This window comes from Kribbella capetownensis (assembly GCF_004331485.1).
GTDB lineage: Bacteria > Actinomycetota > Actinomycetes > Propionibacteriales > Kribbellaceae > Kribbella > Kribbella capetownensis.
In genome coordinates, this window is the sequence record NZ_SJKD01000002.1 from 280,141 (window position 1) to 337,400 (window position 57,260).

The window sequence follows — 57,260 nt, forward strand, 5'->3', positions numbered from 1 at the left end:
AGCTGGCACCACCGCTTCCCGTGCAGTGGCGACCGCGTCCAGCCAGCGCTGCTGCCTGTCCGCGTCGTCCCAAGCCGGTAGCGCCGCCGCCTCGACCGCGAAGTCCTCAGCAGACAGCCACTGTGCGGCGATCCGCGCCAGCACTGGGTTGTCGAGCACGTAGCTGCCACGCAGCAATGACGTGGCCGGCCACTCGATGCCGCTGTCCTGCAGATGTGGGATCCAGCCGCCGGGGGAGACCAGCTCGCACAACCACTGGTGCATGGCGGCAACCTTCGGGTGCGCCGCCACCTCCGCGTCGAGCAGAGCCGCCGTCTGCAGAGCGGTCAGGCACATCTTGTGATAGCCGGGGGAGCGCTCGTAGTGGCCGCCGTCTCCGTAGACATCCAGCAGCAGATGTTCGTCGATGCGCTCACGCGCCCGCTCCGCCCAACTCCTGGCCTCAACCAGATCGGGCAGAACGACGCTGATGTGCAGCAGCTCAGTCGCACACACCAGTTGCCAGTTCCCATGGCGGAAGACGTCATGCTCGTCGTACGCCCAGCGGGCTCCACCGACCAGCGTGGCGACGAGACTGGCCCAAGCACGGTCGGACAGCGGGGAGTCGGTCAGAACCTCCAGCGTGGGCAGGAGATTCCGGCAGCGCGCCCACGTGCCGAGCGAGTACCAGATGACATCGAGACCCGGCCACTCGCCGGTCACCGAGTCACGCTGCTCGACCCAGTCCTCGAGGTGCTGCTCGAACGCGCGCAGATATCGGTCGTCGCCGGTCAACCTCCACGCCTGGACACCGGGTGACAGCCAGCCCAGGTAGTGGAAGCCATACCGCTGTGACCGCCCGCGCTCGCGCCCGGTCACCTCCACTCCGGTCAGCAGCGGAGCGGCCGCGGTGAGTACGTCGTCCGCCGCGGAGGTGGAGCGGATCGCGTTGGTCCACTCCCGCAGCGGCCAAGCCGGCCGCCGGAGCCTGCCCGCGACGAAGGCACGCAGCGCACCGACGTCCTGGACGCCAGGTGGGGAGCCGAACGCCTTGATCAGGTCGTCGGTCCCGATCCGGTTGATCCGGCCGTCGATGTGCCGTGGCTTCTCGGGGCCTGTGGTGGCGTTCATGCGTTCCCTGGGTCAGCGAGCATCGAGACGTCGACCGGCTGCCGGGTCTCGATCGAGGTGTGCGCGGCCTCCAGTACGGCGGTCACGTTCCGGCTGCTCTCGATGGTGATCAGCGGCTGCTGGCCGGTGCGGCAGCAGGTGACCCAGTGCGCGATCGCGTCGGCGTACGCGCCGGCCGGGATACCGTGCATCACCCGTTGCAGCATGTTCCTCGGGTAGCTGTAGCTGTCCGGACGGGCCACGACGACGCTCTCCTTCTGCCGGTCCAGTTGGACCACGCCGCCGTCGGCGACGACGGTGACGTAGGAGTCGACCACGGTCGGGAAGGTGTTCGGGTAGATCCACGCCGACTCGAACGTCGCCACCGCTCCGCGCGAGTACTCGGCCTGGATCTGGATCGCGTCCGGGGTGTTGATGCCGAGCGACCGGAGCTTGCCCCACCGGGCGGTCGCGTAGACGCGGCGGACCTGGTCGCGCAGCAGCCACGAGACGAGGTCGATGTCGTGGCTGGACAGGAACCAGGCGCAGGTCGTCCGGTCGGCCCAGGACAGCATCTCGGTCGGGACGAAGATCGTGTCGTCCTTGCGGGCGTAGGCGACCGCTCCGTCACCGAGATCCGCGAGCAGGTCGTAGGCCTGCGCGTAGGCGGGCACCCAGCGGTGGTTGAACAGGCACATCGCGACCACACCGCTCTCGCGGATCGCCTTCACCGCCGCGTCCGCCTCGGCGACGGACGTGGTCAGCGGCTTCTCGACCAGGATGTGCTTCCCGGCCTCGGCGGCCCGGACCATCATCTCGCCGTGCAGATGATCCGGCGTGGTCAGGACGACCGCATCCACCGACTTGTCGGCCAGCACGGCCTCCAGGTCGGAGTGGATCGCCGGCCGCGGTGCACCGCGCCCCTCGATCTCGTCGGCCAGCCGCTCGGCGGAGTCCGCCGAACGACTGGTCACCGCGGTGACCTCGACCTCCGGCAGCCCGGACAGGGACAAGGCATTGCCCCGCCCCATGATCCCGGCGCCGACGATCCCGATCCGCACCCCGTTGCTCACCAACCCACCGACCTTTCGATTCTGCGGCTCACTGGTTTGTCCGGCCCGAGCGTCAACTCACTTGCCCTTCGCGAGGGTCTCGTTCCACGCCTTCTCGGCAGCGTCCAGCGCGTCCTTGGCGGACTTGGTCCCGGACATGTACGCCCGGATCTGATCGTCGAACAGCTTCCGCAACTGCTCGTCGTTGCCCGAGCCCATCGACGCGTCCACGCTGTTCTTGAACGTGTCCAGTAGGGTCTTGCGGGCCTGGTCGGCCGGCGTCGTTCCCTTGATGTCGGTGAAGAACGGGTCCTCCAGCGCCTTCACCGCCGACGGGTAGATCGGCACCAGCTTGCACAGCGCGAGCTGCTGCTCGGGCGCGGTGACGTACTTGAGCCACGCGGCCGCCGCGGCCTGGTTGTCCGACTTGGCCGGGACACCCATCACCTGCTGGCCGGGCATGTAGAACTTGCCATCGGCACCGGCCGCCGGCGGGCCCACGACGATCGACTGGTAGACCGCCGGAGCATTCTTCTGGACGTTGAGCAGCGTGCTCGACGTAGCGGCCGGGTTGAACGCGATCAGCTTGTTCTCCAGCGACTGGGGCAGGTCACGCTGGTTCTCGCTGAGGCTGCCCGGGGCGATCGCGCCGGAGCTGAACGGGGTCTTGAACTTTTCCAGCAGCGCCAGTGCGTCCGGCGTGTTGAAGGCGGCCTTCTTGCCGTCCTCCGACAGCATCGAGATGCCGTCGGCCTGGACCACGTTCGAGTAGGCCATGAAGTTGGTCGCGGACTTGCCGCTGCCGTCGTGGTACGTCTTGGCCAGCGCGAGTGCGTCGTCGTACGTCTTCGGCGGCTTGGCCGGGTCGAAGCCGGCCTTGGCCAGCAGATCCTTGTTGTAGAACGCCAGCGTGGTGCCGCCGTTGTACCAGGGCAGGGCGATCCGCTTGCCGTCGGCAACCAGCGGATCGGCCAGGTTCGGCAGGTAGGCGGCGACGTCGTCCTTGCTGAGCAGGGAGTTCAGGTCGGCCATCGAGCCGGCGAAGAGGCCGGTGGTGTCGGAGGTGAAGTTGACGACGTCCGGCACCTTGCCGCTGGCGATCGCGGCCAGCAGCTTGGTGGTGATGTCCTGACCCGGTACGTCGACCCACTTGATCGACACCTTCGGGTGTTCCTTCTGGTAGGCGTCGATCCACTTCTGGATGTCCGGCCCGTAGTTCTTCTGCAGGTTGATGGTCCACCACTCGACGTCACCGGAGTAGGCGTCGCTGGACTGCTGCTCCGGCTCGTCCCCGCCGGCCGGACTGCCGGAGACGCAGTCGGCCAAGGCCAGCGGCAAGGCCAGAACCATCGCGACGGTAGGGACCAAGCGGCCCCTCAGCATGGATCGTGTGCGTCGCGCCATCGCGAGCTCCTCGGGGATGTGTGTCCTAAACGGTGCTTACAGACATCACAGTGTTTGCCATCGATTGGCCGACGTCAACCGATGACTTCCAAAATTCCTGCCAATTAATGCTTCCGGCGGCGGATGTGGTGAGCTACGGTTCCGCATAACCGCGAATCTGAAAGCCAGGTTTCAGACACGAGAGGCGGAAGGTATGCCGGGTCTCAGGGGCCGCGTGGTCGGTCAGCACTGGTACACGCCGTACGCGTTCATGCTGCCCGGGCTGCTGATGTACGCCGCGATGTTCGCCTGGCCGGCGGTGATCGCGATCCAGCTGGCCTTCTCCGACTACAACATCGTCAGCCCGGTCCGGTTCTCCGGGCTGGACAACTTCTCCCGGCTGCTGGACGACCCCCGGGTCTGGATCGCGCTGCGCAACTCGCTGCTGTTCGTGGTGATGTTCCTGCCGCTGACCGTGGTGGCCCCGCTGTTCCTGGCGATGCTGGTGAACCTGAAGCTGCGCGCGATCCAGGCGTTCCGGATGCTCTACTACCTGCCGGTCATCACGTCGATGGTCGCGGTGGCGGTCGCCTGGCGGTACGTCTTCAACCGCGAGGGCGTCATCAACTGGGTGCTCAGCCTGGTCGGGGCGGGTCCGATCGACTTCCTGCTCGACCGGCACTGGGCGCTGCCGACAGTTGTGCTGCTGGAGGCATGGAAGAACGCAGGCCTGTTCATGATGATCTATCTGGCCGGACTGCAGGCGGTCCCGCCCGATCAGGTCGAGGCGGCCAGGATCGACGGCGCCAACAGTTGGCAGCGGCTCAGACACGTCATCGTCCCGTCGCTGCGGCCGACGTTCGCGGTCACGCTGATCCTCAGCATGCTCGAGGCGATGCGCGCCTTCGAGTCCGTCTACGTGCTGACCCGCGGGGGTCCGCTCGACTCCACACTCACCCTCGGCTACTACATCTGGTCGAAGGCCTTCGAGGACTACGACATGGGCTATGCGAGCGCCGTCGGCCTGCTGCTGTGGGCGATCATGATCGTCCTGGCCGGCTTCAACCTGGTCGTGACCCGGCGGAGGGACGGCTGATGGCGACCCGGAGCCGGCTGGCCCGGCGCGCCGGACAGTTGCCACGCGTCGGTCCGCCCACGACACAGGCCACGCCCGCCGGGACGTCCCGGCGCAAGCTACGGCGGATCGGGCTGTACGTTCTGCTGATCGCGGTGGCGGCGCTGTTCATCGGCCCGTTCCTGATCCTGCTGAGCTCGGCCACCAAACCGGCCAGCCAGGACGTGTTCGGCTTCCCTCCGGACCTGATCCCGCGGCCGCCGGTCGCCGACTGGTTCCGGGAGGCGTGGACGACGATCCCGTACGCCCGGTTCCTGCTGAACTCACTGATCTACGTGGGGATCACGGTCCCGATCTACCTGGTGGTCTCTGCGCTCACCGCCTATCCGCTGGCCCGGATCGCGTTCCGCGGCCGCGGCGTGTTCTTCATGCTGTTCCTGTCGATCATGTTCCTGCCCGGTGAGCTGATGCTGATCCCGCGCTTCCTGGTGATGAGCCAGCTGGGACTGACCGACACGTTCGCGTCGGTGATCCTGCCGGCCATCCTCTCGTCGCTCGGGATCTTCCTGCTCCGCCAGGCGTTCTCGCAGATCCCGGACGAGATCGTCGAGGCGGCCCGGATGGACGGTGCGAACGAGTTCGCCATCTTCTGGCGGATCGCGGTGCCGATCGTCGCCCCCACTCTGGCCGTGCTGGCGATCCTGGGCTTCGTCTCGGTCTGGAACAGCTTCATCTGGCCGCTGGTCACGCTGACCAGTCAGTCCAAGTTCCCGATCGCGCTCGGTATCGCGTACCTGAGCGGAGTCAGCGGGACCGACGTCCGCGGATTGGCCGCGGGCACGGTGATCTCACTGGTCCCGGTCGTGATGGTCTTCCTGTTCCTGCAGAAACGCATCCTCAACAGCATGGGCGGTGCGGTCAAAGGCTGAGTCGCCACGTCCGCCCGCCCCCGTGTGGTTCCCGCCTTTCCCGTCCACCCCAGTGAGGCATCATGTTGAACCCGCCCGTCAGCCGTCGCACGCTCTTCCTCGGTACCGCCGCCACCGGAGTCGCCGCCTGGACCGGTCTCCCAGCCCTTCCGGCGTCTGCCGACCCACTGGACTACGACTCACCCGAAGCCTTCGACGCCGCGCAGACGGCGTACCTGGCAACCGACCCGCAGGACAACGAGGAGGGTGTCTACGCCTGGGGTGAGTCCTACTTCCTGCTCGGCCTGCTGCGGATGTACGAGACCTATCAGGACGAGCGCTACCTGCGCACGTTCGAGGACCGCGCCCGGCACCTGATGGCGACGACCGACCACGCCCGCGGAGTCACTGACTACCTCGGTCGGTCCGGGCCGGTCTGGCGGACCGCCGGCAACTACACCGTGGCCCGTGGAGTCGTCCCCGACGGCAACGGGACACCTGCTGTCGAGGTCCGCTGGGCCTGGGCCAGGGCGGCCGAGTCGACCGTCGAGGTGACGAACGTCGCCGGCACGCTGTTCGACCTGATCCTGCGCAACCCGTACCAGAAGACCACGGTCACCCTGCCTGGCGTCTCACTGGACCCGGCTGCTCCGACGTACGTGGTGACCGCGGTCAACAAGGCCTTCACGCCATCGTTGCGGTGGACGGCGGCTGACCTCCGGTCCGCACCTGGCGCGGCTCCGGCACCGGCTCCGGCCACGATCACGTTCACGTCCGACCACTACGTCTTCGCCGTCCACACCGGGATGATCGCGTATCCGCTGGCCAGGTTCGCGCGGATGGTGTTCGAGAATCCCAAGCTGCGTCGCGGCGGCCGGATGAAGACCGCCAAGCAGTTGCTCGCCGCGGCCACCGCTGCGCTGGAGTTCCACGACAGCGAGTACGTCGCTCCCGCGGACGGGACCGGCAACTACGTCTGGGCCAAGGGCGCGCCGATCCCATGGGACGGCACCATCCAGCCGTACAACCAGAGCCATGCCCTCGGGGCGGTTCTGGTCGAGCTGTACCGCGCGACCCATCGGCAGGCCTATCGCACCAAGGTCGAGCAACTGATCCAGGCCTTCCGCGCCGGCCTCCAACTGACCGCTGAGGGTGCGTACCTGTGGACCTACTGGCCGCCGTACAGCCAGCTGTATGCCGGGTTCTCCAGCACCTCGGGGATCTCGGAGTACACGCCGTCGTACCCCCGGCAACGGCAGTACGAGGACATCAGCCACGCGGCCATCAGCACTGAGTTCATGCACGCGGCGTACGACGCGGGGATCGACTCCGACCTGGCCACGGACGTGGAGCGGATCGCGGCGACCTTCACCCAGCGAATCATCCGGTCGGAGACCGAGGTGTGGTTCGTCATCGACGGCAAGGGCACTGCCGTCCCGGGCAACGCCGTGCAATGCGCCCGCTGGTGTCCGTACGCTGAGCAGGACCCGCTGATCTACGAGCAGTCGCTGCGGGTGTACGACGCCACACAGCTGGAAATGACGCAAGGCTCCCACGCGCTGGGAGTTGCGTACCTGAACTGGGCCAGACAAGCCGCATGGAGGAATCAGTGAGATTGCTACGCGTCCACACCGACGACGGTCTGCGTGACGCCGTACTGACCGAGGACGACCGGGTGGTGACGCTGGCCGGTGAGCCCGGAGCGTTCGACCCGGCCGGGCTCCGGGAGCGCGCCACCGCGGCCCTCGCCGACGTGGGGACGACTGCCGCGCTGGACGACGTACGGCTCGCCGCGCCGCTCAGCCCCGGCAAGATCGTCTGTGTCGGGCTGAACTACGCCGACCACGCGGCCGAGGGCGGCCAGGCGGCGCCGGCCGAGCCGATCCTGTTCATGAAGGCACCGGACACCGTGGTCGGCGCCCGCGACGACATCGTCATCCCGCGCGGCAGCGAGAAGACCGACTGGGAGGTCGAGCTCGGCGTCGTGATCGGACGGACGGCGGCCTACCTCGACAGCGAGGCGGATGCGCTGGAGCATGTCGCCGGCTACGTGCTGGCCAACGACGTGTCGGAGCGGCACTTCCAGCTGGAGCGCGGCGGCCAGTGGGACAAGGGTAAGAATGCGGCGACCTTCTGCCCGCTGGGTCCGTGGATCCTGACCGCCGACGAGGTCCCCGATCCGCAGGCGATCAAGCTCGGCCTGGACGTCAACAGCGACGTACTGCAGGACGGCTCGACGGCGAACATGATCTTCGGCGTCGCGCACCTGGTGCACTACATCTCGCAGTACATGACGCTCTACCCGGGCGACGTGATCAGCACCGGCACGCCGGCCGGCGTCGGGGCTGGCCAGAAGCCGCCGCGGTTCCTGCGCAAGGGCGATGTCGTGCGCGTATGGGCCGACGGCCTGGGTGAGCAGCACAGCCGGCTGGTTTCCGCGTCTTGATGATCGTCGACAAGCTGGAGGTGGAGACACTTCCGGATCCCGCAGCCGTCGGGGCGGCGGCAGCGGCGGCCGCGGCCGAGTCCCTGCGCCGGATCATCCAGGCGCAGGGCTCGGCCCGGCTGGTCCTCGCGGCGGCGCCGAGCCAGCAGCACACGCTGGCCGCGCTGTCCGTTGCCGAGGGCATCGACTGGTCACGGGTCGAGGCATTCCACATGGACGAGTACGTCGGGCTGCCGGCCGCTGCGGAGCAACGCTTCGGCCGGTGGCTGAGCCGGCACTTCACCGCCCCGGCGCCGCTCACCGTGATCGATCCGGAGGGCGGCGCGGATCCGGCCACCGAGGCCGCTCGCTACGCAGCGCTGGTCGCGGCCGCGCCGATCGACATCGTGCTGGCCGGGATCGGCGTCAACGGGCACCTCGCGTTCAACGAACCGCCCGCCGACTTCACCACCACCGACGTTGTGCAGGTGGTTGCACTCGACGAGACCAGCCGCCGGCAGCAGGTGGACGAAGGGCTGTTCGCGTCGCTGGACGACGTACCCACCCATGCCTGGACGCTGACGGTTCCGTGCCTGCTGTCGGCGCGCGAGATCTTCTGCATGGTGTCCGGTCCGGCGAAACAGGACGCCGTACGGCGGACGCTGCACGGTCCGGTGGATCCCGACGTTCCGGCGAGTGCGCTGCGGACGCATCCCCGGGCCCGGCTGTATCTCGATCAGGAGGCCAGTCCCGATGAGTGAGTACCTGACCGCGATCACGGCGTTGCTCGGGCGGATCGAGGCGGAGGAAGGCGAGTCCATCGCGGCCGCCGCCCAGTTGATGGCCGAGCAGGTCGCCGCCGATCGGCTGATCCAGGTGTACGGACCGGGCGGGCACTCGAACCTGGCCGCCCAGGAGATCTTCTTCCGGGCCGGCGGCCTGATGCACGTCTCCGCGATCCTCGACGAGGGCACCTTGCTGTCGAACGGCGCGCTGCGTTCGATGGCCGTCGAGCGCACGCCGGGTTACGGTCGGATCGTGATCGAGAACGCCGGGCTCGGCCCGGACGATCTGTTGCTGCTGGTGAACGCCTACGGGATCAACGCGGCGCTCATCGACGCGGCCCTGACCGCGCGCGAGCGCGGCGTGCGGACGATCGGCGTGAGTTCCCGTGACCACGCCGACCAGACGGCTAAGGCGCATCCAGCCCGGCATCCGTCCGGTGCGAATCTGCACGAGGTCGTCGACGTTGCCGTGGACACCAAGGTCCCCATCGGGGACGCGGTGATCGAGGTCGCGGGGATGCCCGAGCGGGTCGCCGCTGTCTCCACCTTCGCCAACGCGTTCACGCTCAACACGATGGTGCTGGCCACGATCGAGCGGCTGATCGAGCACGACGTCGTGCCGCCGGTGTGGCGCAGCGGCAACGCGCCGGGAGGCGACGAGGCGAACGCGGCCTTCATCGGCAGGTTCCGGGAGCGGGTGCGGTGGCTGTAGACAGGTTGTCCGGCCGGGACCCGTGGTCGGGGGAGACCCTCCACCTCGAGTACGCCGACGGCCTGGTTTCCCGCATCGAGCGAGCGCCAGGCGATGCGGACCTGCCGTGGATCACCCGGGGACTCGTCGACCTGCAGGTCAACGGGTACGCCGGGTACGACCTGAACGGCGACGATCTGTCCGTGGACACGGTCCGCGGTCTGCGGGAGGCCCTGCGGCGGGTCGGAGTCACGGTCTTCGTGCCCACGCTGATCACGGCGAGCCCGGAGCGCTACCGTCGTGCTCTCGGGATCGTGGCCGAGGCGAGGCGGCAGGACGCCGAGGTCGCGGCTGCCGTTCCGTTCGTGCATCTCGAGGGTCCGCACATCTCGGATCAGGACGGTCCGCGCGGCGCCCACGACGCGGCTTTCGTCCGCCCACCCGACCTGGCCGAGTTGGAGCTGTGCCAGGACGTGTCGGACGGACTCGTCGGCCTGATCACCGTGTCGCCGCATTGGCCTGACAGCACCGACTTCATCGCGGAAGTCGTTGCCACCGGCATCCGAGTGGCGGTCGGGCACACGCACGCGGACGGCGCGCAGATCCGTGCCGCGGCCGAGGCCGGCGCGACGCTGTCCACCCATCTGGGCAACGGCGCGCACGCCCAGTTGCCGCGCCATCCGAACTACCTGTGGGCACAGCTGGCCGAGGACCGGCTGAGCGCCGGGTTCATTGCCGATGGCCACCATCTCCCCGTGGACACGTTCGTGGCGATGGTCCGCGCGAAGGGCCTGGACCGGTCCTTCCTGGTGTCCGACTCGGTGGCGACCGGCGGCCGTCCACCGGGCACCTACTCGTCGACCGTCGGCGGCGAAGTGGAGCTCACCGACGACGGGCGTCTACTCGTCAGCGGTACGCCGTACCTGGCCGGAGCGGCCGCGCCACTCGTGGACGGCGTCGCCTGGGCGGCCGCCGCCTTCTCGTTGCCCGAGGCCCTCACCATGGCGATCACGACGCCTCGCCGGATCATCGACGGGTCGGACGGGCGACTACAGCCCGGCGATCCGGTCACCGACGTCATCACGTTCCACTGGCAGCCGGGCGACCGCACCCTCACCACTTGATCAGAGCGTCAGGTCATCAGGGCGCAGCGTCGCGACGAGCTCGCCACGGCTGCGGACACCAACTTTGGCGAACGCCGACTTCAGGTGGTCCTGGATCGTGTGCGGAGAGATCGACAGCCGGTCGGCGATCTCTGTGGTGCTGTGGCCCGAGATGACTTCGAGGCAGACTTCGCGCTCGCGAGTGGTCAGTCCGTACGCCGCGAGCAGCATACCGACCAGGTGATGACCACCGGCCGGTTCGATCGTGACGACGACCTCTGACTGGTCGTCGCCACTGATCAGCCGGCTGCCCTGCAGCACCACCCAGCCACCGCTCGCGGTCTGCACCCTCGCCTGGAACGTCCCGGCTGCCCGAGTCCCGGTCACCACGGCACGCAGGAGGGTGTTGAACCGCCCGGGTGCGATCTCGTTGAGCTCGTCCTGCCAGGTCTGCGCGGCGGCGGTGATAGCTCGTGGCTCACCGCTCGGTCCGGTCACCACGATCGACGGTCCGGCCCCGCCCTTGTAGCCGTGGGCATCGGTCCGCACCGCCACCCGGGTCGCCGCACCGATCGCCGGCGCCACCGAGCCGAGGAACTCGACCTCGCGGTCGCTGAACTCGGGACCACTCCGGACGAATCCGGCCGCTCCCCAGCAGTCGCCGTCCACAGTGAACGCGGCCCGCACCTCGTGCTCGATCCCGAGCGGCCGCCAGATCTCGTTCAGCCGCCGGTGCCCGACGACCTCGCGGTACGGCAGGTCGGACAACCGCGCCACCGGGTACGGGCGGCGGGCCAGGTCGGCGAACGAGTTCGGCACGGTGCCGGCGTACTCGGTCTCGGCCAGCGTGGGTTCGTACTCGGCTGGAATGTGGTCGCGGCCGCTCGTCATCGAGCTGATCACCAGCGTGCCCGGATCCATCGCCGCCCAGCAGGTCAGCTCACTGCCGACGACCTGCTCGACCACGTCGATCGCGGCGGCATGCAGTTCCGGGACGCCCAGTCCGGACGTCGCCAGTGCCGCGATGTCCCGGCGCGCGGCTCGCGCCCGGCCCTCCCACATGGGCTCAGTATGCGCCGCCGTACCGGACCCGCCTATCCCTGAAATGTGGGGAATCCGGCGCGTCGCAGACCCCCGGTGGACGGGATGGAGTGGCCGCTGTCCGCTGCCTACCGTCGCAGCCACCCCCAAGGAGGCAGCATGAACGAGTCGGTACACCTGAGCACAGCCGGGACAGGCGCGGAGTACGCCGCCCCGGACGCGATCGTGACGGTCAAGGTCGGCAGCGAGCACACCGGCGCGCAGTACGAGGTCTTCGAGGTCGACGCACCGCGCGCCCCGGCCGCGCCGCCGCACAGCGAGTCCTGGAGCAAGGCGTTCTACGTCCTGACTGGCCGGATCCTCGTCCAGGCAGGCGATCAGGGCTACGACCTCGGCCCGGGGTCGTCGATCAGCATCCCGGCCGGCACGCTGAACACATTCTCCGTGCTCACGCCGTCGGCCAAGTTCCTCGCCATCAGCCAGACCGGCCGGATGAGCGCGCTCTTCGCCGAACTCGCCGAGGTGGTGTCGTGAGTACGGCGACGCAGGTGCTGGCGATCGTCATCGCGCTGATGCTCGTGTCGGTGTTCGTGATGGAGTCATTCCTGTACCGGCACCCGCGGCTCTACCCGATGTTCCTGACCAAGCCCCGCGACTTCGACGCGGTCCGGTTGTGGACGGTGAACATGGGTTTCTACAACCTGACCACAGCGATCGCGCTGGTCGCCGGCGTACTGCTCGCGCGCAACGATCACGTCGCGCAAGGGCAGGCGCTGGTCGTCTTCACCGCCGCGCAGCACACGTTCATGGCCGTCGTCCTGGTGGTGTCGCAGCGGAAGCTGTGGCTCAACGCCCTTCTCGAGGGAGTTCCGGCGGTCGTGCTGCTCATCCTCGCCATCAACTGAGCAGTACGACGCGAGCTGTAGGAAACTTACGGATCCTGCGTAACTATGGGCATCAAGCACCATCACTCAAGGTTCTCCGGATGTCACCATCAGCTTCATCCAGCCGGGGACCCTGCCGCCCTGAGTACCGTGAAGGTGAGGCTCATCAGCCCAATCAGTCGCAGAACCCTTGTCCTCGGCGGACTCGCCGCGGCCGGCGCCGGCGCTCTGCCGGTCCGCTCGGCCGTGATCGCGGCGACCGCCGCCGTCCCGTACCCGTTCCAGCTCGGCATCGCGTCCGGTGAACCCGACGCGAACAGCGTCGTGCTGTGGACCCGGCTGGCCCCGTCGCCGCTGAACGCCGACGGCCACGGCGGGCTGACCGACACGAACATCGTCGTCGACTGGCAGGTGTCCACCACCGACACCTTCAGCACGCTGGTCGCCAACGGCCAGGTCACCGCGACGTACGCGACCGCCCACTCCGTCCACGTCGTCGCCGGCAATCTGAACCCTGACTCCGACTACTTCTACCGATTCCGCGCACAAGGCCACGTCTCGCCCGTCGGCCGCACCCGGACCACGCCCGCGATCGGCGCGGCCGGACGCGACCTGACGATGGCGTTCACCTCCTGCTCGCACTACGAGGAGGGCTACTACACCGTCTATCGCCGGATGGCCGAGGAGAACCCGGGCCTCATCCTGCACCTGGGCGACTACATCTACGAGTACGGCGCCACCTCCGGGCGGCCGCGGTTGCACGTGGGCGCCGAGATCGTGACGATCGCGGACTACCGGCGGCGGTACGCGCAGTACAAGACCGACCCGGATCTGCAGGCCGCGCACGCGGTCGCGCCGTGGATCGTCGTACCGGACGACCATGAGGTGGAGAACAACTACGCCGGCACGATCCGGGAGAACAACACTCCGGCGTTGACGGCTGCGCAGTGGACCGCTCGACGGTCGGCGGCGTACCAGGCGTACTACGAGAACATGCCGCTGCGGCCGGCTCAGGCCAACAGCGGTAACAGCATTCCGCTGTACCGCCGGCTGCGGTGGGGGAGTCTGGCAACGTTCCACATGCTCGACACCCGGCAGTACCGCAACGACCAGGCCTGTGGCGACGGCTGGAAGGTCTGCTCGGATGCGGACCTGGCGTCCCGCAGCCTGCCCGGCAACGCGCAGGAGACCTGGCTGCTCGACGGTCTGAACCAGCACCTGGGCACCTGGGACATCATCGGTCAGCAGGTGTTCTTCGCCCGGCGGTTCAACTCGACCGGCGCGAGCATGGACTCGTGGGACGGCTACCGCGCGTCCCGCGCACGGATCCAGCAGGGCTGGGTCGATCGCGGTACGCGCAACCCCGTCGTACTGACCGGCGACGTGCACCGCGCCTGGGCGAACGATCTGAAGGCCGATTACAACAACGCGAACTCGGCGACCGTCGGCACCGAACTCGTCACCAGTTCGGTCACGTCCAGCGGTGACGGCGACGGCTCGACAACTGTTCCCGACGTCGGGACCAACCCGTGGCTGAAGTTCTACAACAACAGGCGCGGGTACGTGCGAGCGACGCTCAGCCCGACGCAGCTGCAGGCAGACTTCCGTGCGGTGGCGAAGGTGTCGGAACACGGCGCTGCTGCCACGACCGTGAAGTCGTTCGTCGTCCAAGAGGGCCGGCCCGGCCTGCAGGCTGTGTGAGGGGATCATGAGGCTTTCCGCAGCTGCTGTCGCAGCCATCACCGTGCTGTCGTCCGTCGTACTCGCAGCTCCCAGTGCGGATGCGCACATTGCCACACCGACCTGGGTGACCGCCAACAGTGTGTCGACCGGTGACCAGGACGCACCGTCGATCGCGACCAACCGCAATGGCTACGTGGCGGTGGCGTGGGAGGACGACCGCGACACCGACAACGCCACCGACAATGTGCACAGCGAGATCTTCGTGCGGGTGTACCGCAACGGGACCTCGCTGTACGAGAAGAAGGTGTCCGCCGCTGGCAGCAGTGGCGTGACGAACTGGCGCCACCTGCACCCGGATGTCGGCCTGGACGACAAGGGCAACGCGGTCGTGGTGTGGCAGGACGACCCGGACGGCAACGGTTTCTACAACATCCCGTACCGCGTCCTGAACACCGCGGGCACGGTGACCGCATCGGGCAACGCCAACACCAGTGCCGACGGCCAGCAGATCAACCCGCGCGTGTCGGTTGATCCGGACGGTGCCCCGTCGACGGCTGCGGTCGCGTTCACCGTGGTGTGGGAGGACATCCAGACCGGCACCCAGCCGACGGTGAAGGCGGCCGGGTTCACCGGCCCGACGACGCGTGCCTGGGAAGTCACCGCCTCGACCACGACCGGCCAGCACCACAACCCGGCCGTCGGGACGTCGGCCTCCGGCGACGCGGTTGTGGTCTGGGAGGACGACGGCGACGCCAATGCGTCGTACGAGATCGGCCTGATCCGGCTGGCCCGGACCAATGGTGCGGCTACGCTGTCCCGCCGGGTCGCGAACTCCAACACCACTGGTCAGCAGACGCATCCAGCGGTGGCGGCGAACTTCAACGGTAACTTCGCGGTCGCGTGGGAGTCCGACCACACCGGCACCCCGGGTTCCTGGACGCGCAACTTCACCTCGACCGGCACGGCCCGGTACGCCGACGTCCAGGTCGCGACCGGCGCCAAGGCACCGTCGATCGGCATCGACGACCAGGCCCAGACGGTCGTCGGATGGACGGTTCAGGCCACCGACCTCGATGTGTGGGTTCGTGGCTTCGGTACGACCGGGACGGACACCGGCCGGCTGTCGGCACAGCAGCTGATGTCGCTCCCGGCCGGGCGGCAGGAACAGATGACGGTGGCGGTGTCGCCGTTCGCCGAGGTCGCTGTCGCCTACACCGACGACAACGACGCCAACACGTATGACCAGATCTATCTGGGCACCGGAATCTCCAACAACAGTTGGTGAATCACCGCGTCTCCGGGGACACCGTGCTCAGCACCGTGTTCCCGGAGGTCACCACCTCGAGCCGCTCGATGTCCTTCAGCGGGATCGACGTACTCGCCGGGACGCTGGCCTTGTAGGTGCTCGTGGTCGCCCACCAGCCCGCGGTCTCCACGCTGCCGTCCCGGCCGTGGACGAGGAGCTCGCAGTGCTCCCCGGGCTTCAGATCGGTCATCCGCAACTGGATGTCGGTGCCCCAGCCTTTGCTGGTCAGCTCGGCCGTCGTGTCGATTCCGCCGACGCCGTTGGTCGCGGTCCACGTCGCCGAGCCCGGAGTGTCGATCGCCTGCCGGCCGACGACCCCGCCGGCCGCGACGACCGCGACAGTGGCCGCCGCAGCCAGGATCCACCGGCGGGTACGTCGTACCGGACGTGGAGGCAGCGGGAGCGGTGCGGGATCCTCGGCGTCGACGTCCTCGGGTAGCACGGAGTGCAACAGGCCGGGGAGCGGTGCGAACTGGAGCAACGCCTCGCGGCAGGACGCACACGTGCGCAGGTGCTGATCAGTGGCGTGGCGCTCGGCGCTGTCCAGGGCGCCAAGGACGTACGCCCCGATAGCGATGGTCTCCGGACACTTCATGACCCGGTCACTCCCCGTTCCTCCAGCGCGGCCCGCAACGCGTGCAGCGCGTAATAGCTCCTCGACTTCACTGTCCCGGGCGGGATTCCCAGGACGACGGCGGCTTCTGCGACGGTCCGCCGCCGGTAGAACAGTTCGACGATCACCTGCAGGTGGTCGTGAGTCAGCTCATGCAGTACCTCGGCCACCTGCCAGGCCTGCAGGACCCGGTCGATGTCGTCGGTCTCGGCCGCGGGGTCGCGCCGCCCGTCCAACGGCACCTCTGCGACGCGAGCCCCCCGCTTGCGCCGCCCCGAGATGACGAGATTGCGCGCGACCGTGAACAGCCACGGACCGGCCCGTTCCGGATCCAGTTGGTCCGAATGTTTCCAGGCCCGGGCCATCGTCTCCTGCACGATGTCCTCGGCGTACTGGTGATCGCCGCCCACCGAACGCAGGACATAGCCGAACAACGGGCGCCGGTACCTGTCGTACAGCGCGCGGATCACCGTTTCGTCATCCACACAAGGAGATACGCGCCAGAGCCGTCAAAGGTTCAACTGAACCATCTCCGGAGCGCGTGCGTAGTTGTCCGGGAGAGGAGAACATCTCATGAGAGCTTTCAACCTGTTGCTCGGGGCAACCGCGGCGCTGGCCACGCTGACCGCGTGCGGCGCCGGTGGCAGCAACCAGCCGGCGGCCGGTGACCAACCTGCCGCTGCGGCGAACGGCGCCGTGTCGGTCAAGGACGTGAGCGGTATCGGCCAGACCCTGGTCGATCCGGCCGGCAAGACGGTCTACTTCGCGGATCAGGAGGCGGGCGGCATGATCAAGTGCACGGCCGGTTGCCTGGAATTCTGGATGCCGGTCGAGGGAACGGACAGCGCGGCCAAGGCCATGGACGGTCTCGGGGTCGTCCAGCGGTCAGACACCGGCAAGAGCCAACTGACCTTCCAGGGCAAGCCGTTGTACACCTTCCGCCTCGACACCGCGGCAGGGCAGCACAAGGGTCAGGACCTGACCGACGAGTTCGACGGCGCCAGCTTCACCTGGCACGCCGCCACCACCACGGCCGCGGCTCCTTCGCCGGCCCCGTCGACATCGTCCGGCAACGGCAACGGTGGCTACGGCTACTGACCGCGGATGAGCCGGAGGTCCTTCCCGTCGACCAGGCGGAAGCCGAGGCCGCGCGCGGCGTCGATGTGGACCAGGACCCCGGCCTGCCGCAGCTTGGCCCGAAGCCGCTTGATCACCGACTGCACGGCCGCGGGCCCGGTGAAGTAGGAGCCGTCCCAAGCCCGGTCGTGCAGTTGCTGGTACGTCCAGATCCGGCCGGGTCGCTCCGCCAGGCAAGCAAGGACCTTCAACTCGTGCGGTGTCAACGGCAACGGCAGGCCGTGCCAGGTCGCCTCGTGATCGTCCAGGCGTAGACCACCTACGCGTACGACGGAGGCGTCGCCGGCCGGCTGGGCCCCTCCGGATCCGCGGAACTGGCGGAGGAACTGACCGGCGACGGTGGGGTCGGACGCGACCACGAGCACACCGGCGCCGTCGAACTGGGCGGCGAGCCGACTGCGCTCCTCGGCGCTGGTGGCGATACAGACGACGACCGGGATGGCGGCGGTGGCGTCCATCACGCCTGCTTCAGTGGTTCGGAGGCACTCCACAACGTGTCGAAGAGGAACTCGAGCGCGGCCGCGAGTTCGTGATTGCGGACGATGATCGCGACCACGCCGGTGACGCCGGGCGCGACCAGCGGCATCACCACGGTGTGGGCGTCGAACAGGGCGAACTTCATCGGCAGCGCGCCCGGATACACCCGCGCCTGCTCGCCTCCCGACGTCCAGGACGACAGGTTCTTCGCGACCACTGGATCGGCGAGGATCGCGTTGTCGTAGATCGCCCGAGCCCGGACGCCGCGCCGCAGCGCGCCGAGCTCGGCCTCGTTCGAGCCGCCGACCTGGAGCGGTCCGCGGACGACCACGTCGATGCTCTCGCGTGCCTCCGACTGGAGCCGGTCGAACCGCTGACCGACCAGGCTCGGAGTGCGAAGGATCTCGACGAGTTCGCCGTCCGCGCCGGTGCTCTGCTCGAACAACTTGGACAGGTCCGGTAGCACCTGCTCGACCTGCTGCCTGCGGTTCTCGAGCTCCTGCTGCTCGCGTTCCAGCAGCGCGGCCAGGGCCCGGTCCGGGGGAGCGGCGTGGTAGCGGCTGCTGTAGCCGGCGCCCGCGTCGATGAGTCCACTGTCGACGAGAGAACGCAGGACCAGGTAGACGCTGCTGCGCGAGGTCCCGGTCCGGTCGGCGATGGTCGCGGCGGGCAGCGGCGCCTCGCCGAGTAGACAGAGGTAGACCTTGGCCTCGGTCTTCGACAGGCCCAGCTGTTCCAGCAACGACTCAGTGTCCATGTGACTCCCTCCCCGGATGTCCTGGATCCAGTCAACAAGTTCTCCAGTCGCTGGACGACATCTGCCTACGAAGTGCCGACAGTTTGCCCCGCTTTCTGCCGCCGAGGCGACATAAAGTCACCGGCCACCCTGCCATTTCCACGGAAGGTCGGCATATGAGAATCCGGGCGGCCGTCATCGCCTGCATCGCACTGTTGGCAACCTTGCTCAGCGCCCCGGCCCGGGCGACACCCCCGAACGCGACGCCACCGGCGGACAAGATCCAGCCGGCGTTGCGGACCCAACTGACCGCCAAGTCGGTCGCTCCGGTCGCGTTCTGGGTCCGGTTCGGCGCGCAGCCGGACCTGTCCAAGGCCGCGGCCATCGACGACTGGAAGGCCCGTGGCACGGCGGTCGCCGAGGCGCTGCAGCACGCCGCCCAGTCGTCCCAAAAGGACATCCGCGCCCAACTCGACGCGGCCGGGACGTCGTACCAGTCGTTCTGGGCGACGAACGCGATCCGCGTCACCGGCGGCAGCCTGGCGATGGCCGAGCAACTTGCCGCGTCGGCCGACGTCCAGGGGCTGTACGCCACGACGTCGTACGAGCCGCCCACGTTGGACAAGAAGACCGCGGCGGCGAAGGAGGCCGCGGCGGTCGAGTGGGGCATCGCGAACATCAACGCCGACGACGTCTGGAACCAGTACGGCGATCGAGGCGCCGGGATCACCGTCGCCAGCATCGACAGTGGTGTGCAGTACGACCATCCCGCCTTGGTCCAGCAGTACCGCGGCCGGAAGCCGGACGGGACGTTCGACCACAACTACAACTGGTTCGACGCGGCCGGCACCTGCGGACCGGTGCCGTGCGACCACGAGGGTCACGGCACCCACACGATGGGCACGATGATCGGTGCCGACGGCATCGGAGTCGCACCCGAGGCGAACTGGATCGCGGCGAACGGCTGCTGTCCGAGCGACGCGTCGCTGATCGCGTCTGGCCAGTGGATGCTGCAGCCGACCGACCTGGCCGGGAAGAACCCCGACGCCGGCCGTCGCCCGCAGATCATCAACAACTCGTGGGGCAGCGAGGCGCCGTCGAACGATCCGTTCATGGAGGACATCACCAAGGCGTGGGCGGCGTCCGGGATCTTCGCGGTGTGGTCCAACGGGAACAACGGCCTGAGCTGCCACACCAGCGGCTCGCCGGGCAGTCTGGCGTCGAACTACTCGACCGGCGCGTACGACGTGAACAACACGATCGCGGAGTTCTCCAGCCGCGGCAGTGGCCAGGACGGTGTCACCAAACCGAACCTGTCCGCACCTGGTGTCGACGTCCGGTCGTCCGTTCCGGGCGGCTACGCCTACGCCAGTGGTACGTCGATGGCCGCACCACACGTGGCCGGTTCGGTAGCGCTGCTGTGGTCGGCGGCCCCCGGGCTGGTGGGTGATGTCGACGCGACGCGCGCCCTGCTCGACGGGAGCAGTGCGGATACGCCAGACGGACAGTGCGGCGGGACAGATGCCGACAACAACGTGTACGGCGAAGGCCGGTTGAACGCGTTGGCACTAGTGGATTCCGCGCCGGTGGGCGACACCGGAACGCTGGCCATCACGGTGACGGACTCACGAACTGGCAAGGCGATTCCGTCGGCGGGACTGAAGATCACCGGACCCGTCAGCCGGGAGCGCACGGCCGGCGACGACGGGAAGTACTCGCTGCCGCTGCCGGTCGGCACGTTCAGCGTCGCGGCGTCCTCGTTCGGGTACGACGCCGGTACTGCGCAGGTCACTGTGACCGCGGGGAAGACGAGCCAGGTTGCGGTGCGGCTGCGCTCGCTGCCGCGGGTCACGGTGTCGGGAACGGTCGAGGACGGATCCGGTCAGGGCTGGTCGCTGTACGCCAAGATCACGGTCGACGATGTGCCGGGTGGAGTCTTCTACACCAAGCCGGAGAACGGTCGCTACAGCTTCGAGTTGCCGGCGAACGCGTCGTACAGCTACAAGATCGAGGCGGTCTATCCCGGATACCGCGCCGGTTCCGTGGCGATCGACGTTCGTGGAAAGGACGTCAGGCGAGATGTTTCGCTGACGGTTGATCCGGACTCTTGTGTTGCCCCTGGCTACGGCTTTGCCGGAGTCTCGACAGACTTCGATCACGGTCAGCCGGCCGGTTGGACCAACAACGGATGGCGGTTCGACGATCCGTACCGGACCAGGAATCGGACCGGCGGCAACGGCGGGTTCGCGGTCGGGCAGACCCCGGGCAGCCCAATTGTGCTCGACGCGAGCCTGGTCTCGCCGGCGCTGGATCTGCGCGGCCGGAAGTCGCCGGCGATCGCGTTCCGGCAGAACCTCCATTCACTGAGCGAGAACAGCGACGTCGATCTGAGTCTGGACGGGGGCACGACCTGGCAGACGGTGCTCCACCAGACCGACGGCGTACAGCCGGAGCGGACCGTCGTACCGATCCCGCAGGCAGCCGGCAAGAACGGCGTCCGGGTGCGCTTCCACTACTGGGACGCGAAGTACAACACGTACTTCTGGCAGGTGGACGACGTGTTCGTCGGTGACCTGACCTGCGGTCCGGTGAACGGCGGGCTGGTGCTCGGACAGGTCAGTGACCGGAACACCGGTGCGGTGCTCAACGGCGCATCGGTTCAGGTTGCGGATCGGACCGCCCGGACCGCGGCGACGCCGGCCGATGGTGGAGTGGGCGAAGGCTTCTACTGGATGTTCTCGCCTGCCGGACGGCAGACGGTCGGAGCGAGCTTCGTCGACTACCAGGACGGCTCCGAGCGAGTGCAGGTGCACAGCCGGCGGATCAGCCGGGTCGACCTACGGCTGTCGGCCGGGGAACTGTCGGTGACACCGGGAGCCGTGACCATGGACGTCAAGGCAGGCGGCGTCGCGACGGCCCGGTTCACGGTGCGGAACACCGGGACCGCGCCGGCCAAGGTCAGCTTCGGTGACCGGCAGGTCGTGGCTGCTGGCACCAGCAGCTTGGTTGCTGGAAGCAACAGAATCGCGCGGGTTCCAGGTGACTACTCGCCGCTGGCGTTGGCGCGTGATGCCTTGGATACGAAGGGGCACGGGTCCGGCACGCCGGCGGTCGGGCCGTGGGTCGATCTGACGCACTACCCGACCCGGATCATGGACAACACCGTTGGTGAGGTCGGCGGGCTGGTGTACTCCGTCGGCGGCATCGACGGGCGGCTGACCACCGCGAAGGGCTATGTCTACAACCCGTCGACGCGGGAGTGGTCGCCGATCGCGGATCTTCCGGACGGCCGGGAGAACGCTGCCGGGGCGTTCATCGGTGACACCTTCTACGTCAGCGGCGGCTGGGGTCCCGACCTTGTCCCGTCGAAGCAGACGTTCGGCTACGACCGTCGTACCGACACCTGGACGCAGTTGGCCGACGCACCGGATGCTCAGGCGGCCGCGGGCCGGGCGGTCCTCGACGGGAAGTTGTATCTGGTCGGCGGCTGTTCGAACGCGTGCGACTCGACGAACGTCCGGCGGTACGACCCGGCCACCAACACCTGGGACGTGCTCGCGGACTACCCGGAGCCGGGCGGCCATCGGGCCTGTGGGGTGCTCGAGGGCAAGGTGTACTGCGCCGGCGGGATCCGGCGCGGCGGGGCCATCTCGCAGAGCACGTTCGCGTACGACCCGGCCACGAACGCCTGGACGAAGAAGGCCGATCTGCCGATCGACCTGTGGGGGATGGGCTACACCGAGTCGTACGGGCGGCTGCTCGTCTCCGGCGGGATCACCACCGTCGTCTCCGGTGGCAGCACGACCGGTGCCATCACTAACGAGGGGTTCTCCTACGACCCGGCGACCGACCGGTGGTCCGCGCTGGCTCCGTCCGGGCATGTCCTCTATCGCGGTGGCAGCGCGTGCGGGCTCAACCGGATCGGTGGGTCGGCCAGGTCCGGATTCACGCCGGTCGACACGGCCGAACAGTTGCCGACGTACGGCGCGTGTGGCGAGATAGATGTGCCGTGGATGTCGGTCAGCGGTTCACCGACGACATTGGCTCCGGGCCGGAGTACGACGGTGACGGTGCGGGTGAACGCTGCCGGTCTGAAGGCCGGTGTGTACTCGGCGGGCGTCTGGATCGGGGAGAACACGCCGTACCTGGCCAAGCCGGTGGACGTCACTCTGCGGGTCCGCTGATGGTGCTCAGCGGGAGAACAAGCAGGTGAGGAGGCCGCGGGCCAGGGTTCTGTCGTCGATGGCGTTGAGGGCCTCTTCGAGGTCGGCACCGTCGGGGAGGGTGGTCGCCTCGGAGAGGGCGTAGATGGTGAAGCGGTAGTGATGTGTGCCGCTCGGCGGGCAGGGGCCGTAGTACTTGGCCCCGCCCGCCGAGTTCTTCGCCTGTCTGGCGCCGGGTGGCGTTTCGCCTTGTTTCAGGGAGGTCGTGGTCGGCTCGAGGTCGAGCAGGACCCAGTGGGTGAACGTGCCGCGGGGTGCGTCCGGGTCGTCGACCACGACGGCGAGGGCGCCGGCGTTCTGTGGCACGTTCTTCCACCCGAGTGGCGGGGAGACGTCGTCGCCGTCGCACGTGTACTTGCTGGGGATCGAACCGCCCTCGCGGAACGCTTGGCTGGTGACGGTGATGCTGGCGGGTGCGGTTGTGGCAGGCTCCTTGGCCTGGTCGCCACTGCATCCGGCCGTCCCGAGCAGGACGGTCGCGCACAGCAGCAGCCGCAGTCGCACCCGCTCAGCGTCTCATGAACCTTTGCGCCTTCTCAGTGGTCAGGATGCTCAGTGGTCGGGATGCTCAGTGGTCGGGATGCTCAGTGGCCGGGGACGAAGACGATCGCGTCGCCGACCGCGCGCTCGGCGCCATTGGTGCCGCTCGGGTGGTTGACCAGAGTGCCGTCCTGCAGCGCCATTGCGGTCGAGCCGCCGCCATCCAGGTTGATCGAGTTGCGCAACCCGAGCGACTGCGCGACCGCGGCCGTCTCGTCCATGGTCGTGCCGACACTCGTGGTCTGGCGTCCGTCCAGCGCTGCCAGCACGATCTTGCCGTCCCGCGTCGTACCCGCGATCGTCCGCGGGTTCCGGTCGAAGAAGCTCCCGGTCCCGTCCGGTACGACGATCTCGCCGTTCGCCGTCAGCCGGTAGCGACCGGTCACGCCGTACAGGCCGCTGCGCAGCGGCACCTTGTCGCCGTCCTCGTTCGACACCTTGAGGTCGCTGTCGAGGCATCCGTGCGACGCGACGTTGAGCAGCGCGACCGTGTCCTGCCCGGTCGCCTGCAGCGACGTCTGGCCGGCCTTCAGGCTCGTGCCCCGCGTCGTCGCGGTGCTCAGCACGCAACCACGCCGGTCGAGGACGACCTCGACACCCGCGCCGGCCGGAGTCGCCGCGGCGAACTCGGGCGTGAACAGTACGACGTCACCCGGGGACGTGCAGGTGGTCTGGTCCGGCAGGCTCGCGCAGTCGGCCGGGACGACCGGCGGGTGGTTCACGAACTCGAGCGGCAGCCTGGCGTGCGTCGCGCGGTTGCGCACCTCGCCCGACCACTGCAGGTGGCCGGCGACCACCTTGTTGCTCTTGGCATCGATCAGCAGGTTGGCCTCGGCCGGGTCGGTCAGCGGCTCGCTCAGCAGCTTGCCGTCGGAGATGCCGAGGCCGACCGGGTCGCCCGGGTACAGCGGGTCGGCGGTGAAGGTGAAGAACGACGCGTTGACGCCGGCCACCGCGCCCGCCGAGCGGACCAGGTCCGAGGTCTTCTCGACCCTCGCGAGGTCCGGTCCGTACGTCGCCTTCAGGTGGCCGTCGGCCTTCCGGGGATCGATCGTCAGCACGCTGACGACCCACGGCCCCCGCGTCGTGGTGTTGATCTGGTCAGCGGGCGCCGGTTCGGTCCCGCGCACGATCCGGGTCAGCGTCACGCCGCGCGCCAACTCCTGGCTGCTGCGGGTCTCGGCCAGATCAGGGTCGCCGAGCGGCAGGCCAGTGCCGCCGGCAGTCGCGGCGGTCGCATGGAGGGGGAGAGCGACGCCGATCGTGGCGGCTGCAACGACCACGGTCGCGAGCGCACCACGCACAGCTCTAGGGGAACGAGTCATGATCACCATCCTGTTCGTCGATGGTGGAATCTTTCCGCTCAAGGCGCTGTCTTGTCAGCATCTGACAGGTTAACGGTTTCGTGCAGCTGTCCGCGGGCTGAGCCGTCCCCGGGTGCGGACGCGTTTTCGTCTACGATCCGCACGTGCCAACGTCCTCGAGTGCCTGACCGCCATGTCCGCAGTCGTCGGTGCCTTCGTCGCGTTGGTGTCTGTCGCCGTGCTGGGGTACGTCGTCGGTCTGATCGGCGTACTGCGGGCGCAGGACGAGCTGGTGCTGTCGCGGATGGCGTTCTTCGTGGCTACGCCGGCGCTGTTGTTCACGACCGTGGCGCGGGCGGATCTGCATGCGATCTTCTCGGTCGTCCTGCTCACCAATGTGGCCAGTCTGTTCGTGGTGCAGTTGGTGTTTCTGCTGGTCGCTGCGGTGATCTGGCGGCGGACGAGGTCGCAGGTGACGATCGGTGTCCTTGCGTCGTCGTACGTGAACGCGGGCAATCTCGGCGTACCGGTGGCGGCGTACGTGCTGGGGGACGGTGCGCTGGTTGCGCCGATCGTGTTGTTCCAGTTGCTGGTGATGGCTCCGGTGGCGTTCGCCGTACTGGACGGTGATCGGCAGGGGTCCGGGCGGCGCGTGTCGCTGCGGGCTGTGGTGACGCGGCCGTTGCGGAATCCGTTGACCGTAGCCTCGCTGCTCGGACTGCTGGTTGCGTTACTCGGCGTGCAGCTGCCGTCGTTGCTGATGCGGCCGATCGACCTCGTGGCGGCGGCTGCGGTGCCGGTTGCGTTGGTGGCGTACGGGTTGAGCTTGAGCGGCGGTACGAAGGACTCGATCAGCTTGCGGCGGGACGTCGTACTGGCCGTTGTGCTCAAGACGGTCCTGCAGCCGATCGCCGCGTACGTCTTCGGGCGGTGGGTGCTCGATCTGCATGGGCTCGCGCTCCTCGCGCCGACCCTGCTGGCCGCGCTACCGACGGCACAGAACGTCTACGTGTACGCCGTTCACTACCGCAGCAGCCGGACGCTCGCGCGGAGTGCCGTGCTGATGAGCACGCTGCTGTCGATTCCGATCATGACGGCGATCGCCGGATTGCTCAGCTGACCGGGTCACTTCATCGCGTTGAAGGCTTCCTCGGCGACCGGGGCGACCGCGTCCACGGCCACGCCATCGTTGCCCGATTGGGCAATGACGGTGAGCGTGTTGGAACCTCGGTAGCACTGGGTCGGCAGGTTGCCGGCCGACTCGACGCAGGTGGCGCGACCGACTCGCTTGATCTGGTCGGGGGCGGCGCCCGAGTCGGCGAGCGTCTTGTCGATGTCGACCTTGCCGCGGAGCGCGATCACCACGAACATCCGGTTGCCGTCGAGGTTCCCGTACGCCTCGACCGTGGCCTGCTTCCCGTCGTTGATGCGGCTCAGCGCGTCGCGAGTCTGGTCGAGCTGGAGTTGGCCGCGGATCTCCTGGTCCGTGATCCGGTCAAGACCGGCGAGCTTGGCCGGCGGCGTGATTCCGCGGGCCGTGTTCAGCCGGTTGAGCGGGCCGAGGCCCCAGAGGTAGCCGAGCAGCGCCAGCACCAGCAGCACGACCAGGATCCCGCCGACAGTCACCCAAGGACCCCGGCGAATCCGCCGCCACCACTTCTTCCTCGCGACCTTCTCCCCAGCCGCAGCCTTCGCGGGCGCATCACCCTTCTCGCCCGCCGCAGCTTTCGCACCGGCCGCAGCTTTCTCGCCGGCCGCAGTCTTCTCGCCGGCCGCAGTTTTCTCGCCCGGCGCACTCTTCTCCGCGGCGTCCTCGACCTTGGCCAGTTCTGCGGTGTCCGCCAGGTCGGCAGCCGTGGTGGTAGGAGCCTCGGACGTGGGGTCCGGGGTGGTGGGGTCGCTCATACAGGCTCCTCAGGACTGGCAGGACGCACGGTTCGGCCCGATGGTGCCACATCGGGACAACCTGATTTCGCAGCGTAGTCGTTGAATGCCAACGCATGGTTCCCGCCTCCCCGACGGGAGACGGGCACCACCCAGTACAGCTCAGAGAGTCGCGACGACGGTGACCGAGTCGGATTCGTCCGCATGCCAGACAATCTCACCGGTGATCCGGCCGGCGGCCCGCAGGTCGGGCTCGGCCCGCTCCGCCAGCGTGAGCCGGGCGGCCGGGCCGCTGACCTCGACCTTGCTGACCTCGGTCTTCATCGAGACCTGCGCCGAGGACTTGGCCCCGCGGATGCCCGCAAGCACCTCGGAGACCGCGTCCAGCACCTCAGGCTCCTGCGCCGCGGCCGTCAGGTCGACATCCGGCTCCGGCCAGCGGGTCAGGTGGATCGAACCCTCCTGCCACCACGACCACACCTCTTCGGTCGCGAACGGCAGGTACGGCGCGAGCAGCCGCAACTGGACCGACAACGCGACGGCCAGCGCCGCCTTCGCCGAGGCCGCGCCGGCGTCACCCTGCCCGCCGTACGCGCGCTCCTTCACCAGCTCGACGTAGTCGTCGCAGAAGGTCCAGAAGAACCGCTCGGTGACCTCGAGCGCACCGGTGTAGTCGTACCGCTCGAAGGCGGCGGTCGCGTCGGTGACGATCGACCGCAGCCGCTGCAGCATCGCCAGGTCGACCGGCTCGGTGACTGCGGCCGGGTCGACCGTGGACGCCCCGAAGCTGAGCACGAACTTCGACGCGTTCAGGACCTTGATCGCCAGCCGGCGGCCGACCTTCATCTGCGACTCGTCGAACGGCGAGTCCAGCCCCGGCCGTGCCATCGCGGCCCGCCACCGGACGGCGTCCGAGCCGAACTTGTTCAGGATGTCGTCCGGCAGGGCCGCGTTGCCCTTGGACTTGCTGAACTTCTTCCGGTCGGGGTCGACGACGAAGCCGGAGATCATCGAACGCCGCCACGGCAGCGTCTCGTTCTCGAACTTCGCCCGGACCACGCGGGAGAACAGCCAGGTCCGGATGATGTCGTGCGCGTGCGTGTTGAGGTCCATCGGGAAGGTCCGGGCGAACAGGTCTTCGTCCCGCTCCCAGCCGCAGACGATCTGCGGCGTCAGCGACGACGTGGCCCAGGTGTCCATCACGTCCGGATCCGCCTGGAAACCACCCGGCTTGCCCCGCTGCGACTCGTCGTACCCGGAGGGGGCCTGGCCGGTCGGGTCGATCGGCAGGTCCTCCTCCCGCGGGACCAGCGGGTGGTCGTAGTCCGGCTCGCCGTCCGCGCCGATCGGGTACCAGACCGGGAACGGGACGCCGAAGAAGCGCTGGCGGGAGATCAGCCAGTCGCCGTTCAGCCCCTCGACCCAGTTCTGGTAGCGGTGCCGCATGTGCTCCGGCACCCACTCCTCCTGCAGACCGAGCTCGACGAACTCCTCGCGCAGGTGCTCGTCGCGGCCACCGTTGGCGATGTACCACTGCCGGGTGGAGACGATCTCGAGCGGCTTGTCGCCCTTCTCGAAGAAGTTCGCCATCCGCTCCGTCGGCGTCGGCTCACCGTCCAGGTCGCCGCTCTCGCGCAGCTTGGCCACGATCAGCTCGCGTGCGCTGAACACGGTCTTGCCGGCCAGTTCGGCGTACAGCTCGGAGCCCTCCAGCCACGGCGGGGTGTCGCGCAGCAGCCGTCCGTCGCGGCCGATGACCGTGCGGACCGGCAGTTGCAGCTCGCGCCACCACAGGACGTCGGTGAGGTCACCGAACGTGCAGCACATGGCGATGCCGGCACCCTTGTCCGGCTCGGCGGCCTCGTGGGCGAGGACCGGGAGCTCCACGTCGAACAGCGGCGAGCGGACCGTCGTACCGAACAGGTCCTTGTAGCGCTCGTCGGACGGGTGTGCGATCAGCGCGACGCAGGCGGGGATCAGCTCGGGACGGGTGGTCTCGATGTAGATCGGTCCGGCCTGGCCGTGGAAGGCGATCCGGTGGTAGGCACCGGCGTACGGCCGGGCCTCGAGCTCGGCCTGCGCGACGGCGGTCTGGAAGGTGACGTCCCAGAGCGTCGGCGCCTCGGCGAGATACGCCTCACCGCGGGCGAAGTTGCGGAGGAAGGCGCGCTGCGACGTCCGGCGGCTGTCGTCGGAGATTGTCGTGTACAGGTACGACCAGTCGACGCTCAGGCCGACCTGCCGCCACATCCGCTCGAACGCCTGCTCGTCGATGTGGGTCAGCTCGCCGCACAGCTCGACGAAGTTCTGCCGGGAGACCGGGAGCTGCTTCTTCGGGTCGGGCTTGTCCGGCGGGACGAACGACTCGTCGTAGGGCATGGTCGGGTCACAGCGCACGCCGTAGTAGTTCTGCACCCGACGCTCGGTCGGCAGGCCGTTGTCGTCCCAGCCGATCGGGTAGAAGACCTTCTTGCCCCGCATCCGCTGGAACCGGGCGATCAGGTCGGTGTGGGTGTAGCTGAAGATGTGGCCGACGTGTAGCTTCCCGGACACGGTGGGTGGCGGGGTGTCGATCGAGTAGACGTCGGCCCGCTCCGCCGTACGGTCGAACGCGTACGTCTGCTCGTCCTTCCATACCGCTACCCACTTCGCCTCCAGGCCTTCGAGGGTCGGCTTGTCAGGAACGCGGGACGTATCGGTCATGCGCACAATCGTAGTGGTTGTCAAGGGGTGCTCCGACCGGTTTATCCACAGGCCTTACTAGACTCGGTCTCCTGATGAGCGACCTCACCTACGCCGATGTGTCGGCACGGCTCCAGCAGCGCTGGCCGGAGCACAAGATCGAGCCCACGCTGGCTCGGGTCCAGCGGCTCGCCGAACTGCTCGGCGACCCGCAGAAGGCCTACCCCGTGGTGCACCTGACCGGGACCAACGGCAAGACCTCCACCGCGCGGATGATCGACACCCTGCTCCGCGAGGCGGGGCTGCGGACCGGCCGGTTCACCAGCCCGCACCTGGAGTCGGTCCGGGAGCGGATCACCCTGGACGGCGAGCCGATCAGCGAGGAGCGCTTCACCGAGGCGTACGCCGAGATCGCGCCGTACCTGGGGGTGGTCGACGCCGAGCAGGAGCACCCGCTGTCGTTCTTCGAGGTGATGACCGCGATGGCGTTCGCGGTGTTCGCCGACGCCCCGGTCGACGTGGCCGTGATCGAGGTCGGCCTGGGCGGCACCTGGGACTCGACCAATGTCGCCGACGGGACCGTCTCGGTGATCACCCCGGTCGCGGTCGACCACGCCCACATCCTCGGCGCGGATCCGGTCACCATCGCCCGGGACAAGGCCGGCATCATCAAGCCCGGCGGTACGACGGTGATGTCGCAGCAGAGCCTGGACGTCTTCGAGGTGCTGCTGACCAAGGCCGCCGAGGTCGGTTCGCAGGTCGCGCGGGAGGGGATCGAGTTCGGCATCACCAGCCGTTCGCTCGCGGTCGGCGGGCAGGTGATCTCGATCAAGGGGCTCGGCGGTGAGTACGAGGAGATCTTCGTCCCGCTGCACGGCGAGTACCAGGCGCACAACGCGGCCACCGCGGTTGCTGCGGTCGAGGCGCTGCTCGGCGCCGGCCCGGAGCACGAGGACCGCGTCACCACCGAACTGCTGCAGGCCGGGTTCGCGCAGGTCACCAGTCCGGGCCGGATGGAGGTCGTCCGGACCAGTCCGACGATCATCGTCGACGCCGCACACAACCCGCACGGCGCCGAGGCGACCGCGGCCACGGTGTCCGAGGCCTTCGCGTTCCAGCCGCTGATCGGTGTACTGGGCTGTATGAAGGACAAGGACGTGTACGGCCTGCTGGAGGCGTACGAGCCGATCATGGAGACGGTCGTCTGCACCCGGAACAGCTTCGTCGAGCGCTCGATGCCGGCCGAGGAGCTGGGTGAGCTGGCGATCGAGGTGTTCGGCGAGGACCGGGTGCTGGTCCGGCCGCACCTGATCGACGCGATCGACGACGCGATCCGGCTGGCCGAGGAGAACGCGATCGCGATGGGGACGGGCGGCGTACTGATCACCGGGTCCGTCATCACCGCCGGCGAGGCGCGCACTCTGCTGGTCCGCAAGCCGAAGCAGGCCGACCAATGAGGTCACTCGCTTCGATCGTGCTCGGGTTCGAGTCGCTGGTGCTGGCGCTGGCCACGCCGGTGATGATCTCGGTCGCGGACATCCGGCCTGCTGTGGCTCTGTCCGTGTGCCTCGGGCTGGCCGTCCTCGCGATCGTCGCAGCAGGCCTGCTGCGCAACCAGGTGGGCTACATCCTCGGCTCAGTGGTCCAGGTCGGTGCGGTCGGCCTCGGCTTCGTCGTACCGGTGATGTTCGTGCTCGGACTGGCGTTCGCGGCCTTCTGGGTGGCGGCCTTCGTGCTCGGCCGCCGGATCGAGGAAGCCAAAAAGGCACAGCAAGCCCAGAGCGGTTAGGCTCAGCGGCCCGAACTACTTCGAGAGAGAGTTGACAGATGTCGCAGCGCACCCTGGTCCTGCTGAAGCCCGACACGGTTCGCCGTGGCCTGGTCGGCGAGGTCCTCGGCCGGTTCGAGGCCAAGGGACTCCGGATCGTCGCGATGGACCAGCGCAGGATCGACGGCGAGCAGGCGGACCAGCACTACGCCGAGCACGTCGAACGCGACTTCTACCCGCCGCTGCGCGACTTCGTCACCAGTGGCCCGCTCGTTGCCCTGGTGCTCGAGGGTGACGAGGCGGTCGAGGTCGTCCGCCTCCTGAACGGCGCCACCGACGGCCGCAAGGCCGCTCCGGGCACCATCCGCGGCGACTTCTCCCTCTCCAACCGCGAGAACCTCGTCCACGGCTCCGACTCCCCGGAATCCGCCGACCGCGAGATCAAACTCTGGTTCCCCGACTTCCCCTGAGCGGGGTCGGAGGCCACTGGGGACAGGTCGTGCAGGAATGGATACGATACGTGCCTGGGCGGACGGAACGTGTCGGTCCATGGGGTGAGCGCGGGCGGCGCTTAGCCTGATCGGGGACCGAGTGGGAGGTGCCGCGGTGGCGAACAGCATGCTCGGCCGCGACATGGCGGTTGATCTGGGTACGGCGAACACCCTTGTGTACGTGCGTGGTCGAGGCGTCGTACTGAACGAGCCATCTGTGGTGGCGACCCGGACCGACGAACCGCGCGAGGCGGTCGCGTTCGGGCACGAGGCGAAGAAGATGATCGGCCGGACGCCCGGCAACATCACCGCGATCCGGCCGCTCAAGGACGGCGTCATCGCCGACTTCGACGCCGCCGAGCAGATGCTGCGCTACTTCATCCAGCGCGTGCACCGGCGCCGGTACTTCGCGAAACCGCGGATCGTGGTCTGCGTGCCGTCCGGGATCACCGCGGTCGAGCAGCGCGCGGTCCGCGACGCCGGCTACATGGCCGGGGCCCGCAAGGTCTACATCATCGAGGAGCCGATGGCGGCCGCGCTCGGCTCCAATCTCGAGGTCCGCGACGCCACCGGCAACATGGTCGTCGACATCGGCGGCGGTACGACGGAGGTCGCGGTCATCTCGTTCGGCGGCATCGTCACCAGCCAGTCGATCCGGGTGGCCGGCGACGCCATCGACAAGGCGGTCGTGAACTACTGCAAGAAGGAGTACTCGCTGCTGCTCGGCGAGGCCACCTCCGAACAGATCAAGATGACGATCGGATCGGCGTTCCCGACCACCGACGGGCCGGACAGCGAGATCCGCGGCCGGGACATGGTCTCCGGCCTGCCGCGGACCGTGAAGGTGTCGTCCTCGAACATCCGGCAGGCGATCGAGGAGCCGATCACCGCGATCGTCGACGCGGTCAAGGCCACCCTGGACAAGACCCCGCCGGAGCTGGCCGGGGACATCGTCGACCGCGGCATCGTGCTGACCGGCGGCGGCGCGCTGCTGAAGGGGATGGACGAGCGGCTGCGGCACGAGACCGGCATCCCGATCCACGTCGCCGAGAACCCGCTGGACGCCGTCGTGCTCGGCGCCGGCAAGTGTGTCGACAACATCGAGACGCTGAACCGCATCCTGGTCACCGACAACAGGCGCTGACGCCCGAGGGACGCTGACCCATGCTCAAAGACCTCGGCACCCCCGCCAGGGGCCTGGTCCGTTCGGCCGGTATGCCGCGGGAGATCCGCCGGCGCCGGACCGTGCTGGTCCTGGTCATCCTGGCCTGCTTCACGTTGATCGTGCTCGACGCCCGGCGCTCGGCCGGTTCCCCGGTGGAGCCGTTGCGGGAAGCCGCGGCGGGCGTGTTCGGCCCACTCGAGTCGACCGCGAGCTCGGCCCGGCAGCCTGTGGACAACCTCCGCGACCGGTTCGCCGAAATGGATAGGTTGAGGGACGAGAACGAAAAACTGAAGAAGGACAACGAGTCGCTCACCCGGGACCTGAACTCCTCCGACTACGCCCGCAACCGGGCCGCCGAGCTGGACAAACTGCTCAAGCTCGCGCCCGCGTTCACGATGACACCGGCGCGGGTGATCGGGATCGGCAGCGCCCAGAGCTTCAACCACACGGTCACCATCGACGCCGGTACGGCCGATGGCGTGCACGTCGACATGACCGTGCTGAACGGGAACGGTCTGGTCGGCCGGGTGGTGCGGACCACCCAGGCGACCGCGACCGTGCTGCTGATCGGTGACCGAAAGTCGACCGTGGGTGGCCGGTTGAACGCGTCGATGGCGCTCGGCTTCGTCTCGGGCCGCGGCGAGGTCGCGGGCCTGCTCGACTACCACCTCGTCGACCTGAAGGCGCGGCCCAAGCCGGGAGACAAGATCGTCACCTGGGGTTCCAGCGACAACGCGCCGTACGTGCCGGGCGTGCCGATCGGCGAGGTCACCTCGGTGACGGCGAACGAGGGCGCGCTCGGGTCCACCGCGACGATCAGGCCGTACGTCGATCCGACCCGGATCGACACGGTCGGTGTGGTGACCGGACCACCGGCCCGGCCGCCGCGCGCCCAGCTCAAACCAGCGCCTTCGCCGAAGGTGTCGACCACAGAAGGGAAGGTGAACTGACGTGATCGCACTGCGCATCGGGTTGGCCGCCCTGTTCCTGATGGTGGCCGTCACCGTGCAGACCTCTGTGCTCACGAACATCGCGGTTGCGGGCGTGACCTGCGACCTCGTGCTGATCGTGGTGATCGCGCTGGCTCTGTCGCGTGGGCCGGAGTGGGGTGCGATCGCCGGGTTCGCCGGTGGTCTGCTGCTCGACGTCGTACCACCCGCTGACCACACCGCCGGACGGTGGGCGCTCGCGCTCGCGATCGCCGGGTACATGGCCGGCCTGATCCGTCGCGAGACGTCGACCGGTCCGGTGGGTCCGCTCGGGGTCGCGCTGACCGTCGTGCTCGGCACCGCCGTGTCGCTGTTCATCTACAGCGCGACCGGCTCGCTGCTACACGATCCGTCGGTCGATTGGGGCGAGTTCGGCGTCCGTCTCGGCATCGCCGCCGGGTACGACGTCGTCGGCGCGATCGTGGTCATCCCCCTGGTCATGTGGATCATGGGCCGCGTGGTTCCCGCCCGCGAACGCCGCCGGGTCCTGCCATGAGCTTCGACGGCTTCGAGGCACCGCTGAAGGCCCGGTTGCGGTTGTTCGTGATCGGGGTGCTGGTCTTCTCCTTGCTGTGCACGCTGCTCGCCCGGCTCTGGTACATGCAGGTGATGTCCAGCGAGGACTACACCCAGGCCGCGACGCAGAATCACACCCGCCAGGTCCTCGTGCCGGCGCCGCGCGGCACGATCGTGGACGCCGCGGGCCGCACTCTGGTCGGCAACCGGGTCTCGCTCGTGATCACGGTCGACCGGTCGGTGCTGGCGAAGCTGCCGGACAGCCAGCAGAACGCGGTGCTCGCCCGCCTGGCGAAGGTGCTCCGGCAGAAGCCGAGGGATCTCAAGGCGCGCACGATGCTCTGCGGCGAGCCAGGCGCGTCGAAACCACCCGCCTGCTGGAACGGGACGCCGTACCAGCCGATCCCGGTGGCGAAGGACGTCAGCGAGCAGGTCGCGATCGAGGTGATGGAGCGTCGCGAGGACTTCCCGGGCATTGCCGCCGAGTCGCAGACCCTGCGCGCGTACCCCGAGCCGTACAAGGTGAACGCGGCCCACCTCCTCGGCTACTTGTCGCCGATCACGACCGAGGAGTTGGAGGCGCTGGACAAGGCCGGTCAGGACTCGGTCCCGCACCGGTCGGACCTCGTCGGCCGGGCCGGAGTCGAGCGCACCTACGACCAGCTCCTGCGCGGCACCCCGGGCGTCAAGGACGTCATCGTCGACGCGGTCGGGTACACCACCGGCATCCAGAAGCAGACCGCGCCGGTCCCGGGCGCCACACTGGTGACCAGCATCGACGCGCGGATCCAGGCGTCGGTCGAGACCCAGCTGAAGAGCGCGATCATGACCGCGCGCAAGCAGACCGACCCGGTCACCAAGCGCAAGTACGTCGCCGACTCCGGTGCCGCGGTCGTGCTGGACACCAAGACCGGCCGGGTCGTCGCGATGGCCAGCTACCCGACCTACGACCCGGGTGTCTGGGTCGGCGGCATCACCCAGCGCGAGCTGGACGCGCTGTACTCGACGAAGTCCGGCACCCCGCTCGTCTCGCGCGCCCTGCAGGGCCAACTCGCGCCGGGGTCGACGTTCAAGCCGATCACGACCGCCGCCGCGATGGGCGCCGGGTTCAGCCCGAAGACCCGGCTGGACTGTTCGTCGTACTTCGAGGTCGGCAACCGCCGGTTCAAGAACTACGAGTCCGCGTCGTACGGGATGATCGGCTTCGACCAGGCGCTGGCGCTGTCCTGCGACACGTTCTTCTACCGGATCGCCTACGCGCTCTGGCTGAAGGAGGGTGGCAACTCCACCGACGTGAACACGCACGACCCGCTGGTGGCGATGGCGAAGAAGTTCGGCCTCGGTACGCCGACCGGCGTCGACCTGCCCGGTGAGGTGAGCGGCCGCATCGCCGACCGCAAGTGGAAGAAGCAGTACTACGACTCGCAGAAGGACTACTACTGCAAGCTCTCGCAGAATCCGCCGGCCGGGACTTCGGCGTTCCTGAAGCAGTTCTCCCGCGAGTTCTGCGTCGACGGCTACAAGTACCGTGCCGGTGACGCGGTGAACTTCGCCATCGGCCAGGGCGACACCACGGTCACGCCACTGCAGTTGGCCTCGGTGTACGCCGCGCTGTCCAACGGCGGCACGCTCTACGAGCCGCGAGTGGTGCAGTCGTGGATCGGTGCGAACGGCAAGAAGCACGAGATCAAGCCCACGGTGAAGGCGAAGCTGCCGGTGCCGTCGTCGACCCTGCGTTACATCGACAAGGCGCTCCAGGAGACGGTCAAGTCCGGTACGGCGGCCTGGAAGTTCAACGGGTTCCCGGTCGACCAGATCCCGGTCCGGGCCAAGACCGGTACGGCCGAGGTCTACGGCAAGCAGACGACCTCGTGGCTGGCGTCGTACACGGATCGCTATGCCGTGGTGATGATGCTGAGCCAGGCCGGCACCGGTTCGGGTGCCGGTGGTGACGCGGTCCGGAAGATCTACGAGACCCTCTACAACATCAAGCCCGCCCCGCCCGCCGGCAAGCAGCCGGGACAGTGAGGGCCTCGACATGGCACTGCTGAGCCCGATCCGGACCCGGCCGCGGATGGACCGCCGGTCGACGGTGTGGCAGGTCGACTGGATCCTCGTCCTCGGTGTGGTCGCGCTGTCGGCGATCGGTGCCGTACTGATCTGGTCCGCAACGCACGCCCGCACGTCACTCACCGACGGCAACCAGTACGCGTTCCTCGCCCGGCACGCCCTGAACTTCGCCATCGGCCTGGTGCTCGCGGTCGGCGCCGCCGTCACCGACCACCGCCGCGTCCGCATCCTCGCCCCGGTCCTGTACGCCGCCTCGATCGTCGGACTGATCCTGGTCCTGGTGCCCGGGGTCGGCGCGGTGATCAACGGCTCGCGCTCGTGGATCCAGCTGCCGTGGATGTCGATCCAGCCGAGCGAGTTCGCCAAGCTCGCGGTGATCGTCGGGATGGCGCTGCTGATCGCGGAGAAGGGCGAGACCGACCACAACGAGACGGCCCGGACCATCGACGTCGCGCAGGCGATCGCGGTCGCCTGCATCCCCGTGATCCTGGTGATGCTGCAGCCCGACCTCGGCACGGTGATGGTGCTGGGGGCGATCGTGTTCGGGATCATCGCGGTGTCCGGCGTACCGAAGCGCTGGATGCTCGGGCTGATCACCGCGGGCGTGGTGGTCGCCGCGGTGGCGATCAAGCTGCAGGTGCTGAAGGAGTACCAGCTGGCCCGGTTCATCGCGTTCGCGGACCCGTCGCAGGATCCGCAGGGCATCGGCTACAACGTCAACCAGGCCCGGATCGCGATCGGCAACGGCGGGATCTTCGGCCAAGGGTTGTTCCATGGCAGCCAGACCCAGAACGCGTTCGTGCCCGAGCAGCACACTGACTTCGTCTTCACCGTGGCGGGGGAGGAACTCGGCCTGATCGGGGCCGGCGCGATCATCGCGCTGTTCGCGCTCGTGCTGTTCCGCGGGCTGCGGATCGCGATCAACGCGCGGGACGCGTTCGGCCGGCTGGTGGCGACCGGCATCGTCTGCTGGTTCGCGTTCCAGGCGTTCGAGAACATCGGGATGACGCTCGGGATCATGCCCGTCACCGGCCTGCCGCTGCCGTTCGTGTCCTACGGCGGTTCGTCGATGTTCGCCTGCCTGCTCGCGGTCGGTTTGCTGCAGAACATTCACCTCCGCTCGCACCGGTTCTGACCGACCTGCCCAGACACGGCCCGACACGGCACCGACTGGGCTGACACGTCAGGTACGCTGCTGCCTGCTCGGCCACCGGTGGGCGCGCTCGGCCCACGGTTCTGACCAGGGTTTGGAAGGTCCATGACCAGGTTCGTGTCGCTCCCGCTTGCCCTCGCCGCTGCTCTCAGCCTGTCGCTCACCGCCTGCGGTGGGGACGACAAGAAGAACGCGGCGGCACCCTCGACTCCCGCCGGGACCACACCGGCACCGAGCGTGACTCCATCCGCACCGAGTGAGAAACCGAGCGGATCGGTGACCCGCTCGGCCGCCGAACTCACCAGGGCCCTGCTCGCGCTGAGCGACCTGCCGACCGGGTTCTCGCAGGTGAAGGAAGACCCCGAGGACACCTCGAAGCCCTTCTCGTCGCCGACGAGCAAATGCAAGACGCTGGTGAAGTACCTCAACGCCACCGAGGCGCCCGGTGCGAAGACCAGCGTGACCCGGTCGTTCTCCGGCGGCCAGGAGGGTCCGTACATCGACTTCGGTCTGGACGCGATGGGTACGGCGGCCAAGGTCGCGGACCTGCGCGAGACCTACGACGACGCGGTCTCGTCCTGCTCGAAGGTCTCCCTCAAGGTCGAGGGCGAGAGCAGTACGTCGATGAAGGTCGAGGAGATCTCCGCGCCGAAGGCCGGCAGCGGCCCGTTCGCGTTCCGCCTGACCGGCACCAGCGGTCCGAAGCGCGGCCTGGAGTACACGGCTGCGGTCACCGGCGTGAACGACGTCATCGTCTCGGTCGGTGTGCTGGCCGGGCAGGGCTCCGAGTTCGAGGCCGCCACCGAAGCCGCCGTCACCAAAGCCCAGCAAGTCCTCAAAGCCGGCTAACCTCAAGGCCGGCTAACCTCAAGGCCGGCTGGCCTGAAGGCTCGGTTGGCGGACTCAGCCGAAGGTCCAGGTTGGGTGGGCTGCCTCGAGCACGGAGCGATGGCCTGACCACCGAGCCGAGGCGAGTGGAGTGACGTCGAGCAGCGTCGGGCGACCGGCTTCGAGCCGATAACCCCACGTGAACGCGGCCACCGGGGCGACCGTTCGCGAGCGGATCACGTCGGGCACGATGACGAGGAACGTGTCGGCGCGCCACGTGCCGTCCGGGTGATTCGGATTGGCCGGGGCATCGAAGAACGTCGGCAGGTAGCCGTAGGTGTAGAACGGATCGGCCGGGTTCAGGTTCGGGGCGCGGTCGACCGAGATGTCGCCGTCGAAGTCCCGGGTGACCAACTGGATCCAGCCCATCATCGCTTTGATGCCGTAGCCGTGGTACCGCAGACTCGCCGTACACAAAGGAAAGCCGCGGAACGCCTCGGCGTTCAGGTCCGGTACGACGAGTTGATGGCCGGAGGCCCACGGGTCGTCGTTGGGCACGATGCGGACCGAGATCAGGCCGCGATGACCCCGGACGTCGAACGGGATGGACAGCTCTCGGCGCATGGTGTTCCCCTCTTGAGGTTTCAAGCAATTCTCCAACAAACGCTGGGTTTCCGGTGGAGTTCACTACCGGCGTGCGAGGGCTTGTGCGCGGGCGGTGAGGGGAGCAAGGTGAATCCAGAACAGAGACTTGGGGGCCGACTGTTCGGTGGGGGAAGGCGGGATGTACCGCCTTCGATCGAAGGGCGGGCTGGGGGAAGACCTTCTCGGTCCGGGATCGTGCGCGGTCCCGACCCGCTCGTGCGCCCCCGTTGGAAGGGGGAGAGATGCCGAGGAAGGCCAACGGTCGAGCGGGCAAGCACCGCGACGACGACTACCGGATGCCGGGCGACGCGGCGGCCGGTCAGGGCGCCAACGGCCAGCCGGAGAGCGGAATGCCGATGACGGGCATGGACTCTGCGCCGGGTTCGGCGGGAGCCGGCGACATGAGCAGTGGCGGAGCGGCGGGCGGTGCCGGCATGAGCGGTGGCGGCCAGGCCGGTGGAGCGGGCATGAGCGGTGGCGCCGGTGCGGCCGGTGGCGCGGGCATGAGTGGTGGCGGTTCAGCCGGTGGTGCTGGTATGAGCGGCACGGACGGGCGGATCGAGAACCCGACTCGGCGGCAGTGCGGTGTGATGGACGTGCACCGGCGGCTGCTGTCGACCTCACCCGAGTACGCCGCAGCCCGGTCGGCGATCGAGAACGCGACGTCGTTGTACGCCGCCGGACCGCCGCGTTTCACCGGTATAGCGCGGATCCCGTGCGTGGTGCACGTGGTCTGGAACACCGCCGCGCAGAACATCTCGCAGGCCCAGATCGACAGCCAGATCGACGTACTGAACCGCGACTTCCGGGCGACGAACTCCGACATCGGCATCGTTCCGGCCGCGTTCACCGGACTGATCGCGGATTCCCGGATCGAGTTCCACCTCGCCACCGTGGACCCGAACGGCAACCCGACCAGCGGTGTCACCCGGACCCAGACGAGTACGGCGTCGTTCGGCACCGACGACAAGGTGAAGAAGTCGTCGACCGGCGGTATCGACCCGTGGGCCACGGACCGGTACCTGAACATCTGGGTCTGCCAGCTCGGCGGCGGCCTGCTCGGGTACGCCCAGTTCCCGGGCGGTCCGGCGAACACCGACGGCGTGGTCATCCTGCACAGCGGGTTCGGCACCAACGGCACGGCGGCCGCACCGTTCGACCTGGGCCGGACCACGACCCACGAGGTCGGGCACTACCTGAACCTGTTCCACATCTGGGGCGACGACGGCAGTGGCTGCAGCGGCAGCGACGAGTGCGCCGACACCCCGAACGCGGCCGGCCCGAACTTCGGCGTACCGACGTTCCCGCATGTGACCTGCAGCAACGGTCCGAACGGCGACCTGTTCTACGACTACATGGACTACACCGACGACCGCGGCATGGTCATGTTCACCAACGATCAGGCCACCCGGATGGAAGCCTGCCTGGACACCGTCCGGACGAACCTGCCGGTCTACGCCGGTGCCGGCGCCGGTACGCCGGAACCCGCCGGCTCGGTGGTGTCGTGGGGCGCGAACCGGTTGGACGCGTTCGTCCTCGGCACCGATCTGGCGATGTATCACAAGTGGTGGGACGGAGCGTCGTGGGAACCGTCCGTCGCCGGTTACGAATACATGGGTGGTGTCTGCATGAGTGCTCCTGAAGTCGCGTCCTGGAGCCCGGACCGGCTGGACGCGTTCGTCCTCGGCACCGATCACGCGCTGTACCACAAGTGGTGGGACGGCTCGGACTGGGGACCGAGCGTCACCGGTTACGAGTACCTCGGTGGCGTCTGCATGAGCCCGCCGCAGCTGGCGACCTGGGGGCCGAACCGGCTGGATGCCTTCGTCCTCGGTACCGACCGCGCGCTGTACCACAAGTGGTGGGACGGCTCGAACTGGGGGCCGAGCGTCACCGGTTACGAGTACCTCGGCGGCATCTGCATGAGCCCGCCCGAAGTCGTTGCCTGGGGCAGCGATCGGCTGGACGTGTTCGTGCTCGGCACCGACAACGCGGTCTACCACAAGTGGTGGGACGGCTCGAACTGGGGACCGTCGGCGACCGGCTACGAGTACCTCGGTGGTGTCTGTGCTTCACCGCCGCGGGTCGTCGCCTGGGGCGAGAACCGCCTCGACATGTTCGTCATCGGCACCGATTCGGCGCTGTACCACAAGTGGTGGGACGGCTCGGCCTGGTCGGGTTGGGAGTACATGGGCGGCATCTGTACGACGGCCCCGACCGTGGTCTCGTGGGACGCGAACCGGCTGGACGTGTTCGTGCTCGGCACGGACTCTGCGCTGTACCACAAGTGGTGGGACGGTTCCGCCTGGGGACCGTCGCTCACTGGCTACGAGTACATGGGCGGTCTGTGCACCGACGAGCCACGCGTCGTCTCGTGGGCCGCGAACCGGCTGGACGTGTTCGTCACCGGGACCGACAAGCAGCTGTACCACAAGTGGTGGGACGGTTCGAACTGGGGACCGGGCGTCACCGGCTACGAGCCGCTCGGTGGCGTGATCAGCGACTTCAGGGTGACCGTCCCGTCGGCCCTGCCGGAGTCGATGCCGGCGTCCGGAACGATGCCGGGGGCAACGATGGAACAGGCGGTGCTGCGCTGACCGGGCACAGCATGGGGCGGTGGACGCACTCGTTCGAGGAGGATCACGACGGGATCAGCGTCTACCGCCGGGACGACTTCGCCTTCCCGCCGGCCCGTGGCCGGCGGGGGGTGGAGTTCCGGCCGGACGGCACGCTGGTGGAGTACGCGTTCGGTCGCGGTGACGCGCCCGAGCCCCGGCCGGGCGGGCACTGGAGCGACGACGGCCTGATCACGCGCTCCGCCGGCGGGACCGCCCGGATCGTCGCGGCCGAGCCCGATCGTCTCGAGATCATCTGGCAGGACTGACATGACCACTGCACCCGTGCGTTATCTCGTCGTACCGACCGTCGATGCCGCCGATGGCGCGCACTCGGCCCGGTTCGGCGACAAGACCCTGCTCTGGGTCCCGGCCGACCAACGTCTCGGCCGGGCCTCCCGGACCGCACCTGGCCTGCTGCTCGTCACCCAGGTGGGCCGGAGTTTCCAGGACGAGTACCCCGACGTCACGCCGTTGCTCGACCACGGCCGGCACCTGGTGATCTCGTCCGCCGACAAACCCCGCCGCCGTTCCAACAACTGCTGGCGGATCGAACCACTCCGCGCCGGTACGACGGTTGTCGACAATCCGACACCGGCGGCGGCCCGGGTGGATCCATCGATCGCAGGTCTGGTCGCGCAGCTGTCTCCGGCGTCGTACCAGGACGATCTGACCTGGCTGGCGAGTCTGCCGACGCGGCACTCGCTCAGTACCTCGTTCACCACCGCGGTGGACTTCGCCGCCGCCAAAATGGTTGCCCTCGGCTACGGACTGGCCCGGACCCAGATCACGGTCGGCGCCGGACACTCGCAGAATCTGATCGGCGACCGGCCCGGCACCGGCGGCGGTGGCCTGGTCCTGATCACGGCACACCTCGACTCGATCAACATCGCCGGCGGCCCGGCCGCGGCTGCGCCCGGTGCGGACGACAACGGGAGTGGCTCCGCGGGCGTGCTGGAACTCGGCCGGTTGCTGTCGACCCGGTCCTGGCGGCACGACGTGCGGCTGATCCTGTTCGGCGGTGAGGAGGAAGGGCTGTTCGGCAGCAAGCAGTACGTCGCCGCGCTGCCGCCGGCCGAACGAGCCCGGATCCGGGCCGTCCTCAACATGGACATGATCGCGAGCAAGAACACCGCCGTGCCGACAGTCCTGCTCGAAGGTGCACCGGTGTCGTCGAGCCAGATCGCGGACCTGGCGACGGCGGCCGCGACGTACACGGGGTTGAAGGTGGAGACGTCGCTCAACCCGTTCGCCAGCGATCATGTGCCGTTCATCGACGCCGGGATCCCGGCGGTGTTGTCGATCGAGGGTGCGGACAGCGCGAACGGTCACATCCACTCGGCGAACGACACGCTCAACTTCCTCAACTGGTCGCTGCCGGCCGAGATTCTCCGCATGAACATCGCCGCCCTGGCCGGCTGGCTCGAACCCGCGACCACCCTCGCCCGGCCAAGACCAGCTGGTTCGGTGGTCTCATGGGGCCCTGGCCGGCTGGACCTCTTCGCGGTCGGCATGGACTCCGCCCTGCATCACAAGGCTTTCGACGGCAGCTGGCACGACTTCGAGTCCCTGGGAGGCGTTGTCCTAAACTGACGCCCGTGTGGAGCCCGAATGCGCGTGACCTCGGTGGACTTCCTACGCGGCACGGCGTTGCGACTCGCGAGCGGGCGGTGTTCCGGTCGGAGTCACCCGACGACCTGGACTCGGCGGGCCGGAGCGCGTTGGACGCGATCGGTGCCGGCTTGGTCCTCGACGTCCGCAGCGACCGCGAGCTGACGCGACCACATCCGCTCGACGGCACCCCGGCGTACCGGCGGATCCCGTGGATCGACCCGGTCGCCGATGAGTCGCGGAACGCGGCCGCCGAGCCGCGACTCGTCGATGTCTACTCCAACGGCCTGAGTCGCAACTCCGCCCACATCGGCAAGATCTTCCGAGCGGTCGCGGACGCCCCGGCGGACCGGCCGGTGGTCGTGCACTGCCAGGCCGGCAAGGATCGGACCGGACAGTTCGCCGCTCTGCTGCTCGAGCTGGCCGGCGTACCTCGCAACGTGATCGCCGAGAACTACGCGATCAGTGAGGTCCTGCTGGGGCTGCAGGACGGTCCCGAGCGGTCACGGACCAGGCCGGAGACCATTCTCGGATCACTCGACCACCTTGACTCCCGACTCGGCGGCATTCGTGCGTACCTCGCCGGCCTCGGGTTGAGCCAGCTGCAGATCCACCGCCTGGCGACGCGTCTCGTGCCGGTCGGGGTGCGAGCCGTGGTGTTCGACTTCGACGGTCTGCTGATGGACACCGAGTCCACGTCGGTGCTGAGCTGGCAGGCCGAATGGGCGCACCACGGGCTCGAGCTGGATCTCGAAGACTTCTGGCCGGGCCACGGTGGGGACACCTCCGACACCCGGTACGCGCTGCTCGCCGCGGCCGTCGGCGCCGGCTTCGACCGGGAGGCGAGTCACGCGCGGAGGATGGCGCATCGCCAGCGGATGCACACCGAGCTGGACTTCCGGCCGGGGATCCGGGACTGGGTGACGACGGCGCGCGAGTTCGGCCTACAGGTCGGGATCGCCAGCAGCTCACCGAGCCCGTGGGTGCGCGGGCATCTGGAGCGGGTCGGCGCGATCGACCTCTTCGACCAGATCGTCACCGGCGACGAGGTCAGCACCCACAAGCCCGATCCAGCGATCTACGAACTCGCTCTGCGACGCCTCGGCGTACCAGGAGCGGCAGCGATCGCGGTCGAGGACACCGCCCACGGCGTCGCGGCGGCGCAGATGGCCGGCATGTTCGCGGTCGCCATCCCCAATCCGTACGTCGCTCCGGCCGCGGTCGCGACTGCCGACCTCGTTCTGGGCAGCGCTGACCAACTCCTGCTCAGCGAGTTGCTTCTTTCAGCGGCATCGAAAGGGTCGACCCCGGTAACCGACTGACCTAGTCTGCTGACCTTCTGTAAATTTCCAACCGGAGGGAACGCAGATGCGGAAGCTTCTTGGTGCTGCCGTGATGTCGGGGGCGGTTGTGGCGGGTCTGATGGTCGGGACGCCGGCCCAGGCGTCGACCACTGGGACGCAGGCCTGCGACCTGGTGACCGCGCCGAGCGTCGGCTACAGCGCACTGATGCTGTACGTCGCTGTCGGCCTGGAGGGTTGTTCGACCAGCGTCACTGAGGTCAGGGTCGAGTTGCAGAAGGGTCCGAGCGCGTCCGGGCCGTTCACCACGGTCGCCGAGACGTACGCGTACTCCGGCGGAGGTGCCTGGTTCGACGAGGGCACCGGGTGTGGCTACTACGTCGGTGTCGCGCATTGGCAGGACCAGACCGAGACGTCGCCCAACCCGGCGTACTACTGCAACTGAGGCCAGGGGCGCCTGGGCTCGGCGACGAGCCCAGGCGCAGGACCAGTCAGGTCAGGTGCGTGAGCAGCAGGGGATTGATGATCTCGGGGTGGGAGTAGGTCACCAAGTGGGCCGCGTTCTCGATGATCTCGAGGTGCGCGCCGGGGATCTGACCGGCCAGCGGTACGACGGTCTCGGGCGGGATCGAGGTGTCCGACTCGGCGGTGACGAGGAGCACCGGCGCGGTGATGTCCGACAGGCCTGGGAGCAGGTTGGTGCTGCCGAGTGCCTCGCAGCACGCGGCGTAGCCCTCGTCGGGACTGTCTAGCAGCATCTGGCGGACCGGAGCGGTCGCGGTGAACTCGGGCAGGAACCAGCGGCCGAGCGTCGCATCGGTGATCGCCTGCGTGCCCTCGGCACGGACCTGAGCCGCGCGGTCGGCCCACATCTGCTTGTTCTCGGCCGGGTTGGCCGGCGGGCAGATCAGCGCGAAGCGGTTGAACCGGTCCGGCGCGTTCTGGGCCAGCCACAACCCGACCGCGCCGCCTAGCGAGATACCGACGTACGACGCCTGCTCCACGAGGAGTGTGTTGAGCAGCTCGACCACGTCACCGCCGAGATCTTCGATCGTGTACGGCCCGAGCGGCACCTCGGACCCGCCGTGGCCGCGGTGGTCGAAGGTCACCACCCGGAACCGCTGCGCGAGGACCTCGAGCTGCGGCGCCCACATCGCCTGCGTCGCCCCGAGCGACGATCCCAGCAGGACCACCGGCGCGTCGTCGGAACCCGTCACCTCGTAGTTCAGTTGCATGCCCCCACACTACGGACGCGACCGCATGATGTGACCTTGTGCGCGGGTCGACCACATCGGCGCGTCGTTGGTGGTTGATCCATGCACAAGGTCGTGCTGTCAGCGGTAGAGCGCGAGCGCGCCGGTGAGGGAGTCGACGGTCTGGCGGGGGCCGAAGAGGGCGAGGCCGAGATACTCGACGTCGTCGGGCTTGGTGCCGCTGAGCGTGGTGGACATCTGGTCGTAGGTCCGTGCCCGCTGGGCGATCTGGTGCATGTCGTGCACGGTGACGTCGTCCCGCACGGCCGCCTGGGTCCGGAGGTCGTGCAGTTGCTCGGCGGATGCCCGCAGTACCGGGATCGGGTAGGCGCACATGCCGGTGTGTGGGTTTCCGGCGGCGTCCTCGGTCTCCGGGCCGACCACCTGATCGTGGTGGTGGCCGAGTCCGACGCCGAGCAGGGCAGCAGTGTTCAGGGCGACGCCGACCGGCGCCTCGGCCGCGATGACCACGACCATCTTGTTCGTCAGCACGGTGGGAAACCTAGCTTCGTGCGCGGCCGCTCGCGATCGGTTCCGAACGTCGTTCGGCAGCTCTGCGAAACTGCCTGTCATGGACGAACTTGATACGGCGCTCCTGCGGATGCTGCAGAACGATGCCCGCCGGACCAACCGCGACATGGCGGCCGAGCTCGGCATCGCGCCGTCCACCTGCCTCGAGCGGATCCGCGGCCTGCGCGACCGCGGCGTGATCACCGGCTACCACGCCGAGGTCGACCTGAAGGCCATCGACCGCTCGACCCAGGCGATCATCTCGATCAAGCTCCGTCCGCAGGCGATGGCCGTCGCCACGGCCTTCCAGGACTACGTGAACCAGTTGCCCGAGACCCTGGCGATGTTCATGGTCTCCGGCGGCTCCGACTTCCTCGCCCACGTCGCCGTCAAGGACACCCAGGCACTCCGCGACCTCGTCCTCGCGCTGGCCAAGCGCCAGGAGATCGCCGACATCCGCAGTTCGGTCGTCTTCGAGCATCACCGGCGTTCGACGATCATGCCGCTGCGGTGACGCTCCTGCGATGGTCGAGTACGCCGTAGCCGACCGCGGCCGCGACTGCGAGGACCAGGAGGGCGTCTACTGAGCCGGCCCAGGCCATGCCCATCCCGGCGCCGTGCTCCGCCGCGGCGAAGTAGATCGTCCCGACCGACGCCACGCCCGCCGCGCTGGCGAACTGCTGGGTCGTCGTCAGTGCACCCGCCGCGGCTCCCGCATGCTGCGGCGGTACGTCGCGCAGGGCGGCGCCGATCAGCGACGGCAGGATGAACCCGTTGCCGAAGCTGATGATCGCGGTGACGAGGATGATCGCCGCAACGGACGTGTTCGCACCGCCGCGACCCGCGATCACCGCGAGCGCGACCAGTCCCGCCGCGGCCGTCAGGCAGCCGGCGAAGAGCGCCGAATTCCCGTACCGGGCGGCGAGGCGCGGCGCGAGCAACGCGCTGACGGAGAACGTCACGCCGGCCGGCACGAAGACGAGTCCGGCCTCGAACGGGCTCAGTTCCAACGCGACCTGGAGAAGCAAGGCCAGGACGAACATGTAGCTGGCGAAGTACAGCATGAACGCCATGTTGGACAGGATTCCGGACCGGAACGACGCGGCCCGGAACAGCGACAACTCGAGGATCGGCTGGCCGCCGCGCTTGTGCAGCAGTTGCTGCCACTTCAGGGTCGCGGCCAGAACCGGGACCGAGGCGGCCATCGACAGCCAGGCCCACAGTGGCCAGGCGGCCGCACGGCCGACGCTCAGCGGGACGAGGAGCAGACCGAGTCCGGCTGCGAGGCCGAACGCACCTAACGGATCGAGCTTGGGACGCGGGCCTTGGGCAACCACTTTGCCCGGCAGGATCCGCTGCGCGGCAATCGCGCCGATGATTCCGACCGGCACGTTGATCAGAAAGATCAACCGCCAGCCGAGGCCGGCCACGTTGGCCGTCACCAGGAGACCACCCAGAACTTGTCCGGCGATCGAGCCGACTCCGCCGGCGACGCCGTACCAGGCCATTGCTCGGGCACGGCCGTGCCCGGAGGAGCGGGCAGAGATGAGGGCGAGCACCTGGGGCAGCATCAGAGCGGCCGCGAGACCTTGGGTCAGGCGTGCGATGACGAGTTGCACGGGACCCTGCGCGAGACCGCACAGCGCCGAGGTGACGGCGAACGCGAGCATCCCGATCGTGAACAGCCGACGGTGGCCGAAGAGGTCGCCCAGCCGTCCACCGAGTACGAGCGCACCGGCGTACGCGAACGCGTAGCCACCAACGACGAGCTCAAGCTCGGCCTCGGTGGCCCCCAGATCCAGCCGGATCGACGGCGCGGCGACGTTCACCACGAAGAAGTCGAACTGCGCCATGAACGTCCCGGTCAGCAGCGCGACCAGCATCACCGCAGGAACTGTCCGGTCCTGAGGTTCGACGGCGGTTCGACTCACATCCACGAGAATTATCATGGATATGCAGTCACTACAATGTCCACGTTCTGTTAGCCTGATCGCATGAAGCTGTCCCAGGGCGTGGAGTGGATGCTGCACGGCGTCGGGGTGATCGCTCATGCTCCGCCGGGGACGTCGGTGGCGCGCCGCGTGCTGGCCGAGCAGTACGACCTGCCTGAGGCGTACCTCGCCAAGCACCTGAAGGCCCTGGTCCGGGCCGGGATCCTGACCGCGACGACCGGTCCGGCCGGCGGCTTCCGGCTCGCGCGCGACCCGGCCGACATCACGGCGCTGGAGATCGTCGAGGCCATCGAGGGGAGTGCGTCGCCGTTCGTCTGTCAGGAGATCCGGCAGCGCGGGCTCGTCGCGGTTCCGCCTGAGCTGTGCCGTCGGCCTTGCGGTATCTCGACCGTCATGGACCGTGCCCACCAGGCCTGGCGCGAGTCATTGCGCGACGTCACCGTCGTCGACCTGATGAGGCTCATCCCGAAGTCGCTGCGCGACAAGCTGGTCGCGCGCCTGGCCGCGAACGCGCGTTAGACGACCGACAGCGGCAGCAGCTTCTTGCCGGTGGGGCCGATCTGGATTTCGGTGCCCATCTGGGGGCAGACGCCGCAGTCGAAGCAAGGGGTCCAGCGGCAGTCCTCGACCTCGATCGCGCCGTCCTCCTCGAGCGAGTCCTGCCAGTCCTCCCACAGCCAGTCGCGATCCAGGCCCGAGTCCAGGTGGTCCCAGGGCAGGACTTCGGCGTACTCGCGCTCGCGGGTGGTGTACCAGGCCAGGTCGACCGGCTCGTCCGCCAGCGCCTGATCGGCGGACTCGACCCAGCGGTCGTAGGAGAAGTGCTCGCTCCAGCCGTCGAAGCGGCCGCCGTCGCGCCAGACCTGCTCGATGATGCGGCCGACCCGGCGGTCGCCGCGGGACAGCAGGCCCTCGATGATGCCGGGCTTGCCGTCGTGGTACCGGAAGCCGATCGCCTTGGCGTAGCCCTTGTCGGAGCGGATCGCGGCGGCCAGCTTGGACAGCCGCGCGTCGGTCTCCTCGGCGCCGAGCTGCGAGGCCCACTGGAACGGCGTGTGCGGCTTGGGCACGAACCCGCCGATCGACACCGTGCACCGGATGTCGCGCCGGCCGGACACCTCGCGGCCGGTCGCGATCACCTTCTTGGCCAGGTCGGCGATCGCCAGCACGTCCTCGTCGGTCTCGGTCGGCAGGCCGCACATGAAGTACAGCTTCACCTGCCGCCAGCCGTGCCCGTACGCCGCCGCCACGGTGCGGATCAGGTCCTCCTCGGTGACCATCTTGTTGATCACCTTGCGCATCCGGTCCGATCCGCCCTCGGGGGCGAAGGTCAGGCCGCTGCGCCGGCCGTTGCGGGAGAACTCGTTGGCCAGCGTGATGTTGAACGCGTCGACCCTTGTCGAAGGCAACGAAAGCGAGACGTTGCTGCCCTCGTACCGGTCGCCGAGGCCCTTGGCCACGTCGGCGATCTCGCTGTGGTCGGCGGACGACAGGCTGAGCAGCCCGACCTCCTCGAACCCGGACTGCTTGAGCCCGTTCTCGACCATGTCGCCGATCGTGGTGAGGCTGCGCTCGCGCACCGGCCGGGTGATCATGCCCGCCTGGCAGAACCGGCAGCCGCGGGTGCAGCCGCGGAAGATCTCCACCGAGTACCGCTCGTGGACGGTCTCGGCCAGCGGGACCAGCGGCTTCTTCGGGTACGGCCAGGCGTCCAGGTCCATCACCGTGTGCTTGGCGGTCCGCCACGGGACACCCGGACGGTTCGGCGCGACGCGCTTGATCCGGCCGTCGGTGAGGTACTCGACCGTGAAGAACTTCGGGATGTAGACGCCACCGGAGGCGGCCAGGCGCATCAGCACCTCGTCGCGCCCGCCCGGGCTGCCCTCGTCCTTCCACTCCCGGATCACGTCCGAGATCGCCAGCACGATCTCCTCGCCGTCACCGAGTACGGCGGCGTCGATGAAGTCCGCGATCGGCTCCGGGTTGAACGCGGCGTGGCCACCGGCCAGCACGATCGGGTCCTCGTCGGTCCGGTCGGCGGCGTACAGCGGGATCCCAGCCAGGTCGAGCGCGGTCAGCATGTTGGTGTAGCCGAGCTCGGTGGAGAACGACAGCCCGAACACGTCGAAGGCCCGGACCGGCCGGTGGCTGTCGAGGGTGAACTGCGGGATGTCGTTGTCCCGCATCACCTTCTCCATGTCCGGCCAGACGGAGTACGTCCGCTCGGCCAGGATGTGGTCACGCTCGTTCAGCACCTCGTACAGGATCTGGACGCCCTGGTTGGGCAGCCCGACCTCGTACGCGTCCGGGTACATCAGGGCCCAGCGGACGCTGGCCGAGTCCCAGTCCTTGCTGACCGAGTTCAGCTCGCCTCCGACGTACTGGATCGGCTTCTGCACGCTCGGCAGCAGCGCCTCCAGGCGCGGGAACACGGATTCGACGCTCATCGAGTACTTCCGGTCGGGGTCAGAGCGCCTACCAGCCTAACGCCGGTGACCGGCTATCCCCGCATCGGAGCGGGACCTGTGCTCGGCCGGATGACCAGCCGGGCCTGGAGGGTCCGGGTACGACGGCCTTTGCGGCCCTGGAGGAAAGGGGACAGCAGGCGCCAGGCCTCCTGGCCGAACTCGGTCTGGGGCATCGCGATCGTGGTCAGGCCGGGGGAGGTGTAGCGGGCGTAGACGATGTCGTCGAACCCGGCCACGGAGACCCGGTCCGGGACCGCGAACCCGAGCTCCTGCAGCCGGGCCAGCGCGCCGAGCGCGACCAGGTCGTTGAAGCCGATCAGGCAGGTGGCGCCGGTGGCGAGGGCCTCGTCGGCGGCCGCGTGGCCGTCGTCCAGCATCGCGCCGGCGGGAATCCGGAGGAGTTTGGTCCGGCTCCGGATCGACGACTGGAGGGCAGACCAGCGATCACTCTCCGCCGCGGCCTCGGCGGGACCGGCGAGGTAGCAGAGCCTGGTGTGACCGAGAGCGTCGAGATGACGGCAGAGCGCATCGACCGCCTCCTGGCTGTCGACGGTGACCGAGGGGAACAGGCTGCGGGCCGGCTTGCGGTTGACCACCACGATCGGTTCGTCGAGCTCGGAGAGTCCGGCCAGGTCCGGCGTACTCATCCGGGGGCCGCAGAGGATCAGGCCGTCGCTCTGCCGGGCGAGCTCGTGCAGGTGGCGCAGCTCTTCGCCGGGCTGCTCGTTGGCGTCGGCGACCAGGGTGCGGTAGCCGTCCTTCTCGGCCTCGGCCGAGATGCCCTTGAGGATTGCGGCGAAGAGCGGGTTGGCCAGGTCGGGGACCAGGACGCCGACGATGCCGGTCCGGCCGCGGGAGAGGTTCTGTGCGGTCCCACTCGGTCGGTAGCCGAGCCGGGTGGCGACATCGCGGACCCGGGTGACGATCTCCGGATCGACGGTGGGGGTGCCGTTCATGACCCTGGACACGGTGGACTTCGAGACGCCCGCAGCCGCCGCGACGCTCAGGATCGTCACCTGCCTGGTCCGGCGCACACAACCTCCACGTGACTAGGAACCGGTTCCTGAAAACCTATCGCGCCGGCTGAGTATTGGACAGCTCATGGCGCAGGAATCCTTGCCATGACAGGTGTTTCATGATCCCTCACCCTTGACTGCGGTCGATGCCGAACCTACGGTCAGGAACCGGTTCCTGACCGCCCACAGGAAGGACGTCGACATGAGGTTCACCCGGCGACAGGTGTTGCTGACCGGCGGAGCGCTCGCAGCGGGAGGCCTGCTGCGGCCCGAATTCGCTGCCGGGCTTCCCGACGAGGACGGGTACGAGCTGTGGCTGCGGTACCGCAAGGTCGACAAGCCCGACCTGCTCGCGGAGTACCGCCGGACCTTCACCCATCTCGTCGCTCCGCCCGCCGCCGACGGCGACGTACTCCGCTCCGCGGCGACCGAAGTACTGCAGGGCCTGTCGGGTCTGACCGGGCGCACCGTGACGCAGCAGTCCAAGGTCCAGCGAGACGGCGCGGTCATCATCGGGACGCCCGCCACCTCGGCGCTGGTCGCGCAGTACGTAGACCGCTCCGAGCTCCGCGCACTCGGCCCCGACGGGTACGTCGTCCTGAGCCGGCGGATCGCCGGGCACGCCACGACCGTGGTCGCCAGCGAGGGAAAGCGCGGAGTGCTGTACGGCATCTTCCACCTACTGCGGCTGCTGCAGACGCAGCGTGACGTCCGCCGGCTCGACATCCACGAACGGCCCGCCAACGCGCTTCGCCTGGTCGACCACTGGGACAACCTGGACCGCAGTGTCGAACGCGGGTACGCCGGTGAGTCGGTCTTCGACTGGGACGCGCTGCCGACGACCGGGCAGCGGATGACCGACTACGCCCGCACCCTGGCGTCGGTCGGCATCAGCGGGACGGTGGTCAACAACGTCAACGCCAACCCGGTCTTCCTGTCCACGGACATGCTGCAGAAGCTGACCGGCCTGGCCGCTGTCCTGCGGACGTGGGGCCTCACCCTGCACCTGTCCGCCAACTTCGCCGCGCCGATCAGCCTCGGCGGTCTGGCCACAGCGGACCCGTTCGACGAGGGTGTGCAGGCCTGGTGGCGGGACAAGGCCCGCGAGATCTACCAGCTGATCCCGGACTTCGGCGGCTTCCTGGTCAAGGCCGACTCCGAGGGGCAACCCGGACCGGTCAGCTACGGCCGGACCCACGCCGACGGCGCCAACCTGCTGGCCCGAGCGGTCAAGCCGTACGGCGGCATCGTGATGTGGCGCGGGTTCATCCACGACTTCGATCCGGTCACCTGGGCGAGCAAGTCGTACCTGACCTTCCAGCCGCTGGACGGGAAGTTCGACCCCAACGTCATCGTCCAGGTCAAGAACGGACCGATCGACTTCCAGGTGCGCGAGCCGGTGCATCCGCTGTTCGGTGCGATGCCACAGACCCGGCTGATGGCCGAGCTCCAGATCACGCAGGAGTACACCGGGCAGTCGACGCACCTGTGCTACCTGGTGCCCGAGTGGAAGCAGGTCTACGACTTCGACACGCACGCAGCCCGGCCGGAGCCGACGGTGGCCGGGATCGTCGAGGGCGCCGCCGGAGTGATGAACTTCGGCTCGGACCGCAACTGGACCAGACATCCGCTCAACGCGGCCAACACCCACGGCTACGCGCGACTGGTGTGGAACCCGGCGCTCGCGGCGGAAGAGGTCGCCGAGGAGTGGGTGCGGATGACGTTCGGGTCCGACGACCGAGTGGTCCGGACGCTGACCTCGATGCTGCTCGGGTCGTGGGAGACGTACGAGGACTACACGTCTCCGCTGGGCTCGGGGTTCCTGATCGGGATCGATCACTTCACGCCCAGCCCGGAGAGCAACGCGCCCTGGAATCGCGCCGACGCCGAGGGGGCCGGCTTCGACCGGACGGTCGCGACCGGCGTGGGCTTCACCGCTCACTACCATCCGCCGTTGTCGCAGCAGTACGAGTCCTTGGCCTCCTGCCCGGACGAGTTGCTGATGTTCATCCACCACGTCCCGTACAGCCATCGGTTGCACTCCGGCAAGACGATGATCCAGCACATCTACGACACCCACTTCGACGGACTGGACGCCGTACATGGCCTGCGGGCGTCGTGGCGGTCGCTGCGGTCACGGGTGGACCGGCGGCGGTACGACACCACGCTGGAGCGCCTGGATCGGCAGGTCGAGCAGGCGACTCTGTGGCGGGATTCGATCGTCGGCTACTACTTCGACAAGGGCCGCGTGCTGGACGAGTCGCGGTCCTGGGTGCAGCTCAAGCAGGCCGGGGACCAGCCACTGCTGGGCGGCTGGCCCAACCTGTTCGCGATGACCGCGGGCAACGCGTCGCCGCGCCAGGCGGAGGTGACCGCCAAGGTCGTCGAGACCGGCGGGTGGAAGAGCAGCGATGGACATGTCTCGGTGCCGTCGCGGGAGACTGTGCCGTTCACGGTTCCGGTCACGCCGCCGCTGCTGCCGCAGATCACGATGATCGACCTGGAGTGCGAGGCCGGAGGCATGCCCGCGCTCGGCACCAGCACCCAGGTCTTCGTCACCCCGGCCGGCGGTCGCTGCCGGCTCGCCCTGGACGCCGGACCGGAGTCGAGTCCACTCCTTGCGGGCTATCAGCGACTGTCCCCGTCGGACGCCTGGGATCCCGACCGAGGCTTCGGTTGGGTCGGTACGGCGCCCCAGGCGCGCGACCGCGGCAACCCCGACGTACTGCGCCGCGACTTCGTCAACGACACGGCGGCGCGGGTGCTGCGGATCCGGATTCCGGCCGGGAAGACCGATGCCTATGCACTGATCGGTGAGTCGCTCGTCCACTGCCAGCCGATGACCATCCGGTCCGAAGGCAAGGTCGTGGCAGCACTCGAGTCCCTCCTGCTGCACGGCACCTACACCTGGCTGAAGCTCTCGCTGGATGGCGGCGCTGGTGGCCGCGATGTCGACCTCGAGTTCAGCAGCATTCCTGACGAGCACTGGCATCTGGACGCCTTGGTCATCCCTGACCCGAGTCTCCAAGCCCCGGCCCTGGTGATGACGGATGCCGCCGCGCCGTCACCGATGCTGTGCGGCCGCGACAACACGGTGACGGTCAGCGTCGCCAACACGACCAGCGCGTCCCAAACCGCAACGGTCCGAGTCCCGGCCCCACCCGGGTGGACGGCGGGCGAGGCGACCGCGGTCGTACCCGCCGGGGCGATCGTCCAGGTGGCCGTGACCGTGGTGCCCGGCCCGGATCCCGCAGTGCTTGCCCTGGACGTCGAGGTTGCAACGAACGGTGAGATGACCGATCGGCGTCGTACCGACGAGGTTCTGACCACGCCACCCGGCGACTCCGCCGTACTGGCGCTGGACGCAGGCACGGACACCAGCCCGCTGCAGGGTGGTTACCAACGCCTGGCGCCGGGCTCGGCCTGGAGCGCGTCGGCCGGCATCGGATGGGTCGGTACGGCTCCGATGGCGCGGGATCGGGAACTGCTCGACGACGTACGGCGAGACTTCGTCAACGACACCACGGTCCGCACACTTCGTCTCACCTTGCCGGATGGTCCGCACGACGCCTGGCTCCTGGTCGGCGACGCCACCCAACCGTCGGACCCAGTCACCATCAAGGCCGCGGGCACCGAGCTCGCCGTGAGCCCTTTGTTGCCGAACGCAACCTTCACCTGGCTCAAGTTCACCGTCCCCGGCGGCCAGACCGACCTCGAACTGTCCGCACCCCCCGGCAAGAACTGGCGCCTCAACGCCCTGGTGATCAGCTAGAGCGCGCGTTCCCAGGCGGTTCGCTGGGCGGTGGGGCGGAAGCCGAGCTTCTCGTTGACGGCGATCATCGGGGTGTTCTCCGGGGCGTTCCAGGTGTGCAGGACGGCCGGTTGGGTGAGGCGGGACTGGAGGGAGCGGAGGTTGGGGAGTTTGACGGCGATGCCGAGGCGTCGGCCGCGGTGCGGCGGGTGGACGTAGGTGTCGTATTGGTTCAGGCGGTCGGGCGTCTCGGGCGTGCCGCCCATCTGGGTGTACGCCGCCAACGCGCCGGACGCGGTGTGGACCGCGGCGGTCGTGAAGGTGAAGCGGCCTTGGGCGACGCGGCGGGCCTCGGCTTCGCGGACGAGCTCGGGCGTCCACCGGGTCGCTTCGACGGTGCGGTCGCCGTGCGGCACGTCGGCGTACATCCCGGTGGTCAGGTCGGCGAACTCGTCGAGCCACTCAGCGGGCGTGTGCTCCCGCCACTGCACGATCTCGTACCCAGGGACTGGTCGTTCCATCGACGCCAACTGCTCCTCGGACAGCGGCAGTTCGAGGACCTGGTGCAGCTCGGCGTGCTTGCGGACGAACCCGCGCGCCCCGGCGAACGCCGTGCCAGGGCTCTCACCGGTCACCGGATCGCCGGCCAGGTTGATCCCGGTCAGCATCCGCCGGCCCTCGGCCCGGGCTCGTTCGATCACCGCCTCCAGCAGGCGCGTCGCCGCCCCCTGACGCCGGTACGCCGGGTCGACAGCGAGCTCCACGTCGACCGTGTCGGTGTTGTCGAGCAGCCACCAGTCGAGCCACGCGATGCCCAACCAGGCGTCACCGTCGACCAGCGCCAGACCGTCCGCCCGGAGGTCGGAGTGCTCGCCGGTCATCAGGACCCGGGCCGCCTCCAGTCCCAGTCCGACGGGGAACTCGAGCTCCTCCCGGCGGACGGCGAACTTCAGCTCGTAGAACCGTTTGAAGACGTCTGGATCCCGGCCGTCGACCGTCACGATGCGCACCCGGGAACCCTACGGCCACCGCCAGGTGGTCGCGCGCCAATTAGTGATGCGGGCGCAGTGCGCGGTTCGCGGCCGGTTCGGCGATCTGGGCGCGGAACGGATGTGAGGGGTAGACGCCGAGGATGCGGACCTCGACCGAGAAGAACGCGAGCTCCTCGAGCGCCAGCGCGACGTTCGGGTCGTCCGGGTGTCCCTCGATGTCGGCGTAGAACTGGGTCGCGAAGAACATCCCGCCGAGCTGGTAGGACTCCAGCTTCGTCATGTTGACGTTGTTGGTGGCGAACCCGCCGAGCGCCTTGTAGAGCGCGGCCGACACGTTCCGGACCCGGTAGACGAAGCTGGTGATGATCGGCCCGGAGCCGACCGGAGGTACGTCCGGCTCGCGGGACAGCACCAGGAACCGGGTGGTGTTGTGGTGCTCGTCCTCGACGTCGCTCGCCAACGTCTCCAGGTCGTACAGGCCGGCCGCGGCCCGTGGGGACAGTGCGGCGATCGTCGGATCGGCCAGCTCGGCGACCTCGCGGGCGGCGCCGGCGGTGTCGTCGGCGACCACCGTGGACCAGCCGTGCTCGCGGATGATCTTGCGGCACTGGCCGAGCGCGTGCACGTGGCTGCGGACGGCCTTGATCCGGTCGATCGACGTACCCGGTACGGCGAGCAGCTGGAAGTGGATCGGCAGGAAGTGCTCGCCGACGATGTTCAGCCCGGACTCCGGCAGCAGGTGGTGGATGTCGGCCACCCGGCCGGCGATCGAGTTGTCCACCGGGATCATCGCCAGCCCGGCCCGGCCGCTGCTGACCGCCTCGAGCGCGTCCTCGAACGTCGTACAGGGCAGCTGCTCACGGTCGGGGAACATCTCGGTGCACGCCATCGCCGAGTTGGCGCCTGGCTCACCCTGATAAGCGATCGGTCCGTCCACGATCTACCAGCCTAGACCCAGGTCATCTCAGCAAGCGGATCAGGTGTCCGACTTGCGGACCTTCTTCGGTGCGCCGGTGACCGCGCGGCCCTCCAGTTGCTTGGCCTTGGTGGCGTACATGTCGAGGTATTCCTGGCCGGACAACTCCATGATCTTGTACATGATCTCGTCGGTGACCGCGCGCAGGATCAGCCGGTCGCCCTCCATC

The 57,260-nt window shown here is 68.6% G+C and carries 52 protein-coding genes (2 of these 52 only partly in view); 31 read left to right on the plus strand and 21 right to left on the minus strand.

Going from position 1 to position 57,260, the window contains the following annotated elements:
- The 3 genes in view from E0H75_RS11615 to E0H75_RS11625 are tightly spaced (at most 57 nt apart) and all read right to left on the minus strand, a layout consistent with a single transcriptional unit that may run on beyond the window.
- Window positions 1-1,110 carry the 5' portion of a heparinase II/III family protein gene (locus tag E0H75_RS11615; protein WP_131513510.1) on the minus strand. Its footprint begins 1,074 nt before the window's first position, so 1,110 of the gene's 2,184 nt are visible here — the first part of the coding sequence; it begins with the start codon at window positions 1,108-1,110; its stop codon lies off the left edge, out of view.
- On the minus strand, window positions 1,107-2,162 hold the full coding sequence (locus E0H75_RS11620; RefSeq protein WP_238162967.1) for a Gfo/Idh/MocA family protein: 1,056 nt from the start codon (window positions 2,160-2,162) through the stop codon (window positions 1,107-1,109). Before E0H75_RS11620 ends, E0H75_RS11615 begins: the two co-directional genes overlap by 4 nt.
- Before the next feature lie 57 nt (window positions 2,163-2,219).
- Window positions 2,220-3,491, minus strand: a complete 1,272-nt coding sequence (locus E0H75_RS11625; protein WP_165553648.1) for an ABC transporter substrate-binding protein — start codon at window positions 3,489-3,491, stop codon at window positions 2,220-2,222.
- A 247-nt stretch (window positions 3,492-3,738) separates the two neighbouring features.
- On the opposite strand from E0H75_RS11625, the gene E0H75_RS11630 reads away from it, so the two are divergent.
- The 7 genes from E0H75_RS11630 (at window position 3,739) to E0H75_RS11660 (ending at window position 10,532) form a co-directional block, all read left to right on the plus strand.
- Entirely contained in the window at window positions 3,739-4,620 is an 882-nt protein-coding gene (locus tag E0H75_RS11630) for a carbohydrate ABC transporter permease (protein WP_131513512.1), read from the plus strand.
- Window positions 4,620-5,528, plus strand: a complete 909-nt coding sequence (locus tag E0H75_RS11635; RefSeq protein ID WP_131513513.1) for a carbohydrate ABC transporter permease — start codon at window positions 4,620-4,622, stop codon at window positions 5,526-5,528. Before E0H75_RS11630 ends, E0H75_RS11635 begins: the two co-directional genes overlap by 1 nt.
- Window positions 5,529-5,590: 62 nt before the next feature.
- Entirely contained in the window at window positions 5,591-7,120 is a 1,530-nt protein-coding gene (locus E0H75_RS11640) for an AGE family epimerase/isomerase (RefSeq protein WP_131513514.1), read from the plus strand.
- Window positions 7,117-7,953, plus strand: coding sequence for a fumarylacetoacetate hydrolase family protein (locus tag E0H75_RS11645; RefSeq protein WP_238162968.1), 837 nt, complete (start codon window positions 7,117-7,119; stop codon window positions 7,951-7,953). The genes E0H75_RS11640 and E0H75_RS11645 overlap by 4 nt, the downstream gene beginning before the upstream one ends.
- Entirely contained in the window at window positions 7,953-8,693 is a 741-nt protein-coding gene (locus E0H75_RS11650; protein ID WP_131513516.1) for a 6-phosphogluconolactonase, read from the plus strand. Before E0H75_RS11645 ends, E0H75_RS11650 begins: the two co-directional genes overlap by 1 nt.
- Window positions 8,686-9,429, plus strand: coding sequence for a sugar isomerase domain-containing protein (locus E0H75_RS11655; protein ID WP_131513517.1), 744 nt, complete (start codon window positions 8,686-8,688; stop codon window positions 9,427-9,429). Before E0H75_RS11650 ends, E0H75_RS11655 begins: the two co-directional genes overlap by 8 nt.
- Window positions 9,420-10,532: an N-acetylglucosamine-6-phosphate deacetylase gene (locus tag E0H75_RS11660; protein WP_131513518.1), complete on the plus strand. Its 1,113-nt coding sequence runs from the start codon at window positions 9,420-9,422 to the stop codon at window positions 10,530-10,532. Before E0H75_RS11655 ends, E0H75_RS11660 begins: the two co-directional genes overlap by 10 nt.
- On the opposite strand, the gene E0H75_RS11665 is transcribed toward E0H75_RS11660, so the two are convergent.
- Window positions 10,533-11,573 carry a helix-turn-helix transcriptional regulator gene (locus E0H75_RS11665; protein ID WP_131513519.1) on the minus strand — a complete coding sequence of 347 codons (1,041 nt, stop codon included), beginning with the start codon at window positions 11,571-11,573 and terminating at the stop codon, window positions 10,533-10,535.
- Between the two features lie 138 nt (window positions 11,574-11,711).
- Here E0H75_RS11665 and E0H75_RS11670 point away from each other — a divergent pair, with 138 nt between their 5' ends.
- From E0H75_RS11670 to E0H75_RS11685, 4 genes are all read left to right on the plus strand, one after another.
- Entirely contained in the window at window positions 11,712-12,086 is a 375-nt protein-coding gene (locus E0H75_RS11670; RefSeq protein WP_131513520.1) for a cupin domain-containing protein, read from the plus strand.
- The gene (locus tag E0H75_RS11675) at window positions 12,083-12,457 is read left to right on the plus strand and encodes a DUF1304 family protein (protein WP_131513521.1); all 375 of its coding nucleotides are present in this window, start codon (window positions 12,083-12,085) and stop codon (window positions 12,455-12,457) included. The genes E0H75_RS11670 and E0H75_RS11675 overlap by 4 nt, the downstream gene beginning before the upstream one ends.
- Window positions 12,458-12,592: 135 nt before the next feature.
- Window positions 12,593-14,137 (plus strand): alkaline phosphatase D family protein, encoded by a 1,545-nt coding sequence (locus E0H75_RS11680; RefSeq protein WP_238162969.1) that lies wholly within the window; start codon window positions 12,593-12,595, stop codon window positions 14,135-14,137.
- Between the two features lie 7 nt (window positions 14,138-14,144).
- A complete protein-coding gene (locus tag E0H75_RS11685; protein WP_131513522.1) occupies window positions 14,145-15,404 on the plus strand; it encodes a hypothetical protein in 1,260 nt (419 codons plus the stop codon).
- A 1-nt stretch (window position 15,405) separates the two neighbouring features.
- Here E0H75_RS11685 and E0H75_RS11690 read toward each other — a convergent pair whose 3' ends face one another.
- Both E0H75_RS11690 and E0H75_RS11695 read right to left on the minus strand, forming a co-directional pair.
- Window positions 15,406-16,020, minus strand: a complete 615-nt coding sequence (locus E0H75_RS11690; protein ID WP_131513523.1) for an anti-sigma factor family protein — start codon at window positions 16,018-16,020, stop codon at window positions 15,406-15,408.
- Complete coding sequence (locus E0H75_RS11695) at window positions 16,017-16,523, minus strand: sigma-70 family RNA polymerase sigma factor (protein WP_131513524.1); 507 nt, start codon at window positions 16,521-16,523, stop codon at window positions 16,017-16,019. Before E0H75_RS11695 ends, E0H75_RS11690 begins: the two co-directional genes overlap by 4 nt.
- A gap of 88 nt (window positions 16,524-16,611) precedes the next feature.
- On the opposite strand from E0H75_RS11695, the gene E0H75_RS11700 reads away from it, so the two are divergent.
- Window positions 16,612-17,136, plus strand: a complete 525-nt coding sequence (locus E0H75_RS11700) for a COG4315 family predicted lipoprotein (RefSeq protein WP_131513525.1) — start codon at window positions 16,612-16,614, stop codon at window positions 17,134-17,136.
- Here the strand turns inward: E0H75_RS11700 and E0H75_RS11705 are convergent.
- Window positions 17,130-17,633 (minus strand): winged helix-turn-helix domain-containing protein, encoded by a 504-nt coding sequence (locus tag E0H75_RS11705; protein WP_131513526.1) that lies wholly within the window; start codon window positions 17,631-17,633, stop codon window positions 17,130-17,132. The genes E0H75_RS11700 and E0H75_RS11705 overlap by 7 nt on opposite strands.
- Window positions 17,633-18,409 (minus strand): TrmB family transcriptional regulator, encoded by a 777-nt coding sequence (locus tag E0H75_RS11710; protein WP_131513527.1) that lies wholly within the window; start codon window positions 18,407-18,409, stop codon window positions 17,633-17,635. Before E0H75_RS11710 ends, E0H75_RS11705 begins: the two co-directional genes overlap by 1 nt.
- Before the next feature lie 155 nt (window positions 18,410-18,564).
- On the opposite strand from E0H75_RS11710, the gene E0H75_RS11715 reads away from it, so the two are divergent.
- The gene (locus E0H75_RS11715; protein ID WP_131513528.1) at window positions 18,565-22,572 is read left to right on the plus strand and encodes a S8 family serine peptidase; all 4,008 of its coding nucleotides are present in this window, start codon (window positions 18,565-18,567) and stop codon (window positions 22,570-22,572) included.
- A 6-nt stretch (window positions 22,573-22,578) separates the two neighbouring features.
- On the opposite strand, the gene E0H75_RS11720 is transcribed toward E0H75_RS11715, so the two are convergent.
- Together E0H75_RS11720 and E0H75_RS11725 are read right to left on the minus strand one after the other, a co-directional pair.
- Window positions 22,579-23,115, minus strand: coding sequence for a YbhB/YbcL family Raf kinase inhibitor-like protein (locus E0H75_RS11720; protein WP_131513529.1), 537 nt, complete (start codon window positions 23,113-23,115; stop codon window positions 22,579-22,581).
- A gap of 80 nt (window positions 23,116-23,195) precedes the next feature.
- Complete coding sequence (locus E0H75_RS11725) at window positions 23,196-24,476, minus strand: phosphodiester glycosidase family protein (RefSeq protein ID WP_131513530.1); 1,281 nt, start codon at window positions 24,474-24,476, stop codon at window positions 23,196-23,198.
- A gap of 172 nt (window positions 24,477-24,648) precedes the next feature.
- On the opposite strand from E0H75_RS11725, the gene E0H75_RS11730 reads away from it, so the two are divergent.
- Window positions 24,649-25,575 (plus strand): AEC family transporter, encoded by a 927-nt coding sequence (locus E0H75_RS11730; protein ID WP_131513531.1) that lies wholly within the window; start codon window positions 24,649-24,651, stop codon window positions 25,573-25,575.
- Window positions 25,576-25,580: 5 nt separating this feature from the next.
- Here E0H75_RS11730 and E0H75_RS44035 read toward each other — a convergent pair whose 3' ends face one another.
- Together E0H75_RS44035 and valS are read right to left on the minus strand one after the other, a co-directional pair.
- The gene (locus E0H75_RS44035) at window positions 25,581-26,360 is read right to left on the minus strand and encodes a hypothetical protein (RefSeq protein ID WP_238162970.1); all 780 of its coding nucleotides are present in this window, start codon (window positions 26,358-26,360) and stop codon (window positions 25,581-25,583) included.
- A gap of 141 nt (window positions 26,361-26,501) precedes the next feature.
- Window positions 26,502-29,042, minus strand: a complete 2,541-nt coding sequence (gene valS, locus E0H75_RS11740) for a valine--tRNA ligase (RefSeq protein WP_131513532.1) — start codon at window positions 29,040-29,042, stop codon at window positions 26,502-26,504.
- Between the two features lie 74 nt (window positions 29,043-29,116).
- On the opposite strand from valS, the gene E0H75_RS11745 reads away from it, so the two are divergent.
- The 9 genes from E0H75_RS11745 (at window position 29,117) to E0H75_RS11785 (ending at window position 38,022) form a co-directional block, all read left to right on the plus strand.
- Window positions 29,117-30,478, plus strand: a complete 1,362-nt coding sequence (locus E0H75_RS11745) for a bifunctional folylpolyglutamate synthase/dihydrofolate synthase (protein WP_131513533.1) — start codon at window positions 29,117-29,119, stop codon at window positions 30,476-30,478.
- Window positions 30,475-30,810: a DUF4233 domain-containing protein gene (locus E0H75_RS11750; protein WP_131513534.1), complete on the plus strand. Its 336-nt coding sequence runs from the start codon at window positions 30,475-30,477 to the stop codon at window positions 30,808-30,810. Before E0H75_RS11745 ends, E0H75_RS11750 begins: the two co-directional genes overlap by 4 nt.
- Before the next feature lie 38 nt (window positions 30,811-30,848).
- Window positions 30,849-31,259 carry a nucleoside-diphosphate kinase gene (gene ndk, locus E0H75_RS11755; protein ID WP_131513535.1) on the plus strand — a complete coding sequence of 137 codons (411 nt, stop codon included), beginning with the start codon at window positions 30,849-30,851 and terminating at the stop codon, window positions 31,257-31,259.
- Between the two features lie 136 nt (window positions 31,260-31,395).
- Window positions 31,396-32,424 carry a rod shape-determining protein gene (gene mreB / locus E0H75_RS11760; protein WP_272948902.1) on the plus strand — a complete coding sequence of 343 codons (1,029 nt, stop codon included), beginning with the start codon at window positions 31,396-31,398 and terminating at the stop codon, window positions 32,422-32,424.
- A 20-nt stretch (window positions 32,425-32,444) separates the two neighbouring features.
- Entirely contained in the window at window positions 32,445-33,395 is a 951-nt protein-coding gene (mreC, locus tag E0H75_RS11765) for a rod shape-determining protein MreC (RefSeq protein ID WP_131513536.1), read from the plus strand.
- A 1-nt stretch (window position 33,396) separates the two neighbouring features.
- Window positions 33,397-33,930, plus strand: a complete 534-nt coding sequence (mreD, locus tag E0H75_RS11770; RefSeq protein ID WP_131513537.1) for a rod shape-determining protein MreD — start codon at window positions 33,397-33,399, stop codon at window positions 33,928-33,930.
- Entirely contained in the window at window positions 33,927-35,978 is a 2,052-nt protein-coding gene (gene mrdA, locus E0H75_RS11775) for a penicillin-binding protein 2 (protein ID WP_131513538.1), read from the plus strand. The genes mreD and mrdA overlap by 4 nt, the downstream gene beginning before the upstream one ends.
- Before the next feature lie 10 nt (window positions 35,979-35,988).
- Window positions 35,989-37,155 (plus strand): rod shape-determining protein RodA, encoded by a 1,167-nt coding sequence (rodA, locus tag E0H75_RS11780; protein WP_131513539.1) that lies wholly within the window; start codon window positions 35,989-35,991, stop codon window positions 37,153-37,155.
- Window positions 37,156-37,278: 123 nt separating this feature from the next.
- Window positions 37,279-38,022, plus strand: a complete 744-nt coding sequence (locus E0H75_RS11785) for a hypothetical protein (RefSeq protein ID WP_131513540.1) — start codon at window positions 37,279-37,281, stop codon at window positions 38,020-38,022.
- Between the two features lie 54 nt (window positions 38,023-38,076).
- Here the strand turns inward: E0H75_RS11785 and E0H75_RS11790 are convergent, their stop codons facing one another.
- Entirely contained in the window at window positions 38,077-38,625 is a 549-nt protein-coding gene (locus tag E0H75_RS11790) for a hypothetical protein (RefSeq protein WP_131513541.1), read from the minus strand.
- A 263-nt stretch (window positions 38,626-38,888) separates the two neighbouring features.
- Between E0H75_RS11790 and E0H75_RS11800 the strand changes: the two genes are divergently transcribed.
- The 5 genes from E0H75_RS11800 to E0H75_RS11820 are packed head-to-tail and all read left to right on the plus strand — an operon-like array spanning window position 38,889 to window position 44,618.
- Window positions 38,889-41,243, plus strand: a complete 2,355-nt coding sequence (locus E0H75_RS11800; RefSeq protein ID WP_272948903.1) for a DUF8189 domain-containing protein — start codon at window positions 38,889-38,891, stop codon at window positions 41,241-41,243.
- A gap of 11 nt (window positions 41,244-41,254) precedes the next feature.
- Window positions 41,255-41,530, plus strand: a complete 276-nt coding sequence (locus E0H75_RS11805; protein ID WP_131513543.1) for a hypothetical protein — start codon at window positions 41,255-41,257, stop codon at window positions 41,528-41,530.
- A gap of 1 nt (window position 41,531) precedes the next feature.
- Complete coding sequence (locus E0H75_RS11810) at window positions 41,532-42,854, plus strand: M28 family metallopeptidase (protein ID WP_131513544.1); 1,323 nt, start codon at window positions 41,532-41,534, stop codon at window positions 42,852-42,854.
- A 5-nt stretch (window positions 42,855-42,859) separates the two neighbouring features.
- A complete protein-coding gene (locus E0H75_RS11815; protein ID WP_165553650.1) occupies window positions 42,860-44,194 on the plus strand; it encodes an HAD-IA family hydrolase in 1,335 nt (444 codons plus the stop codon).
- 46 nt (window positions 44,195-44,240) lie between these two features.
- Window positions 44,241-44,618, plus strand: coding sequence for a hypothetical protein (locus E0H75_RS11820; protein ID WP_131513546.1), 378 nt, complete (start codon window positions 44,241-44,243; stop codon window positions 44,616-44,618).
- A 46-nt stretch (window positions 44,619-44,664) separates the two neighbouring features.
- Here the strand turns inward: E0H75_RS11820 and E0H75_RS11825 are convergent, their stop codons facing one another.
- Together E0H75_RS11825 and E0H75_RS11830 are read right to left on the minus strand one after the other, a co-directional pair.
- Window positions 44,665-45,408 carry an alpha/beta fold hydrolase gene (locus E0H75_RS11825; RefSeq protein WP_131513547.1) on the minus strand — a complete coding sequence of 248 codons (744 nt, stop codon included), beginning with the start codon at window positions 45,406-45,408 and terminating at the stop codon, window positions 44,665-44,667.
- A gap of 99 nt (window positions 45,409-45,507) precedes the next feature.
- Window positions 45,508-45,918 carry a DUF2000 domain-containing protein gene (locus tag E0H75_RS11830; protein WP_165553652.1) on the minus strand — a complete coding sequence of 137 codons (411 nt, stop codon included), beginning with the start codon at window positions 45,916-45,918 and terminating at the stop codon, window positions 45,508-45,510.
- 79 nt (window positions 45,919-45,997) lie between these two features.
- Between E0H75_RS11830 and E0H75_RS11835 the strand changes: the two genes are divergently transcribed.
- Window positions 45,998-46,450, plus strand: a complete 453-nt coding sequence (locus E0H75_RS11835) for an Lrp/AsnC family transcriptional regulator (RefSeq protein WP_131513549.1) — start codon at window positions 45,998-46,000, stop codon at window positions 46,448-46,450.
- On the opposite strand, the gene E0H75_RS11840 is transcribed toward E0H75_RS11835, so the two are convergent.
- Window positions 46,434-47,873 carry an MFS transporter gene (locus E0H75_RS11840; protein WP_202872962.1) on the minus strand — a complete coding sequence of 480 codons (1,440 nt, stop codon included), beginning with the start codon at window positions 47,871-47,873 and terminating at the stop codon, window positions 46,434-46,436. The genes E0H75_RS11835 and E0H75_RS11840 overlap by 17 nt on opposite strands.
- A gap of 57 nt (window positions 47,874-47,930) precedes the next feature.
- Here E0H75_RS11840 and E0H75_RS11845 point away from each other — a divergent pair, with 57 nt between their 5' ends.
- A complete protein-coding gene (locus E0H75_RS11845) occupies window positions 47,931-48,407 on the plus strand; it encodes an RrF2 family transcriptional regulator (protein WP_131513550.1) in 477 nt (158 codons plus the stop codon).
- Here the strand turns inward: E0H75_RS11845 and E0H75_RS11850 are convergent.
- Both E0H75_RS11850 and E0H75_RS11855 read right to left on the minus strand, forming a co-directional pair.
- Window positions 48,404-50,335 carry a TIGR03960 family B12-binding radical SAM protein gene (locus E0H75_RS11850; protein WP_131513551.1) on the minus strand — a complete coding sequence of 644 codons (1,932 nt, stop codon included), beginning with the start codon at window positions 50,333-50,335 and terminating at the stop codon, window positions 48,404-48,406. The genes E0H75_RS11845 and E0H75_RS11850 overlap by 4 nt on opposite strands.
- Before the next feature lie 53 nt (window positions 50,336-50,388).
- Window positions 50,389-51,390 (minus strand): LacI family DNA-binding transcriptional regulator, encoded by a 1,002-nt coding sequence (locus E0H75_RS11855; RefSeq protein WP_131513552.1) that lies wholly within the window; start codon window positions 51,388-51,390, stop codon window positions 50,389-50,391.
- 184 nt (window positions 51,391-51,574) lie between these two features.
- Here E0H75_RS11855 and E0H75_RS11860 point away from each other — a divergent pair, with 184 nt between their 5' ends.
- A complete protein-coding gene (locus E0H75_RS11860; RefSeq protein ID WP_131513553.1) occupies window positions 51,575-55,144 on the plus strand; it encodes an alpha-glucuronidase family glycosyl hydrolase in 3,570 nt (1,189 codons plus the stop codon).
- On the opposite strand, the gene E0H75_RS11865 is transcribed toward E0H75_RS11860, so the two are convergent.
- The 3 genes in view from E0H75_RS11865 to E0H75_RS11875 are tightly spaced (at most 40 nt apart) and all read right to left on the minus strand, a layout consistent with a single transcriptional unit that may run on beyond the window.
- Window positions 55,141-56,133 carry a GNAT family N-acetyltransferase gene (locus tag E0H75_RS11865; protein ID WP_238162971.1) on the minus strand — a complete coding sequence of 331 codons (993 nt, stop codon included), beginning with the start codon at window positions 56,131-56,133 and terminating at the stop codon, window positions 55,141-55,143. The genes E0H75_RS11860 and E0H75_RS11865 overlap by 4 nt on opposite strands.
- Window positions 56,134-56,173: 40 nt before the next feature.
- The gene (locus E0H75_RS11870; RefSeq protein WP_131513554.1) at window positions 56,174-57,052 is read right to left on the minus strand and encodes a prephenate dehydratase; all 879 of its coding nucleotides are present in this window, start codon (window positions 57,050-57,052) and stop codon (window positions 56,174-56,176) included.
- Window positions 57,053-57,091: 39 nt separating this feature from the next.
- Window positions 57,092-57,260: the 3' end of a lysophospholipid acyltransferase family protein gene (locus tag E0H75_RS11875; RefSeq protein ID WP_131513555.1), read on the minus strand. 635 nt of this gene lie beyond the right edge of the window; only the last 169 of its 804 coding nucleotides appear in the window; its start codon lies beyond the right edge, outside the window; it ends in the stop codon at window positions 57,092-57,094.

Bases quoted from the DNA above. Each gene is read 5' to 3' on its own strand.
- E0H75_RS11715 (WP_131513528.1), top strand. From the start codon at position 18,565: ATGAGAATCCGGGCGGCCGTCATCGCCTGCATCGCACTGTTGGCAACC.
- E0H75_RS11700 (WP_131513525.1), top strand. From the start codon at position 16,612: ATGAGAGCTTTCAACCTGTTGCTCGGGGCAACCGCGGCGCTGGCCACG.
- E0H75_RS11750 (WP_131513534.1), top strand. From the start codon at position 30,475: ATGAGGTCACTCGCTTCGATCGTGCTCGGGTTCGAGTCGCTGGTGCTG.
- E0H75_RS11785 (WP_131513540.1), top strand. From the start codon at position 37,279: ATGACCAGGTTCGTGTCGCTCCCGCTTGCCCTCGCCGCTGCTCTCAGC.
- E0H75_RS11845 (WP_131513550.1), top strand. From the start codon at position 47,931: ATGAAGCTGTCCCAGGGCGTGGAGTGGATGCTGCACGGCGTCGGGGTG.
- E0H75_RS11820 (WP_131513546.1), top strand. From the start codon at position 44,241: ATGCGGAAGCTTCTTGGTGCTGCCGTGATGTCGGGGGCGGTTGTGGCG.
- E0H75_RS11850 (WP_131513551.1), bottom strand. From the start codon at position 50,335: ATGAGCGTCGAATCCGTGTTCCCGCGCCTGGAGGCGCTGCTGCCGAGC.
- E0H75_RS11635 (WP_131513513.1), top strand. From the start codon at position 4,620: ATGGCGACCCGGAGCCGGCTGGCCCGGCGCGCCGGACAGTTGCCACGC.
- E0H75_RS11685 (WP_131513522.1), top strand. From the start codon at position 14,145: ATGAGGCTTTCCGCAGCTGCTGTCGCAGCCATCACCGTGCTGTCGTCC.
- ndk (WP_131513535.1), top strand. From the start codon at position 30,849: ATGTCGCAGCGCACCCTGGTCCTGCTGAAGCCCGACACGGTTCGCCGT.
- E0H75_RS11810 (WP_131513544.1), top strand. From the start codon at position 41,532: ATGACCACTGCACCCGTGCGTTATCTCGTCGTACCGACCGTCGATGCC.
- E0H75_RS11625 (WP_165553648.1), bottom strand. From the start codon at position 3,491: ATGGTTCTGGCCTTGCCGCTGGCCTTGGCCGACTGCGTCTCCGGCAGT.
- E0H75_RS11690 (WP_131513523.1), bottom strand. From the start codon at position 16,020: ATGAAGTGTCCGGAGACCATCGCTATCGGGGCGTACGTCCTTGGCGCC.
- E0H75_RS11805 (WP_131513543.1), top strand. From the start codon at position 41,255: ATGGGGCGGTGGACGCACTCGTTCGAGGAGGATCACGACGGGATCAGC.
- E0H75_RS11835 (WP_131513549.1), top strand. From the start codon at position 45,998: ATGGACGAACTTGATACGGCGCTCCTGCGGATGCTGCAGAACGATGCC.
- E0H75_RS11825 (WP_131513547.1), bottom strand. From the start codon at position 45,408: ATGCAACTGAACTACGAGGTGACGGGTTCCGACGACGCGCCGGTGGTC.
- E0H75_RS11745 (WP_131513533.1), top strand. From the start codon at position 29,117: ATGAGCGACCTCACCTACGCCGATGTGTCGGCACGGCTCCAGCAGCGC.
- mreC (WP_131513536.1), top strand. From the start codon at position 32,445: ATGCTCAAAGACCTCGGCACCCCCGCCAGGGGCCTGGTCCGTTCGGCC.
- E0H75_RS11665 (WP_131513519.1), bottom strand. From the start codon at position 11,573: ATGTGGGAGGGCCGGGCGCGAGCCGCGCGCCGGGACATCGCGGCACTG.
- mrdA (WP_131513538.1), top strand. From the start codon at position 33,927: ATGAGCTTCGACGGCTTCGAGGCACCGCTGAAGGCCCGGTTGCGGTTG.
- E0H75_RS44035 (WP_238162970.1), bottom strand. From the start codon at position 26,360: ATGAGCGACCCCACCACCCCGGACCCCACGTCCGAGGCTCCTACCACC.
- E0H75_RS11730 (WP_131513531.1), top strand. From the start codon at position 24,649: ATGTCCGCAGTCGTCGGTGCCTTCGTCGCGTTGGTGTCTGTCGCCGTG.
- E0H75_RS11725 (WP_131513530.1), bottom strand. From the start codon at position 24,476: ATGACTCGTTCCCCTAGAGCTGTGCGTGGTGCGCTCGCGACCGTGGTC.
- E0H75_RS11640 (WP_131513514.1), top strand. From the start codon at position 5,591: ATGTTGAACCCGCCCGTCAGCCGTCGCACGCTCTTCCTCGGTACCGCC.
- E0H75_RS11655 (WP_131513517.1), top strand. From the start codon at position 8,686: ATGAGTGAGTACCTGACCGCGATCACGGCGTTGCTCGGGCGGATCGAG.
- rodA (WP_131513539.1), top strand. From the start codon at position 35,989: ATGGCACTGCTGAGCCCGATCCGGACCCGGCCGCGGATGGACCGCCGG.
- E0H75_RS11705 (WP_131513526.1), bottom strand. From the start codon at position 17,633: ATGGACGCCACCGCCGCCATCCCGGTCGTCGTCTGTATCGCCACCAGC.
- E0H75_RS11860 (WP_131513553.1), top strand. From the start codon at position 51,575: ATGAGGTTCACCCGGCGACAGGTGTTGCTGACCGGCGGAGCGCTCGCA.
- E0H75_RS11790 (WP_131513541.1), bottom strand. From the start codon at position 38,625: ATGCGCCGAGAGCTGTCCATCCCGTTCGACGTCCGGGGTCATCGCGGC.
- E0H75_RS11650 (WP_131513516.1), top strand. From the start codon at position 7,953: ATGATCGTCGACAAGCTGGAGGTGGAGACACTTCCGGATCCCGCAGCC.
- valS (WP_131513532.1), bottom strand. From the start codon at position 29,042: ATGACCGATACGTCCCGCGTTCCTGACAAGCCGACCCTCGAAGGCCTG.
- E0H75_RS11710 (WP_131513527.1), bottom strand. From the start codon at position 18,409: ATGGACACTGAGTCGTTGCTGGAACAGCTGGGCCTGTCGAAGACCGAG.
- E0H75_RS11670 (WP_131513520.1), top strand. From the start codon at position 11,712: ATGAACGAGTCGGTACACCTGAGCACAGCCGGGACAGGCGCGGAGTAC.
- E0H75_RS11630 (WP_131513512.1), top strand. From the start codon at position 3,739: ATGCCGGGTCTCAGGGGCCGCGTGGTCGGTCAGCACTGGTACACGCCG.
- E0H75_RS11800 (WP_272948903.1), top strand. From the start codon at position 38,889: ATGCCGAGGAAGGCCAACGGTCGAGCGGGCAAGCACCGCGACGACGAC.